Origin of the sequence: Paenibacillus cremeus, assembly GCF_007786445.1 — a bacterium.
Classification (GTDB): domain Bacteria; phylum Bacillota; class Bacilli; order Paenibacillales; family NBRC-103111; genus Paenibacillus_G; species Paenibacillus_G cremeus.
Map to the genome: position 1 here is coordinate 56,621 of NZ_VNJI01000023.1, position 45,869 is coordinate 102,489.

At 52.5% G+C, this 45,869-nt stretch carries 38 protein-coding genes, 12 tRNA genes, 2 rRNA genes and 1 pseudogene (1 of these 53 cut by a window edge); 9 read left to right on the forward strand and 44 right to left on the reverse strand.

Features of this window, described 5'->3' with window-relative positions:
* Window positions 1-199 carry the beginning of a phytanoyl-CoA dioxygenase family protein gene (locus FPZ49_RS18615; protein ID WP_144849725.1) on the reverse strand. It extends 620 nt beyond the left edge of the window, so 199 of the gene's 819 nt are visible here — the first part of the coding sequence; the start codon lies at window positions 197-199; its stop codon lies beyond the left edge, outside the window.
* 85 nt (window positions 200-284) lie between these two features.
* Here FPZ49_RS18615 and FPZ49_RS18620 point away from each other — a divergent pair, with 85 nt between their 5' ends.
* The gene (locus FPZ49_RS18620) at window positions 285-1,136 is read left to right on the forward strand and encodes a helix-turn-helix domain-containing protein (RefSeq protein ID WP_186445904.1); all 852 of its coding nucleotides are present in this window, start codon (window positions 285-287) and stop codon (window positions 1,134-1,136) included.
* Window positions 1,137-1,195: 59 nt separating this feature from the next.
* On the opposite strand, the gene FPZ49_RS36860 is transcribed toward FPZ49_RS18620, so the two are convergent.
* Window positions 1,196-1,294 (reverse strand): YjcZ family sporulation protein, encoded by a 99-nt coding sequence (locus FPZ49_RS36860; protein WP_261381483.1) that lies wholly within the window; start codon window positions 1,292-1,294, stop codon window positions 1,196-1,198.
* A gap of 183 nt (window positions 1,295-1,477) precedes the next feature.
* Here FPZ49_RS36860 and FPZ49_RS18625 point away from each other — a divergent pair, with 183 nt between their 5' ends.
* Window positions 1,478-2,665, forward strand: a complete 1,188-nt coding sequence (locus FPZ49_RS18625) for a MalY/PatB family protein (protein WP_144849729.1) — start codon at window positions 1,478-1,480, stop codon at window positions 2,663-2,665.
* Between the two features lie 177 nt (window positions 2,666-2,842).
* Window positions 2,843-3,001 (forward strand): hypothetical protein, encoded by a 159-nt coding sequence (locus FPZ49_RS35805; RefSeq protein WP_186445905.1) that lies wholly within the window; start codon window positions 2,843-2,845, stop codon window positions 2,999-3,001.
* 184 nt (window positions 3,002-3,185) lie between these two features.
* Here FPZ49_RS35805 and FPZ49_RS18630 read toward each other — a convergent pair whose 3' ends face one another.
* The 16 genes from FPZ49_RS18630 to FPZ49_RS18705 all read right to left on the reverse strand — a co-directional run bounded on the left by FPZ49_RS18630 (window position 3,186) and on the right by FPZ49_RS18705 (window position 23,051).
* Window positions 3,186-4,637 carry a CoA-acylating methylmalonate-semialdehyde dehydrogenase gene (locus FPZ49_RS18630; protein ID WP_144849731.1) on the reverse strand — a complete coding sequence of 484 codons (1,452 nt, stop codon included), beginning with the start codon at window positions 4,635-4,637 and terminating at the stop codon, window positions 3,186-3,188.
* A gap of 12 nt (window positions 4,638-4,649) precedes the next feature.
* Window positions 4,650-5,480 carry a class II fructose-bisphosphate aldolase gene (locus FPZ49_RS18635; protein ID WP_144849733.1) on the reverse strand — a complete coding sequence of 277 codons (831 nt, stop codon included), beginning with the start codon at window positions 5,478-5,480 and terminating at the stop codon, window positions 4,650-4,652.
* Between the two features lie 27 nt (window positions 5,481-5,507).
* On the reverse strand, window positions 5,508-6,500 hold the full coding sequence (gene iolC / locus FPZ49_RS18640; protein ID WP_144849735.1) for a 5-dehydro-2-deoxygluconokinase: 993 nt from the start codon (window positions 6,498-6,500) through the stop codon (window positions 5,508-5,510).
* 33 nt (window positions 6,501-6,533) lie between these two features.
* Complete coding sequence (gene iolB / locus FPZ49_RS18645) at window positions 6,534-7,355, reverse strand: 5-deoxy-glucuronate isomerase (RefSeq protein WP_144849737.1); 822 nt, start codon at window positions 7,353-7,355, stop codon at window positions 6,534-6,536.
* An 18-nt stretch (window positions 7,356-7,373) separates the two neighbouring features.
* A complete protein-coding gene (gene iolG, locus FPZ49_RS18650; RefSeq protein WP_144849739.1) occupies window positions 7,374-8,390 on the reverse strand; it encodes an inositol 2-dehydrogenase in 1,017 nt (338 codons plus the stop codon).
* A gap of 36 nt (window positions 8,391-8,426) precedes the next feature.
* Complete coding sequence (gene iolE, locus FPZ49_RS18655) at window positions 8,427-9,308, reverse strand: myo-inosose-2 dehydratase (RefSeq protein ID WP_144849741.1); 882 nt, start codon at window positions 9,306-9,308, stop codon at window positions 8,427-8,429.
* 18 nt (window positions 9,309-9,326) lie between these two features.
* Window positions 9,327-11,195 carry a 3D-(3,5/4)-trihydroxycyclohexane-1,2-dione acylhydrolase (decyclizing) gene (gene iolD / locus FPZ49_RS18660; RefSeq protein ID WP_144849743.1) on the reverse strand — a complete coding sequence of 623 codons (1,869 nt, stop codon included), beginning with the start codon at window positions 11,193-11,195 and terminating at the stop codon, window positions 9,327-9,329.
* 235 nt (window positions 11,196-11,430) lie between these two features.
* Complete coding sequence (locus tag FPZ49_RS18665; protein WP_144849745.1) at window positions 11,431-12,435, reverse strand: LacI family DNA-binding transcriptional regulator; 1,005 nt, start codon at window positions 12,433-12,435, stop codon at window positions 11,431-11,433.
* A gap of 56 nt (window positions 12,436-12,491) precedes the next feature.
* Complete coding sequence (locus FPZ49_RS18670; RefSeq protein ID WP_144849747.1) at window positions 12,492-15,158, reverse strand: DUF5054 domain-containing protein; 2,667 nt, start codon at window positions 15,156-15,158, stop codon at window positions 12,492-12,494.
* Window position 15,159: 1 nt separating this feature from the next.
* Complete coding sequence (locus tag FPZ49_RS18675) at window positions 15,160-15,957, reverse strand: endonuclease/exonuclease/phosphatase family protein (RefSeq protein WP_261381484.1); 798 nt, start codon at window positions 15,955-15,957, stop codon at window positions 15,160-15,162.
* A gap of 29 nt (window positions 15,958-15,986) precedes the next feature.
* Window positions 15,987-17,267: a CehA/McbA family metallohydrolase gene (locus FPZ49_RS18680; RefSeq protein ID WP_144849751.1), complete on the reverse strand. Its 1,281-nt coding sequence runs from the start codon at window positions 17,265-17,267 to the stop codon at window positions 15,987-15,989.
* 21 nt (window positions 17,268-17,288) lie between these two features.
* On the reverse strand, window positions 17,289-18,158 hold the full coding sequence (locus FPZ49_RS18685) for a carbohydrate ABC transporter permease (protein WP_144849753.1): 870 nt from the start codon (window positions 18,156-18,158) through the stop codon (window positions 17,289-17,291).
* A gap of 10 nt (window positions 18,159-18,168) precedes the next feature.
* The gene (locus tag FPZ49_RS18690; protein WP_144849754.1) at window positions 18,169-19,044 is read right to left on the reverse strand and encodes an ABC transporter permease subunit; all 876 of its coding nucleotides are present in this window, start codon (window positions 19,042-19,044) and stop codon (window positions 18,169-18,171) included.
* A 127-nt stretch (window positions 19,045-19,171) separates the two neighbouring features.
* Window positions 19,172-20,599, reverse strand: a complete 1,428-nt coding sequence (locus FPZ49_RS18695) for an extracellular solute-binding protein (RefSeq protein ID WP_144849756.1) — start codon at window positions 20,597-20,599, stop codon at window positions 19,172-19,174.
* Between the two features lie 6 nt (window positions 20,600-20,605).
* Window positions 20,606-21,640, reverse strand: coding sequence for a LacI family DNA-binding transcriptional regulator (locus tag FPZ49_RS18700; protein ID WP_144849758.1), 1,035 nt, complete (start codon window positions 21,638-21,640; stop codon window positions 20,606-20,608).
* 244 nt (window positions 21,641-21,884) lie between these two features.
* Window positions 21,885-23,051, reverse strand: coding sequence for an MFS transporter (locus tag FPZ49_RS18705; protein ID WP_144849760.1), 1,167 nt, complete (start codon window positions 23,049-23,051; stop codon window positions 21,885-21,887).
* Window positions 23,052-23,292: 241 nt separating this feature from the next.
* Between FPZ49_RS18705 and FPZ49_RS18710 the strand changes: the two genes are divergently transcribed.
* Entirely contained in the window at window positions 23,293-24,759 is a 1,467-nt protein-coding gene (locus tag FPZ49_RS18710; protein WP_144849762.1) for a DUF5050 domain-containing protein, read from the forward strand.
* 76 nt (window positions 24,760-24,835) lie between these two features.
* Here the strand turns inward: FPZ49_RS18710 and FPZ49_RS18715 are convergent, their stop codons facing one another.
* Complete coding sequence (locus tag FPZ49_RS18715) at window positions 24,836-26,530, reverse strand: M3 family oligoendopeptidase (protein ID WP_144849798.1); 1,695 nt, start codon at window positions 26,528-26,530, stop codon at window positions 24,836-24,838.
* A gap of 212 nt (window positions 26,531-26,742) precedes the next feature.
* Here FPZ49_RS18715 and FPZ49_RS18720 point away from each other — a divergent pair, with 212 nt between their 5' ends.
* The 3 genes from FPZ49_RS18720 (at window position 26,743) to FPZ49_RS18725 (ending at window position 28,319) form a co-directional block, all read left to right on the forward strand.
* Window positions 26,743-27,003, forward strand: coding sequence for a hypothetical protein (locus FPZ49_RS18720; protein WP_391563837.1), 261 nt, complete (start codon window positions 26,743-26,745; stop codon window positions 27,001-27,003).
* A 138-nt stretch (window positions 27,004-27,141) separates the two neighbouring features.
* Window positions 27,142-27,471, forward strand: coding sequence for a transposase (locus tag FPZ49_RS37495; protein ID WP_391563838.1), 330 nt, complete (start codon window positions 27,142-27,144; stop codon window positions 27,469-27,471).
* Complete coding sequence (locus FPZ49_RS18725; protein ID WP_391563839.1) at window positions 27,468-28,319, forward strand: IS3 family transposase; 852 nt, start codon at window positions 27,468-27,470, stop codon at window positions 28,317-28,319. Before FPZ49_RS37495 ends, FPZ49_RS18725 begins: the two co-directional genes overlap by 4 nt.
* A gap of 54 nt (window positions 28,320-28,373) precedes the next feature.
* Here FPZ49_RS18725 and FPZ49_RS18730 read toward each other — a convergent pair whose 3' ends face one another.
* Entirely contained in the window at window positions 28,374-29,441 is a 1,068-nt protein-coding gene (locus FPZ49_RS18730) for an aromatic acid exporter family protein (RefSeq protein ID WP_144849766.1), read from the reverse strand.
* A gap of 88 nt (window positions 29,442-29,529) precedes the next feature.
* Window positions 29,530-30,933, reverse strand: a complete 1,404-nt coding sequence (locus FPZ49_RS18735; RefSeq protein WP_144849768.1) for an MFS transporter — start codon at window positions 30,931-30,933, stop codon at window positions 29,530-29,532.
* Window positions 30,934-31,182: 249 nt separating this feature from the next.
* Here FPZ49_RS18735 and FPZ49_RS18740 point away from each other — a divergent pair, with 249 nt between their 5' ends.
* Window positions 31,183-31,608 (forward strand): VOC family protein, encoded by a 426-nt coding sequence (locus tag FPZ49_RS18740; protein ID WP_144849770.1) that lies wholly within the window; start codon window positions 31,183-31,185, stop codon window positions 31,606-31,608.
* A gap of 270 nt (window positions 31,609-31,878) precedes the next feature.
* A pseudogene (locus FPZ49_RS36865) lies at window positions 31,879-32,142 on the forward strand (SRPBCC family protein); the annotation flags it as partial.
* A 268-nt stretch (window positions 32,143-32,410) separates the two neighbouring features.
* On the opposite strand, the gene FPZ49_RS18750 reads toward FPZ49_RS36865, so the two are convergent.
* From FPZ49_RS18750 to FPZ49_RS18860, 23 genes are all read right to left on the reverse strand, one after another.
* Window positions 32,411-33,118 carry a YhfC family glutamic-type intramembrane protease gene (locus FPZ49_RS18750; RefSeq protein WP_144849772.1) on the reverse strand — a complete coding sequence of 236 codons (708 nt, stop codon included), beginning with the start codon at window positions 33,116-33,118 and terminating at the stop codon, window positions 32,411-32,413.
* The gene (locus FPZ49_RS18755) at window positions 33,115-33,693 is read right to left on the reverse strand and encodes a helix-turn-helix domain-containing protein (protein WP_186445906.1); all 579 of its coding nucleotides are present in this window, start codon (window positions 33,691-33,693) and stop codon (window positions 33,115-33,117) included. Before FPZ49_RS18755 ends, FPZ49_RS18750 begins: the two co-directional genes overlap by 4 nt.
* Window positions 33,694-33,902: 209 nt before the next feature.
* Entirely contained in the window at window positions 33,903-35,732 is a 1,830-nt protein-coding gene (gene glmS / locus FPZ49_RS18760; protein WP_144849776.1) for a glutamine--fructose-6-phosphate transaminase (isomerizing), read from the reverse strand.
* Window positions 35,733-36,212: 480 nt separating this feature from the next.
* On the reverse strand, window positions 36,213-37,553 hold the full coding sequence (gene glmM / locus FPZ49_RS18765; protein ID WP_144849778.1) for a phosphoglucosamine mutase: 1,341 nt from the start codon (window positions 37,551-37,553) through the stop codon (window positions 36,213-36,215).
* 131 nt (window positions 37,554-37,684) lie between these two features.
* Window positions 37,685-38,992 carry a CdaR family protein gene (locus FPZ49_RS18770; protein WP_144849780.1) on the reverse strand — a complete coding sequence of 436 codons (1,308 nt, stop codon included), beginning with the start codon at window positions 38,990-38,992 and terminating at the stop codon, window positions 37,685-37,687.
* Window position 38,993: 1 nt separating this feature from the next.
* Window positions 38,994-39,800: a diadenylate cyclase CdaA gene (gene cdaA / locus FPZ49_RS18775; protein WP_144849782.1), complete on the reverse strand. Its 807-nt coding sequence runs from the start codon at window positions 39,798-39,800 to the stop codon at window positions 38,994-38,996.
* Between the two features lie 138 nt (window positions 39,801-39,938).
* Entirely contained in the window at window positions 39,939-40,550 is a 612-nt protein-coding gene (locus FPZ49_RS18780; protein ID WP_144849784.1) for a zf-HC2 domain-containing protein, read from the reverse strand.
* Between the two features lie 77 nt (window positions 40,551-40,627).
* Window positions 40,628-41,194, reverse strand: a complete 567-nt coding sequence (gene sigW / locus FPZ49_RS18785; protein ID WP_144849786.1) for an RNA polymerase sigma factor SigW — start codon at window positions 41,192-41,194, stop codon at window positions 40,628-40,630.
* A 216-nt stretch (window positions 41,195-41,410) separates the two neighbouring features.
* Window positions 41,411-44,200, reverse strand: a complete 2,790-nt coding sequence (ppc, locus tag FPZ49_RS18790; protein WP_144849788.1) for a phosphoenolpyruvate carboxylase — start codon at window positions 44,198-44,200, stop codon at window positions 41,411-41,413.
* A 182-nt stretch (window positions 44,201-44,382) separates the two neighbouring features.
* Window positions 44,383-44,453: transfer RNA gene (locus FPZ49_RS18795), tRNA-Gly, on the reverse strand.
* 8 nt (window positions 44,454-44,461) lie between these two features.
* Window positions 44,462-44,538: transfer RNA gene (locus tag FPZ49_RS18800), tRNA-Pro, on the reverse strand.
* A 55-nt stretch (window positions 44,539-44,593) separates the two neighbouring features.
* Window positions 44,594-44,670 (reverse strand) — tRNA-Arg (locus FPZ49_RS18805).
* Between the two features lie 7 nt (window positions 44,671-44,677).
* A tRNA-Gly gene (locus FPZ49_RS18810) sits at window positions 44,678-44,752 on the reverse strand.
* 188 nt (window positions 44,753-44,940) lie between these two features.
* A tRNA-Leu gene (locus tag FPZ49_RS18815) sits at window positions 44,941-45,020 on the reverse strand.
* A gap of 23 nt (window positions 45,021-45,043) precedes the next feature.
* A tRNA-Lys gene (locus FPZ49_RS18820) sits at window positions 45,044-45,116 on the reverse strand.
* 5 nt (window positions 45,117-45,121) lie between these two features.
* Window positions 45,122-45,196 (reverse strand) — tRNA-Gln (locus FPZ49_RS18825).
* 7 nt (window positions 45,197-45,203) lie between these two features.
* Window positions 45,204-45,279, reverse strand: a tRNA-Thr gene (locus FPZ49_RS18830).
* 1 nt (window position 45,280) lies between these two features.
* Window positions 45,281-45,356: transfer RNA gene (locus FPZ49_RS18835), tRNA-Val, on the reverse strand.
* Between the two features lie 8 nt (window positions 45,357-45,364).
* A tRNA-Glu gene (locus FPZ49_RS18840) sits at window positions 45,365-45,439 on the reverse strand.
* Window positions 45,440-45,445: 6 nt separating this feature from the next.
* Window positions 45,446-45,521: transfer RNA gene (locus tag FPZ49_RS18845), tRNA-Thr, on the reverse strand.
* Window position 45,522: 1 nt separating this feature from the next.
* Window positions 45,523-45,598: transfer RNA gene (locus FPZ49_RS18850), tRNA-Asn, on the reverse strand.
* Window positions 45,599-45,609: 11 nt separating this feature from the next.
* A 5S ribosomal RNA gene (rrf, locus tag FPZ49_RS18855) occupies window positions 45,610-45,726 on the reverse strand.
* A 60-nt stretch (window positions 45,727-45,786) separates the two neighbouring features.
* Window positions 45,787-45,869 (reverse strand): 23S ribosomal RNA (locus FPZ49_RS18860); the annotation flags it as partial.

Sequence of the window (45,869 nt, forward strand, 5' to 3'; positions counted from 1 at the left end):
GAATGTCTCCATTCGCTTCTTCCGCTGTCAGGGGATGAAAGTATCCTTTGATCGGTCCAGCCGCATGCATCTGCATAAAATGATTCCGCAGCTGCTCCACTTCCTCCTTGAACAACCCTTTCGCCACATAAAATCCTTCTTCACGAAACTGCTGTATTTCTTCCTTCGTCAGTACGCCGCCCAGCGGTCTAGTAATCATTCCCGTTCCTCCTCGATTCCTCTTGATATAGCTGATCTCTTGCCCTTATTATAAAATGAAACTATAGCGAGGGGGAATGAATAGAGTGGCTGAAAACCATAACAATCCTGCTTCCAATCCGGTGTATTCTTCACCTGGCATTTTGGTCGCCGGCCATTTCAACGAGCCCTTCGGATACGCCACGGTTCGGCCCAGGGGCACCCGAGACTGGCTGCTGACCTTTACGATTTCCGGGCAGGGCGAGTACCGCTTGGACGGCCGCACGATCACGTGCCGCGAGGGGGATGTCATTGTACTTCCGCCGGGAACCCCGCATCATTATTACACCCCCGAGGGGTATCGCTGGGAGTTTTACTGGGTCCATTTCATTCCGGAGCCGGAGTGGTCCGACCTGCTGCGAACACCTTCCGGCAGTGAGTCTACGCACCCTCTGCTGCAATTTCAGGTCGAGCACAAATTAACCTTTGAGCGCATCTTAACCGCTTTTCAGCGGCTGCTTCAATACAGCTTGGATAAGGCATCGGACTACTTCCAGCGCCGTCTGACGCTGGGCGCGATGGAAGAAATCCTCTTGCTCCTTGCCCGCATGAGCCAGCAGCCTGTCCATATGGACCCCCGGATCGAGGAGGTTTTGCAGTATTTGAGCTCACATTTGAAAGAGACGCACACCATCGAGTCCCTCGCCCGACGCGTGCTGCTATCGCCCTCCCGCCTGTCACATTTGTTTCGCGAGCAGACCGGCGATGCCGTAATGGATACGCTGCTTCAGCTTCGTTTGCGCCATGCCGCACGGCTGCTGGAGCATACGACGCTGCTCGTGGCGGAAGTGGCGGAGGAGGTCGGGTTCCGCAGCCCGTTTTATTTTACCAAGCAATTCACCGCCGCCTTCGGAGACAACCCGACCACCTACCGCTCGAAGCGCGAGCCGAGCAAATGAATTTGAAATGAAAAAACGGCCGTCCGTATCGGACAGCCGTTCCTTCCAGCCTTGACATCTTAGATGCAGAAAAAGCCTGCGCAAAGTACAATCACCAAGAGGATATACAGTACCAAAATTACACCAGTCGAGGTAAAACCGCCTCCATAGCCGCCCATTTCATTCACTCCCTCTTTAATATTAAGCAGTGGCTGCTGTCCTCCGCTTCTGTAACAGTATATGACCGAGACGAAGTACGGTATGGACATCTGACCAGAAGGGCGAAATTTTTCGGCGGAATCGTCCTTTTCGACAAAACATGGTACAATAATAAGAATACGCAATTTGATGAGGTGATGAGGGTGACACATAATTTTGACCGCGAAATCAATCGGCGGAATACGAATTCTTACAAGTGGGACCAATCCGAGAAGCTGTTCGGCAGCAGTGACATTGTACCTTTGTGGGTCGCAGATATGGACTTTGAAGGTCCGCCCGCCGTCAAGGCGGCGCTGGAAAAACGCGCTTCCCTAGGAGTTTACGGTTATACGATTAAATCCGAGGATTATTATAAGGCGATTACCAGCTGGTTCCAGCGGCGCCACCACTGGACGATCCAACCGGAGTGGATTTCCGATTCCCCGGGCATCGTCACCTCGCTGAGCTTAGCGGTGGATTTGTTCAGCGAGCCGGGCAGCCAGGTCATTTTGCAATCGCCGGTGTATTATCCGTTCTACGATGTGATCAAGGATAACGGCCGCGTCGTCGCGAAAAATCCGCTGCTGCTGCAGAACGGACGCTACGAGATGGACTATGCTCATCTAGAGGAGCTCATGCAAGGCGGGGCGAAGCTGCTGCTGCTGTGCAACCCGCACAATCCGGGCGGTCGCGTCTGGACGCGTGAGGATCTGGAGCGCCTTGGCGAGCTGATCTTGAAGCACGGCGTAACGGTCATTTCCGATGAGATTCATTGCGATATGACGTTCGAAGGTCATCCTTATACGCCATTCGCCTCGTTATCTAAGGAGATTGCGAACCTGACGGTAACGCTGCTTGCTCCAAGCAAAACGTTCAACATGCCAAGCCTTCACGCTTCGTTTGCCGTCAGCTCGAACCCTGAGTTCAAGCGGACGTTCGATAAGCGCCTCAAAACGCTGTCCCTGCACATGACGAACTTCTTCGTTCCGTGCGCGGTGGAAGCGGCCTTTAACGAAGGCGACGCATGGCTGGACGAGCTGATTCCGTACATTTACGGGAATATGGAGTATGCCAGCAATTACTTAAGCGAGCATTTGCCGGAAGTGAAGCCGATGCGTCCGGAAGGAACGTACCTGCTGTGGATCGACTGCCGCGGTCTAGGCCTCGATGTGAAACAGCTCAAGGCGCTCATGTTCGAGCAAGCGAAGGTCGCCTTCAGCGAAGGCTCGGTGTTCGGTACGGAGGCGCAGGGTTACCTGCGGATCAACCTCGCCTGCACGCGAAGGACGCTACAGGACGCGCTGGAGAAGTTTTGCCGGGCGGCAGCGGCCGTTCGTCAGGGACAAGTGTAAGTAATTAACGTTATGGAGGGATTCGCTCAATTGAGGAGCGGGTCCCTTTTTTTTATTTGGCTAATGATTCATAGAATGAACGTTTAGGAATGATTACTTCTAATCTGTGGAACGATAGTGTCCGTAAGGCTGCGATCTGAAGTGAAGTGACGAAGCAAAATCGAGAGGGTAATGTACATGCCGACAAAGTCAAATCCCGTATCCCAAAACCAACCGCCGCCGGACGCCCAGTCCTTCAGCGAATCCGACGAGTTCGAGCATGAACGCAATGAGGTAGCGGAAGCGCAAAAGCAAATGGCGTCACAGGAAACCACTGGCGTTTTGGATCAATCATAAGGAGGAGCACAAAATGGCCGAGCACATCAAACCGAATGGATCTCAAGAGGCGGCGCCGCCGTCGGATGATCCGAAGAAGCAGGGCCGATCCGCTGCAAAGAAGAAGTCGAAGTAATAAAAACAGCCTGCACCGACGAATTTTCATTCGTTGGTGCAGGCTGTTTTTATGTTATGCAGTAACGGCTTAGTAGCGCGCTACCATCATTTTTTTGCGGGTGTAGAACTCTACGCCGTCTTTGCCGTTGGCATGCAGATCGCCGTAGAACGACTTCTTGTAGCCGGAGAACGGGAAGAACGCCATCGGTGCCGGTACGCCGACGTTAATTCCGAGCATCCCCGCATCGATATTTTCGCGGTAGTGGCGAATCGCCTTCGCACTGTCCGTGAACAAAACGCCGCCGTTGGCAAACTCGGAGCGGTTGGCGATTTCGATCGCTTCGTCGAGCGTTTCTACGCGAACGACCGACAGAACCGGTGCGAAAATTTCGTCCTTCCAAATTTTCATGCCCTCTTTTACGTTATCGAAGATCGTCGGGCCGACAAAGTATCCGCAGCCGCCCGCCGCTTCTACTTGGCGTCCGTCCAGCAGCAGCTGCGCGCCTTCCTGCTCGCCCGCTTCGATGTAGCTAAGCGTACGTGCTTTGGCCGAATCCCGGATCACTGGACCCAAGAATACGCCCTCGTCCAAGCCGTTGCCGATCGAGATGGCTTTCGCCGCCTCCGTGAGGCGTGCAACCAGCTCGTCAGCCACGTTGCCGACGGCCACGACAACGGAGGTCGCCATACAGCGCTCGCCTGCGGAGCCGAAGGACGCGTTGATGATTTCTTTGACCGCGAGATCAAGGTTCGCATCCGGCATGACGATGGAATGGTTCTTCGCGCCAGCCAGCGCTTGTACCCGTTTGCCATGAGCTGCTGCGGTTTTGTAAACGTACTCCGCCACCGGCTGGGAGCCAACGAAGGAGATAGCAGCTACATCCGGGCTTTCGAGCAAGCCGTTCACCACGTCATGCGCGCCATGGACGATGTTCAGTACGCCAGCCGGCAAGCCGGCTTCGGTGAACAGCTCCGCCAGACGGCAAGCCAGCACCGGTGTACGCTCAGACGGCTTGAGCACGAACGTGTTGCCGCAAGCGATCGCCAGCGGGTACATCCAGCACGGCACCATCATCGGGAAGTTGAACGGCGTAATGCCGCCAACCACGCCGACCGGATAGCGGTGGAAGTTCGATTCGATGCCTGTCGCGATGTCCGGCAGCGTGCTGCCCATCATCAACGTTGGTGCACCTGCGGCGAACTCTACGCACTCGATCCCGCGCTGTACTTCACCGTACGCTTCGCCGAGGCTTTTGCCGTTTTCTTGCGTGACCAGCTTCGCCAGCTCGTCCCAATGCTCCACCAGCAGCTGCTGGTATTTGAACAAAATTCTAGCTCGGCGAGGTACCGCCACTTGCTTCCACTGCGCGAAAGCCGCTTTCGCTGCTGCCACCGCGTTGTTTACGTCTTCCTTCGAGGAGAGCGGCACGATGGCCAGCGTTTCCCCTGTTGCAGGGTTGGGAACCGCTTCGGTACGACCGGAGGTCGCTTCTACCCATTCTCCCCCGATATAGTTTCTCAAGGTTTGTGGACCCGTCATGTTTATCGCTCCTTAGAAGCCTAGAATGGAAAACTTATTTTTCGCCGTTTCGAATACCGCCTGCATCGGCGCTTGGAATAGCGCAATGCGGTCGAATTCCTTCGGTTTGCTCTCGATTTCCGCACGCAGCGAGGCGCCAAACGCCATCCGCAGCGCGGTTCCGATGTTGATTTTCGCTACGCGATACGTGGTCAGCTTGCGCAGCTGATCATCCGGCACGCCGCTGGAGCCGTGGATGACAAGCGGAATGCTGACACGGTCTTGAATGCGCTGCAGCAGGTCAAAGTCGATGCTCGCCGCCTGCTCCTCCATCCGGTGCACGGTGCCTACCGAGATGGCCACCGCGTCAATGCCCGTTTCACGGACGAAGATCTCCACTTCCTCCGGATCGGACAGCATGTGCTTCATCTGGATCGATGGATCGCTGTAGCCGACCGAGCCGATTTCGGCTTCGATGGAAACGCCATGCTTGTGCGCATAATCGGCGATTTCCTTCGTGCGGCGAATGTTCTCTTCCAGCGGCAGCTGGGAGCCGTCGTACATGACGGAGCTGAAGCCGTGCTCGATCGCTTCGATGCAGGACTCCAGGTTTTTTCCGTGATCCAAATGAACGCAGACCGGTACGGACGCTTGCTTCGCAGCTTGCACCATCAGCGGCGCCAGGAACGGAGTCGGCATGTGCTTGACCGCCACTAGGTTAGCAGCCAGAATGACCGGCGCTTTCATCGCTTCCGCAGCCTGCACCACCGGGAGAATGTCTTCGTAACCGAATATGTTGAAGGCCGGCACCGCGTAATGCTTATCTGCCGCTTGATCGGCCATTTCCTTTAACGTGACTAGCATAGTTTCCCTCTCCCTTACAATCCTAGTCTATTTGTAGCTATCGATGTGCTCTTGAATTTGCTCTGCCGTCGGCATCGCATCCGAGCAGCTGTGGCTCTGCACGACGATCGATGCGGAGGCCGCGCCAAACTCTTGGCAGCGATCAATATTCCAGCCCTGCATCATGCCGTAAATAAACGCACCTGCGAACGAATCGCCCGCTCCGAACGTTTTTACCACATTTCTCGCTGGGAAGATCTTGCCTTTGAAGCTTTGTCCATCCTTGGTAAAAGCAATCGAACCATCGCCGCCGTGCTTCACGAGCACGATCTTCGCTTGATGCGCGAGCCAGCGGTCCGCCGTTTTGCGATCATCCTTCTCCAGAGGACCGAAAGGAGCCTCGAGCAGGTCGAATTCTTCGCGGCCGCCGAGAATGACATCGCTTTTCTCAGCGATCAGGCTGCAGTAGATGCCGACTTCGTCTTTCGATGTCCAAGTCCATGGACGATAGTCGATGTCGAAGAACACGACGACCTTGTGCTTGCGCGCCAGCTCGACCGCTTTGAACACCGCTTCACGGGATGGGCTCTTGGCCAGCGCCGTACCGGAGATCATGATCGCCTTCGCATTGCGGATGTACTCCTCGCTCACGTCACCCGTCTCCAGCTTCAGGTCCGCCACGTTGTCGCGGTACATTAGAATACTGCAATCTGTCGGCGACTTGATTTCGGTAAACGCCAGACCCGTTACGCTGCCCGACTTGTCCGTAATGACGCTGGACGTATCGATACCTTTTTCTGTGAGGTAATGCGTGATAAAACGGCCGTGCTGGTCGTCGGACACGCGTCCGATGAAGCCAGCTTTCAAACCGAGCTGGGCGATCGCAATCGTGATGTTAGCCGGGGAGCCCCCGACATATTTGGTGAACGTCCGGGTTTCTTCCATGGGACGGTGAATTTCATTCGCGTTCAAATCAATGCACAGACGGCCCAAGCCGATAAAATCCATAGGGCGGTCCTGCTCAAAGGTAATCAAGCTCATAGGTTCGAATCCTCCTCGAATTTGAAATGGAGCTTACTTCGTCCACTCTTTAAAAATCCACTCGTGATCCGGATCGTTGTAGAACTTCCAGGTGCGCACCGGTCCGGCCATCACGTTCAAGTAGTACACATCGTAGCCTGGAGGCGCCGATACCGGATGGTAGCCTTCCGGCACGAGGACAGCCTCGCCGTTGCGAACGGCTAACGTCTCATCCAGCGTCCGGTCGTCGTTGTACACGCGCTGAATCGCAAATCCGTGCTCCGGCTGGACTTTATGGTAATAGGTTTCTTCCAAGTAGGATTCCACCGGCAGGTTGTTCTTGTCATGCTTATGCGGCGGGTAGCTGGACCAATGGCCGTTCGGGGTAAACACTTCCACCACGAGCAGGCTGTCTGCTGGCTGATTTTCCGGCAAAATGTTATGAATGTACCGCTCGGCATTGCCTTTACCGCGCACTTCCGGGGTGATCTCGGACGGTGCGATCAGGCGTGCAGGATACGTTCCCTTGCCAGGCGCTTTGCACACCGCCACTTCCACATCAGTTACAGCTTCCAGCACGTAGTGGTCCGCGTTCGGGACGTAAACGGAATACGGAGGCTTTTGCTCGAACACGCTCATCCGCTCGCCGATCCGCTCCCATTTTTCCTTCGCTGTGGCAACGTTCGCCAGTCCCGAGATCAGCACCAGACATACTTCCTCCGACCCGGTCTCGCGAGTCAGCGTTTGGCCGGTTTGCAGGCGATACACTTCAAAGCCGACGTAGTCCCAGCCTGCCGATTGAGGCGTAATGCTCAGCACTTGGCCGTCCGCATTCGGTACGGAAGCGCTAGGCACGATCAGGTTCGATTTGGCCATGATGAAGCTCAGCTCCTTTTAATTGATCTCGTGCAGCTTGACCGGACGGCCTTCGAGCATCGATTTCTTCGCCGCAAAAGCAATCCGCTCCGCCTGCAGCGCATCGAACCCGTCGACCGGCACTTGATTGCTGCCTGTCAGGATGCATTCGATAAATTGACGTGTCTCATCGATATACGATTCATGGTAGCGTTCCAGGAAAAAGAATTTCGGATTATCGCGGTACACCGAATCCTTCGTGCTGATTTCAGCCGTGTTCGGGTAGTCGTTGTTTACGGCAACACTGCCTTCGGAGCCAAACACTTCTACGCGTTGATCGTAGCCATACACCGCTTTGCGGCTGTTGTCGATGACGCCCATTGCGCCGTTCTCGAAGCGCAGCGAGATGATCGCCGTGTCGATGTCGCCGAGCTCGCCGATGACCGGATCGACCAGTACCGCGCCTTGCGCGTACACTTCCGTCACTTCGCTGCCGGACAGGTAGCGGGCCATATCGAAGTCGTGAATCGCCATGTCCATGAACAGGCCGCCGGATACTTTGATGTAGTCCGGGTTCGGCGGAGCCGGGTCGCGGGACGTAATCTTGATCAGATGCGCATCGCCGATTTTGCCCGTTTGGACGAGCTCGCGCACACGCTTGAAGTTATGGTCGAAACGGCGGTTGAAGCCGGTTTGGAGCACTACGCCTGCTGCCTTTACGGCTTCCAGCGCCCCCATCGTTTGACGGTAATCCAGACTGATCGGCTTTTCGCAAAAAATGTGCTTGCCCGCTTGAGCCGCTTCCGTAATGAACGGCACGTGCGTATTCGTCGAGGAGCAAATGAACACCGCTTGAATGGATGGATCTTCGATGATGTCTTTATAATTTTGCGTCACGTTGGAGATGCCGAGGCGGGTCGCCCAGCCTTGCAGCTCTTCCGTTACGAACATGTCCGAGATCGTTTGCACATGAACCTGAGCGTTTCTGCTCAAGTGCTCCGCGTGAAGTCTGCCGATTCTTCCCGCGCCGATGATGCCGACATTCAACTTTTCCATGGATTCCACTACCTCACCTTTTGATAAAATAAATGATTATGCCGAAACCTCATCAAGGTAAACTTTTGCTTTACGTGCATACTCTACCGGATTGGCGATGGTTGGATCCTGCTCTGCCTCGACGATCATCCAGCCTTCGTAGCCGCGCGCCTTCAGCTCGGCAAAGATTGGAACAAAGTCGATGCATCCGTCGCCTGGAACGGTGAACACGCCTTTGCGAACGGCGTCCCGGAAGCGGTAGCCTTCCGCGCGTTTTTCATCCAGCACCGCTTGGCGGATATCCTTCAGATGAATGTAAGCGATGCGGTCGTAGTAGGTTTGGAGCAGCTCGAGCGGATCACTGCCACCGAAGTACGCGTGGCCAGTATCGTACAGCATGTGGACCAGCTCCGGATCGGTAGACTTCATGAGGCGATCGATTTCTTCGCGGCTCTCCACGACCGTCTCGCCGTGATAGTGATAGACGAGCTTCATGCCCAGCTCTTTGCAATAGCTGCCCGCTTGATGCAGACCGTCGACCATGTGCTTCCATTGCTCATCGGTCAGCGGCTCGACGCGGACGGAGTTTTTGGTCAAGTCCTCGAAGGCATTGCCCGTTTCGCAGGTAACAACGTACTTGCAGCCCATGGCGTTGAGAAAGTCCGCATGCTCGCGAAACGCTTGCAGCTCTTCTTCGCGCTTGGACGGATCGCTGAAGTGTACCGATTTCCATTGCGAGGTGAGCACCATGCTTTTGCTGCTCATGAGCTGCTTCAGCTGCTCGACATCGCGAGGGAACTTGCGGCAAAATTCCGTGCCTTCAAAGCCCAGGCTGGACATATCCGTGAGCACTTCTTCCGCCGTGTAGTTGTCTCCCATCTCCAAAATGTCTTCGTTGACCCAGTTAATCGCGGAAATCCCGAAATGTACGTTCTTCATTGGATGGTTGGCCTCCGTTTAGTATGGTTTCGCTGTACGCAGCTTGCTTTGCAGCTGTTCGTAGGAGCGGTTGACTTTATCGGACTCGGCGACTGCCGCCACGCCTACGTGCCACCAGGAATCGTAGCCGTCGGTGTTCGTGCCTGGCAGTACCTTGATATCAATCAATGTTGTGACCGTCTCTTGCTTCGCCTTCGCGAGTGCTTCCTGCAGCTCCGCTACCGTATGAACGGTGTACGCTTTGGCCCCCATGCTGCGGGCATGTGCTGCAAAATCAATCGGCATGAAGCCGCCGGACAGCTGGTTCGTCGCTTCCGCGCGGGAGCGGAACTCGTTGCCGAAGCCTTCGCTGCCGTGGCCCCGCTGCAGGTTGTGGATGCATTGGAAGCCATGGTTGTCGAGCAGGAGCACTGTCATTTTGCTGCCTTCCTGGAGGCTCGTGACCAGCTCGGAGTGGAGCATCAGGTAACTGCCGTCGCCGACCAGCGCGTACACCACGCGATCCGGCTCCGCCAGACTGACGCCGAACGCGCCGGATACTTCATAGCCCATGCAGGAGAAGCCGTATTCCAGATGGTAGGTCTTCGGCTGCGTCACGCGCCATACGCGGTGCAGATCGCCAGGCATGCTGCCTGCCGCGCACACGATGACATCGCGCTCGCCGATGAAGCCGTTGATCTCGCCCAGTACGCGAGTTTGCGCCAAGCCTTGCTCTGCCTCGATCGAATACAAGCGGTCCACTTCGGCATCCCATTCCTGTTTCAGCGCGCCCAGCTCTTCTGCCGTGTACGCCGTCGTATAGCCGCCAGCTTGCTTCAACGCTACCGACAGAGCTGTAATCGCTTCCTTCGCGTCCGCTACGAGCGAAGCGCCGTCCATCTTGTAAGCGTCCAGCTGGCTGACGTTGATGTTGATGAACTCGACGTCCGGGTTGCGGAAGGCGGTCTTGGAAGCGGTTGAAAAGTCCTGCAAGCGCGTGCCTACCGCGATAATGACATCGGCTTCCGCTGCCAAGCGGTTCGCAGGAAACGTCCCTGTAACGCCCACGCCGCCAAAGCCGAGCGGATGCTTCCAGGAGATGGCGCTTTTGCCCGCTTGCGTTTCTACGACCGGAATGTTGAATTCTTCAGCGAATTGTTTTACTTCCTCCGTCGCTAGGGAGTAATGTACACCGCCGCCTGCAATGAGGAGCGGTCTTTTCTTGCCGCGCAGCAGCTCGGTTACACGGCTCAGTGCCGCTGTAGCCACTGGCTTGCGGTCCAAATGGTGCACCCGCTTCGCGAGGAACGACTCCGGATAATCATACGCTTCGCACTGGACATCCTGTGGCAGACACAGCGTCACCGCTCCTGTCTCTGCTGGATCCGTCAGCACACGCATTGCGTTGATGGCGGCCGTCATCAGCTGCTCCGGACGATTGATCCGATCCCAATACTTGCTGACCGGCTTGAACGCATCGTTCGCTGTCATCGTGTAATCCATCGGGTATTCCACCTGCTGAAGCACCGGGTCCGGCTGGCGGCTGGCGAAGATGTCGCCTGGCAAGAGCAGCAGCGGAATGCGGTTCACGGTTGCCACACCGGCCGCCGTCACCATGTTCAAAGCGCCTGGTCCGATCGACGAGGTGCAGGCGAACATTTCGAGCCTGTTCTTTTGCTTCGCATACGCGATGGCCGCATGTGCCATACCTTGCTCGTTTTTGCCTTGGATAAAATGAATTTCGTCCTTATATTGCTCCAGCGCCTGCCCCAGCCCCGTCACGTTGCCGTGTCCGAAGATGCCCATCACGCCTTTGAAGCATTTGTGCTCGACACCGTCGATCTCGATGTATTGGTTATTCAAAAATTGCAGTAATGCTTGAGCCATTGTTAAGCGAATCGTAGTCATGGGTAACATTTGCTCCTCTCAATTCGGAGTTTCTTGGTTAAGCGCTTTCCCTTTAGTTTAAATGTAATGCACGCAGAGTCCCTTTGTCAATGTGCAATTCTAGGATTTTAGCCTTTGATCCAGCTTGAAAATGTATGAATAAAAAAAAGCCCTGCAGCTGCTGTCGAAGAGGGCAGTGGTCTACAGGGCCTTAACTTGATAAACATTTCATGCTGTTAACAATCAACGACCTGACTCACTGAGCAGGAGCACACGAGCTGCGTACGACCAGCTGCGGCATGAGCAAGACGCGCTGCTTAAGCGCTTTCTCGCCCTTGATCTCTTCCACTAGCAGATCGACCACTTGTCGGCCGATATCCTGAATCGGCTGCGCAATGGTCGTCAGCGGAGGGTCGACGATCGTCGCCAGCACCGTGTTGTCGAAGCCGATCACGGACAGCTCCTTTGGCACCTGCAGCCCGTGCTGCCGCGCCGATTGAATCGCACCGATGGCGAGCACATCGTTGCAGGCGAACACCGCGGTCGGCTTGTGGTCCTGCTCGAGCAGCCGATCCATCGCCGCCTTGCCGCTTTCCACCGCGAAGCCGCCGACTACGATCAGTGCTTCATCCGGCTCCACCTTCGCGTCCAGCATCGCCTGGCGACAGCCGCGCACCCGCTCCCGGCTGCTCATCTCGCTCATATCCTCGGCGATCATGGCGATTCGCCGGTGGCCGAGCTCGATCAGATGGCTGCCCGCCTGGTAGCCGCCCAAGAAATCGTCGACCATCACCGTGTCGACGGCGAGCGTCGGCATCTCCCTGGCAATCATCGCAATCGGAATCTGATGCTGAATGAGCCGCTTGAGGAACTGGTCCTTCTGGGTCCGTGAAGCGATGATAATGCCGTCCACCCGCTTCTGGGTCAGCAGCGAGAAATATTTGACTTCCTTCTCGGGATCATTGTCCGTGCTGCAAATAAACACATTAAACCCGTACTCATGCCCCCGGTCCTCCACCGCCCGAGCAATCTCCGCAAAAAACGGATTCGCCAAATCCGGGATCGTCAGTCCAATGGTGAACGTGCTCTTCCCTGTCAAAGCGGAAGCCACCATGCTGGGCTTATATTTTAACTCCTCCATCACATCCAGGACATGCTTTCTCGTTTTGTCGCTGATCCGCCCTGTCCCGTTGATGACCTTGGATACTGTGGCGATGGACACGCCTGCCGCTTCGGCTACATCGTAGATCGTCGGCTTCATCCGGTACTCCTTCCTAGCTTCAAGCAAATATGATACCTAATCATACGCTATCGGGATTAGAAATGTAAACCGGAAGGTTTCCGCAGCCGCAGCGTATGAATGCCAAACGCTTCCGTTTGGAAGCGCACCGCTTTCCCCTCGCCCCTAGCATTCGGCATCAACTGCAGCCGCTCGCCGTCATACTCCAGCAAATCGGTCAGCACCACCTCACTCACGAGCTCGGAGAAGACTACACTAACCTCTCTTGCCTCGCCGAGCCAATCGCGCAGCCGCAGGATAAAGCCGTCGCCGTCCTCCGCCGGCTTGAGGCATGTCACAGCCAAACCGTGCAAGCCCTGCGGCAGCAGCTCCAGTCTTCCGGCCTCAACCCGCGAAGAATCCGACTTCATCGCCCGTGGTTGAGCTACCGTTTCCTGCGCCTTTTGCCATACAGCGCCTTCCCGCCAGTCTCCTGCATGCGGAATCAGTCGGTAGCGATACTTTAATTCCCCGCCGACCCACTGCGGGAAGTTGGTGCCCCACCAGTTGTTGAACAGGTTGAAGTTCAGTTCGGGCTTTTCCGGCTTGTAATCCGGCTCGAAATCCCACATGCCGTTGCGACCGATGAACAATAGCGGCGAATCAAGCGGGACAACCGCCATTCCTGCACGTCCGTCGGAGACATCGACGAAGCTTTCCACGCAATGCAGCAGTGTGCTGGACGAACGGACAATATCCGTGCACGGGTCGATGACGCTGCCCATTTTGTTAATCCGGTAGCTAGGATTCTCGATCTGCAGAGGGAACAAAATGTGCCCGGACTCCGCCAGCGGCGTCGCCTCCTTGCCACGCAAGCGCCACTCCATATCAACGTGAGGCTGTTCGTTCAACACGAAACTCCAGCCGATCTCAGCTGCGTTGCCGTACTCTGCCACTGACTTCAAATCACTTGCTGCTGTGCATTCCACCCGGACGGAGCCCGGCTCCCGAACGATGCGCAGATCTTTGAGCACGGTGCTGTACGACTCCCGCTTCTGCCGCTCAGGGTAGTCTTTCTTCCCAAAATCGTGCACGCCCCAGTCATGGAACCGATAAGCATACTTTTTCATATATCGGGTAATATCATCGGCGGAATACACGTTGTACTCGAAGCGCCCGAAGCCTTCCGCATGAGGCTCCACCCACTCTTTGTCCAACCGCTTGTCGTACAAGCTGGTGATCCAACCGGTCTCCCGGCTGATCCGCACGATGAGATGCCCGTTCTCCAGTACCGCTTCCTTCTCGGTCAGGCTAGCCCCAAGTGTACTCGAACCCGCCGTCTCCGACGCCTCTCCAGCAGCCTCCGCATCCGCGGCAGCCCAAACCAGCTTCTTATAGCCCAACGCAGGAATCCGCTTCACTTCCACCCGAACGCCGCCGTCCTCACCAGGCACGGTGAGCAGCCGCTCGCCGCTTTCACCATCTACCAGCACGCCGCCAGCTGCCGGTACATCCTCGGGCGCTACCGTCACCCAAGCATCTCGGCTCCAGCCGAGATAGTTATATACGCGAAGCTGCTTCTCCACTCCGCTTCCCAGTACCTCCAGCGCAGCTTCAAGCGAGCGTTCCGCCTGGTTCAAGTAATCGATCTGCTCCTGCCAGGATTGCTCCATCCGCTGGTAGCGCTCGCTTTGGCGATCCTTCAAGAACGCCTTCTTGTCGTAAGACTTCCGCGGGAACAGAAACGTCTTGCAGTCCATCCCCCACGTGTGCTCGCCAAACAAAAGGGTATGCTCATAGCTGTCGTCAATGTGCTGCTTCATCAGCCCCATGTCCGCAGAAGCATCTGCAGCCTTTTCTCCACCAAGCAAGTCGAGCGACATAGCGCTCTCCGCCACCGTGATGCGGTCGCGCAGCTCGCGCACCCGCGATACTTCCCGCGGCGCTGTTCCGACCCCGTGAATCCAGGAGTCGGCCAAATCGCCGCGAATGACCGGCAGCTCCGGATTGCGCGACAAGAAATCCTCCGCGAAGTCCGTCAAGCTTCCAATGTGCAGCTCGGCCTTCAGCCCTTTTTCCGCGATCTCCGCTTTCATATCGTCGATGATCGACGGCTTGTGCGGCCCGTGATTGTCGCTGGTCGACGTAAGCGCGAGCCACACCGGGAACTCCCAGTCCTCCGGAGGCGTCAGCCCCGTGCCGTATTCGCCCTTGGAGTAGAACGTGAGCAGCCGCTCGCCGTCCGGTCCTTCCCAGAAGAAGGCCGGCGGTACATCCGGCGGCGTCGAGAAGCCGTTGCAGCCCAGGTGCAAGAACTGCACGCCTGCTTTTTTCAAAATCGACGGCACGATCCACGTATGCCCCGGCACGTCGGTCATTTTCGCATCCTTCGGCCGGTAGCCGAACTGCTCGGACAACCCGCGGGACACGTACATCCCCCGGATCCACTCCTCCATCCCGCAAAACTCCGTATGCGTCGTGAAAGGCAGCATATGCCAGATCAGCTGGCGGTCCCGCAAAAATTCGAGCGCCTTCTCCTGATCCTGAGGCTCGCTCCCTTGAATGGATTGCAGCAGCGGCCAGGACGACATCGTCCACACATATTTTTCGTGCTCCGCGTTGCCGCTCGTTTTATCGCAAATTTCAATGACATCCTTCAGCATTTCCGTACGGTACTGCGCTACGACATCAGAAGCGAAGCCTGTGAAACCGATATCAAAGTGAGTTTTAAAAACGACGTAAATCTTTTCCAGGCTTGCGCTCATATTATCGTTCCTCGTTCAATTGAATTTTAGAAATGACCGGATAATGGTCCGACGGATACCGGCCCGCGATCATACGCCGTTCCACGACAGTCTCCAATACATCCACTTCCGGCGTGACGAAAATATAATCAATCGGCTCGCCATCGACTAGCCCCTTGAATTCATGCGCGGTATAGCCGATCGGACCGGACAGCGCCGTATATGCATCCTTAAGCCACGTCTTGCGACCAGCAGCCTCGATCTCCCCCCGCAGGAAGCGGATCGGATTCTCATCAGGCCGACTGTTCAAGTCGCCCATCACGATGGCAGGCAGATTAAACTCGCTGCGATGCCGGTTCAGCAAATCCCAGATCATCATCGCGCCGTACTCTCTAGCCTGCTGGCCGATATGATCCAAATGTGTATTATAGACAAAAAACTCGCCCCGACCTTCGCGACAAGCAAACCGGGCCCAAGTACAAATGCGCGGCAGATTGCTGTCCCAGCTCTTGGTAGCAGGCTCCTGCGGCGTCTCGGAGAGCCAAAATTGGCCTTGATCCACGACGACCAGTTCAGCATGCCGGTAAAAAATCGCGCAATGCTCGTTCTCCAATCCGCCCATGCGTCCTTGACCAATCCAGGAGTACGCTTCCAGCCGTTCCTGCAGATCGGTCAGCATCACATGATAGCCTTCCTGCGTCCCGACGACGAGAGGGGCATGCTCCTGAATGAGCTGAGCCGCGCCATCCCGTCGGTTCGTCCAGATGTTATCGCCATCGTTTGGCGTGTTATATCGCAAATTGAATGTCATCAATGTCATGTCCACTGCCATCACCTCATCTGCACGAATTAGTCAAAATAAATCGGGTTGGTCACCGTCGCCAGCAGCATTTTTCCTGCCGCCTCGAATTGTCGCCATACCTCCGCGCGAACAAATCGTTTGCCCGCTGCATTGCAGCGCAGCGTCAGCGCTCCGTCCTCCGTCACCTCAACATCCTGCTCAACTCCGCTGCTGCTGAGGAGCTTCACGCGATCGCCCGCCTTCAAATCATCCGCCTGCAAACGCACCTCACGCGCCAACTCGCCGGCAGGCACACCATCGCCCACCATATAAGAGCCGCAGCTCAAGTCCACAAAAGGACCGTCCGGTGCGTACGTGATCAGCACATGCCCCTGTCCGATGCCATCCAGAATGCCGTCCACCGTCTTCGCCGAAGCATACACCCACGTGCACGGCATCGCATGCTTTACATACGGATCCGGGCGATGCGTATCGCTGCCGCCGATGGCGACCAGTCTTCGACCGCTTACCAGCTGGTCATGCCACCACTGCAGCGCACGCTCGTTCCGTGCCGTGAACGGTCCGTTCCAAATTTCCACCCAGTCGTGATCCACATTGAAGTCCCATTCCCAGGGGCAAAAATCGCAGTGCGGATGGTTAAGGACGATTTTGGCACCATTCTGGCGCGCCTCGGCGAGCTTGGCATTGACATCCTCTTGCCCTTTGACGCGAAAATCCTTAATCGGATCGGCAACCCCAAGGAAGTTGCTATGGCCAAAATTGGTCGTAAACTCCGTCCCCGGAATCATGACGATGCTCGTATTGCGCGGATAAGCGTAGTTTTGGCTGACGGCGTTATGGTCGGTCATGGCGGTGAAGTCGCAGCCCAGCTCCTCCATGATCGCTGCATTTTCCTCCAGTGTAAATTTACCGTCACTGTGCACGCTGTGCATATGCAGGTCGCCCTTCAGCCAGCGCGGCGTATGGTACACGCATTCCACGGTAACCGTTACTGTGCAGCCGGCCTCTGGAATCTTGTAGGCATTGTGCAGCACCGCCCAGTTGCCCGGCGTCAGCTCTCCTGGCAGGTAGCCCGGCGTCGCCTTTTCCCGGCCGATCGTGAACTCCGAGCGTGCGCCCCCGCTCCAGCCTCTCACTCTAGCGGCATCCCTCACGCCAAGGTCAATGACCGCCTTCGGCTCGCCATGTGATTCCACCACGTAGGAGACATGCAGCTCCTCCACGTTCTCCGGCATTTCGAAAGGAACCTCGAGATAGGTGCTTTGCTCCGAATGTGCGATCGTGCGTGTAAGGGTCGTTACCGAACGTACTCGTTCTCCATGATTCATCGGTGGATTCTCCTGTCGTATTTATTCTTTATTGGCTCCAACCATCGTGCCTTTGACAAAATATTTTTGCACAAACGGATAAATGATCATCAGCGGAAGCACCGCAATGACGATACCCGCCATTCGCACGTTCGTCGTCACGATGAAGTTGCTGGACGTCACATCCGAGTCGATAATGAGCGCCTTCAGCGCAATTTGCAGCGTATACTTGGCCTGATTGTTGATGAACAGCAGCGCCGGCGTAAAGTGGTTCCACTTGGAGACGAATTCGAACAAGGTGACCGTAGCGAGCCCTGCTTTAGCCAAAGGCAGGTACATGGTGAAGAAAATCCGCCAATCACCAGCCCCGTCAATCCGTGCCGATTCGCTCATCTCAATGGGCACCGACAAGAAGTAGTTGCGCATGAGAAGAATGCTGAAGCCGCCGATCAAACCGTAATTAATTAACGCCCATAAGGAATTCAGCAGGTGCAGATCCTTGTATACAACATAAAGTGGAATCATAATTGCTTCCGACGGGATAGTCATCGTAATCAAAATAAAGGACAGCATCAGCTTTTTGCCCGGCAGCCCCGGCTGAACCAGCACATAGCCGGCCAATGCGGCTAAAATAACGTGCATTGCTGTGCCTACCAGCGTAACAATCGTATTGTTTTGCACCGGTGTGTAAAGCTGCATCCGGTTCCAAACGGTCGCGAACCCTTCGATACTGAACGGCTCAGGCCAAAGAATGATGCTCGGCTTCATCGAATTTAGGTTGGTGGAGAATGCCAGAGCGAAGGTGTTGACAAAAGGAATGACCATGGTCAAGACCAAGCAAAGCAAGAACAGCACGTTAATGATATCAAAAACCCGGCTTGCGAAACTCTTTTTTTGTAGGCTGGAATTCATATCGGTTGTCTCACCCCTCGTCCAAACGGATTAGCTTCCTAACCGCAAATGTCAAAATGAGCGTCATGATGATCAGAGAAAATCCGGCGGCGGTCGCGAGACCGATTTTAAATTCGATAATCCCCTTTTGGAACGTGTAATACATGACGACATCGACTTTGCTCGCTATCGCGCCGTTACGCATCACGACAATCTGGTCAAAAATACGCAGAATGCCCATCACCATCAGCATGACGACCACCTTCATCGTATTGTATAGCTGTGGAATGGTAATGTAGCGTACGGCCTGCCAGCGGTTGGCCCCGTCAATCGTGGCCGCTTCATACAAGCTGGGATTGATGCCGACAATCGTGGCCAGGTACAAAATGCAGTAGTAGCCCATGTCCTTCCAGACGTTGGAGAGCACGATGACCCAGCGGGCCGAGCTCGAATGCGACATGAACGCAATAGGCTTTTCCATCCCCAATGCGAGCAAAATCTGGTTCACAATCCCTGTATCCGGAGACAGCAGCATAATCCAGATCCCGCCGATAACGACCCACGAAAACAGATGCGGGAAATACACGATCGTTTGCGAAAGCTTCTTAAACCATGCGCTTGCGACTTCGGTTAACGATAAGGCCAAGATGACTGGCATAATGAGACCGAGCAGCAGCACGCCTCCGCTAATGACCAGCGTATTGCCAAACACATCCCAGAACGCGGGGTCTGTGAGCACCATCTTATAATTGTCGAGTCCGACGAATGGCCGGTTTCCGATCAAGCGGTAATTTTGCATACTGATGATTAAACCGCGAATGAGCGGATAGTACGAGAACATACCAAACCAAGCGACAATGGGAATCATCATGAGGTATAAGGACTTATATTTCCAAACGGCTTTCAAGCGGGATTCACATCCTGTCGGTAGGTTTACTAATCGGAAGAGAGGAAGCAGGCTGCCTCCCGCTTCCTCTCCTCCTGATTCATCTTTCGCCAGCTGCAACAGCACCCTATGGGTCCTGTAGGGTCGATTAATCGATCAGCTTTTGCGCCTTCAGCTCGTCACGCATTTTCTTCACGGCATCCGCAGCAGGAAGCTCGCCGGTAATGGCTTTGATGCCGTAGGTGTTGATGATCTTATTGGCATCCGCCCAGTTCGATGGCGTCTGCTCCAGCGTTGCATATTTCACTACGAGCTCCTGCGCTTCTTTCACGCCCGGCAAAAGACCGAACGGATTCGGCACGTTCTTGTTGTACCAGAACGGTGTACCGTGATCCTGCGCATGTGCCTTACCTTGCTCGGTCAGCTCCAGCTTGCCGCCATTGTCTTTATAGTCCACATCTTTGATCCCGATGCTTCCAAGCGTAATTCCGTCCTTGCTGTGCCACCACTCGATGAATTCAAACGCCGTCTTCGGATGCGGAGCGTTCACAGGGATAATCCAAACATCCGGATCTCCGCGGCGGAGCATATATTTGCCATCTGGTCCCGGTACGCCCGGCAAGCCTTTGGCTTGGAATTTCGTGTTCGGGTCTTGCTGCAGACGCGTGCTGTTCAGCGTACCTACCCATGCATCCCAGTACGTGATCATGCCTGCGCGGTCGCCAAGGAACAGGTTGCGCATTTTTCCGGTGTCGTTGTTTACGAAGTCTGGATCAATAATGCCTTCTTTGTACAGCTTGTTCAGCCACTGCCATACCGGAACAGCCGCATCGGTGGCATAAGGAACCACTTTCTTGCCGTCCTGCACGACATAGCGCTGCTTGAGGCCTGCGGCACTGAAGAAGCCTTGCAGCTCATACAGGTCCGGCTTGCCGGAGAAGGTCAGACCGTACGTATCGGCTTTGCCGTTGCCGTCCGGATCTTTCTCTTTGAATGCTTTCAATACGTTGTAATATTCATCCAGGGTATTCGGATCCTTCAGGCCGAGCTTTTGCACCCAGTCTTCACGGATGATCGGCATCGTACCGCCTTGGAATTTCGTAAACACGCCATAAATTTTGCCGTCTTTCGCTTTGACCTGCTCCCACTCACCCGTTGGAAGAACGTTAGGGTCAGAAAGCGTTTTCGAAGCTTTGATTTGAGCATCGAGAGGCTGGAGTACGCCCTGCTCCATCAAGATGTTCATCTTTTCTTTGCTGACCTGCAGCAAGTCGAATTTCTCACCGGAGGAAATCGCCGCAAGCATCTTCTGGTCATAGTCTGCAGACGGCTTTTCCCATTTCACTGTGATGCCGGTCAGACGCTTAACCTCTTGCTCAAACTGCGTGTTCTCTTCCGGCGTTTTGCCGCCGATTACGTTAGCCATTACGCGGAGCGTACGTTCTTCTTTGTTAGCGGTATCGCCTGGCTTGGCCGCTTGATCTTGGGGCTTGCTGCTGTCTCCTCCGCCGCAGCCGGAAAGAGCGCCAACGAGCAGCGTCATGGCTGCCATGGAACTAAGCATTTTTTTGCTCATTTTGTGTTACTCCCCCATCTCGTTCATAGTTGAATTTATTTGGCACGAATCGCGGAACACGAGCTTGCCTTCCACAATTCTATTGCACACAACATCAGGATTTCCCATCATTTCCAACAAAATGCGCGCCGCCTCCGAGCCCAGCGTTTCCACTTCCAGCTCCACGGAGGTCAGCCTCGGCGTGACTTCTTGCGCCAGCGTCGCGTCATTACTGAGCGCGATCACAGACAGATCAGCCGGCACCTCGATCCCAAGCTCTCTCGCTGCCCGCAGCACACCTAATGCAACGCGGTCGGTATCCGCGATTACTGCGGTATACTTCAGCTGCTTGTAGGCTTCCATCATAGCCATGTAACCGTATTCAACCGGGCTCTTATGGAGCTTCCGCGAATAGTTGAGGACATGGTTCTGCTGCCATAAGGCACCGTGAGCTTGAAACGCCTCCGCTAAACCGCTTTCACGATCGACCGCAACCGTCATATCGGCAGCCGAGTTGAGGAATAAGATCGATGAATGACCCTGCTTAAGCAGGTAATCCCCTACCATGAAGCCCACCTGCCGGTTATCATTATCGACAAATGAAACGGTTTCATCTTCGGGATCAGGTCGACCGACTAGGACGAGCGGGATACCCATCTGCTTGAAGCGCTCAATTCGGGGATCCTGCTTCCGCGGGTTCAGCATGATGACGCCATCCACGGGATCCATCGAGAACTGCGTAGGATCGTCGTGCTCTGGCAGCGTATCGAGCAGTACCCGGTAGCCTTGCTGGGAGCATTCCTTCGTCACCCCGTTGATCATCTGAATCTCAAACCCCGACAAATTACTGCTTTTGGATATCGGCATTTTAAGTCCGACGATCATCGTCTTCTTAATCGCTAAGCTTCGTGCAACATGGTTGGGGAAGTATCCCATATCCTTGGCCACATTCAGAACCCGCTCCGTCACTTGCTTACTGATGGGTCTCTTCTTGCTGAATACGCTGGAGACGGTTCCCTTGGAAACCCCGGCGGCTTTCGCAACATCGTCTATCGTAGCCACATGATCTTCCTTCCCATTCAAATGTTTAGCAATCATTAAAGCGGTTTAATGATTCGGCTAATGAAAACCGGTTCTCATTAAACCGGTTTAATTATCTTACAATTCACATTATAGCCGTGATAAACGCACAATTCAATACCTGTTGTGTAAAATGCACGTAAATATTAGGTAAAGCGGTTAACCTTGTGATGTATCAACACATTTTCAAAAATTTTCATGCCATTTTTTACCCGGCTTTCCCAACTTAAACGCCCACCGTGCTGCTTTGCTCTACCGCCCTCGTTTTTCGACTGGCTATGAAAAATCCCGCCATCGACAGCACACTGATCGCAAAGCAGAAGACGAACGCCGACTGAAATCCGAAATGTGCGGCAAACAAGCCTCCCAGCATTCCGCCGATGATTTTACCCATGGTCAGCTGAATCAGCGAATTGAGCATTTGTCCCGTGGCCTTCAGCTCCTTGATGACATGCTGATTGACGTACTCGGCTAAGCACAGATAGAACAAGATATAGGTGCCCCCATGGAGAATCCAGGTGAGCAGCACCGTCGCCGGCGTCAGCGCATAAGCGTACAGCAGCCAGCGCACCGCGTGAACCAGACCCGATACCAGCAAAATATTGCGAATCCCAAATCGCTCATAGATCGGTTTAAAAAAGATCATGAACGGAAATTGGCTGAAGGACCCGATGGCCAGCCCAATCCCGATCAGCTGCATGCTGATACCCTGCTCCTTGCTGTAAATCGCTTGAAACGCCAGAAAGAATCCCATCGTCGTGGCCATGACCAGCGTGTACAAATAAATAATAACGAGCTGCTTATTTTGAAAAATGGCGGCCAGCTTCACTTTGTTTTTCCCGCTTTGATGTCCCTCCACCTTCGGAATACCCAAGGAGAGCAAGAAGCAGCTGAACAGGATTATGGACGTGATTAAAAAAATCGTATGAATATTTCGGGCAAACAACCAGCCTGCCGCGACCGAAATGATGGCATAGCCGACCGATCCGATCGAGCGGATGCGCGTAAATTTCACCACGCCTTTGGAGGACAGCTCCAAGGTAATCGCGTCGCTTAGCGGATTAATGGCGATCTGGAACAGACTGAACAGCGCCATAGCGATGAGCAGCGGCACGAATACGGTTCCGGCCCAAGGGACCAGCCAAACCGTGACGGCGGACATCAGGGTGCAGACGATCAATACGCGGTTTTTATACTTGGCGCGATCGGTCAGAAGTCCCCAGTAGGGCTGAGCGAACAGGCCGACAATCGCCCCAATGGAGGTGAGAATCCCAATCTCCGAGTTGCCGATGCCTACCTCTGTGAAGTACAGCCCGATATACGACGAAAACGCCCCCGTACTCATATAAATAAACGCATAAAATAGGGCTAAAATGATGACATTTTTTTGCATGCTGCGTACTCCGCCTCTCTAAGGATGCCTTCCCTGAAACCGATTTCTTTCTATTATTTCACTCACTGCCCCTAATGCCAAGCGGAGTCTATAGGCCTAAAGCAACGAGAATGCGGCTTTTTCACCTGATTTGGGAGGCAATTCAGCCCTTAGGGTATTTTTTTCCGCCCTGTAACTTTTCGCGGTATCACTGCGTCTAACTAACACGAACAAATCTATCCTCCGAAGGTGGTACCTGCCTATGTTAAAACCAACGAAATCCGCGTTGTGTGCGCTGCTGATCGGTTTATCCATTACTGCTGCGGTTCCCGATCCGGTTGTGCAAGCTGCCCCCTCTTCCGTCTCAGTCAAGGTCGGGTTTCCCGAGTTTCCGGTAGCCGTGAATGGATCGATGATGGATGTGAAGCACAGCGCCTATCCCCTTCTACTATATAAGGACATCACTTATTTTCCGATGACATGGACTAATACTGCAGCGCTGGCCTTAACGGTCGCTTGGGATGCCAAGAACGGTTTATCTCTGCAAAAGAAGGCTGCCTGTGAGCCGCTCCAGCAAGATTTGACGCCGAAGATCAACACCAACGCCGTCAGCCAATATGCGACGCTCGTCCCGTTTCCCGTCCAAGTGAATGGCCGGACCGTCTACAATTCGAAGGAACCGTATCCTGTCCTGCTCTATAAAGACATCACCTACTTCCCGATGACATGGGCTTTTACGCACGATGACTTCGGATGGAACACAAGCTGGGACACCGCTCACGGGTTTGGCATTCAATCGTGTGACGGTGGAGCCGATGCACAGGCTAAGCAAACCGACACGCTCAATCTAGCGAATGGTGGTCAGGTGGCGGTGTCCGGCGATTGGATTTATATGAATCCGACCAGCAGCTACGACGGTCCGAATAAGCTGGTGAAAGTCAATCAAGCCAGCGGCGAAGAAATCAAGCTGTCCGATGACAACGCGAGGTCCATTAACGTAGTGGGCGATTGGGTGTACTACACTGCAGCCGATCCGTCCAAGAGTCGGTTGCTAGGCTTGTATCGGATTAAAACCGACGGTACGCAGCGAGCGCAGGTTTCTTCGGAGCCAACCTCCCAAATTTGGGTGCAGGGTGATTCGATTTATTATATTCATCAAAGCTTTCTGTCTGTGGAGGGCATGACTGGCGGCGGGTATTACAAGATGGATGGCCTTCATACAATGAAGCTGGATGGCACAGGAGATCAGTCGCTGACGAGCAGTGATTATATGCAGCAATTCGTCGTGAGCGGCAATCAGGTTTATTACATCTCTCAGAAGACGTCCGGCGAAAGCCAGTTATACGCGATGAACCTCGATGGCTCCGGGCAGACCCTGCTGCAGACAGGCGCTACCCGTGTGTTTGTAATCGACGGCTGGGTCTATTTTACTCATATTTTCGGCAAGCAGCTGAGCAAAATGAGGCCTGACAGCCAAGCGGTCATCCCGGTGTACACTTCCGATAAGCCGATCGCAACGCTAAGCTATCATGATGGCTGGATTTACACGGTCGCGGGCATGTTCGGCATCATGGGCAGCGCAACGATTGGAAAGCTTCGGGTCGACGGTTCGCAATGGACGGAGCTTATGGGCGCACGTGCAACGTCGCTTTATTTTGCTGGCAATACGCTGTATTATCCACAGGCCTGGATGGGAGACAATCCCTTGAAGCATCAGACGATCGAATGATTAAAAAGGAGGCGGCCGACAAAATCGGCAGCCTCCTTTTTAATTTAACCCATTAACCATTCAGCCTATCTGGTGCTTAATACCGTGAAATATCCGCCTGCTCCAGCCACTCTCCAATGACAGCCATGAGCGGCGCAATCGTGCCTTCCGTGAACGGAGAGCTCAGCCGCGCGACCTCGACCAGCTCAGTGAACGACTTGCTGCCACCCTCCTTGCACAAACGCAGGTAATCCTCCCACGCTTGCCCGGCGTCGGTACGGGATCGTACCCAGAACTGCAGCGCGCAGATTTGTGCCAGCGTGTAGTCGATGTAATAGAACGGCGTACGGAAAATGTGCCGCTGCTGGAACCAATATCCGCCGCGGTTCAGCAGGTCGTTTTCTTCCAGCGCCAAGTCCGGACGGTAGATCCGTTCCAGCTCGCGCCACTTAGCTTTTCGCTCGTTCGGCGTCGCCTCCGGGTGCTCGTACACGAAATGCTGGAACTCATCCACCGCTGTCCCGTACGGGATGAACAGAATGGCATCGCTCAGATGCGCGTATTTGTACTTCTCCGTCTCCTCTTGGAAGAACAGCTCCATCCATGGCCAAGCGATAAATTCCATGCTCATCGAATGTATTTCACAAGCCTCGAGCGTCGGGTGCAAATATTCCGGCACAACGTGATGACGGCTCATGTACTTCTGAAATGCATGCCCCGCTTCATGCGTCAGTACATCAATGTCGCCGTACGTCCCGTTAAAGTTCGAGAAAATAAACGGAGCGTTATGTGTTTTGATATAAGAGCAGTAGCCGCCCACCGCTTTGCCGGCCTTGCTGACTAGATCCATCAGACCCTGCTCCGTCATCATCCGGAAGAAAGCATCCGTCTCCGGAGATAGCTCCGCGTACATCCGTTTTCCGTTCGCAATAATCCAATTTGCATCTCCTTTAGGGGTCGGATTACCGGACGGAAACCGGTACTTAGCGTCGTAATAGGTCAGCTGCTCCACACCCAGCAGCAGCGTCTGCTGTCGGCGAATCCGCGAGGCGAGCGGCACTAGATGAGTCCGCACTTGCTCACGGAACACCGCTACCTTGGCGGCGTCATAATCGGAGCGCTTCATCCGAGCATACCCTAGCTCCACGAAGTTGGAGTACCCTAGCTTGTGGGCAATGGAGGTCCGCACCTTCACCAGCTGATCGTAAATCTCATCCAATTTTGCCTCATGCTGCGCAAAAAAAGCATACTTCGCATCCTCCGCCCGCTTGCGTGTCGCTCGGTCCGTGGAGAGCGTGTGGGGCGTCAGTTGGGCTAAATTCAGCTCCGCTCCGTCAAAAGCGATCTTGGCTGACGCCGTCAGCTTTACATAATCGGAGGCCAGCTTGTTCTCGAGGCGCAGCTCATCCATCACCTCCGGCGAGATCGTCTTCACTGTCAGTTCGGCAATCCGAAACAGCTGCTTTCCCCACTTTTCTCCCAGTACGGCGCGGAACGGAGAAGTCATTAACGCTTCGTAATACCGCGATATGAGCCCTTGGTAGACGGGAGTATTTTGATCGAAGAAATCCTGCTCCGCTTTGTAAAACGAATCGGTCGTATCGACCGTATGCCGAATGCGCGCAATCGCCGCCATCGACTCAAACACGCTGCGCAGCCGGTTTAGCTCACTCAGCACACCCTCTTGCTCATCGGGGGAGTCCGCTTGGGTAAATGCTTGCAGTAGCTCCTCCATCTCCGCTTGAAGCCGAAGCATATCGGGGCGTACATATTCAAATTGTTCGAATCGCAAAGCCATGTGTTGTTCATCCTTTCATTGGTAAGAAACATCCACTTCTGTTAGAAACATAAAGCTCCCGCTGCGCGGTTGTCAAATCGCCTACAGCGAGGAACGGCCGTACCCCGTCGTTTCTAGCGGCTATCAGCTCTTTTCTACTCTATGCTCTCCCACCCACACGCATGCTAGAGTCATTCATATACTAGTATTATTCCACGCGTTTGGAGGTGCTTACGTTGTCCGCTACTAGAAACTATAGCCTGTGCAAAAAATATATGAAACAACATGTCCGCATTACGACTGCTCAGGGTACGTTCGAAGGCCAAATCGTCAAACTCGATCGCGAGCGCGTGTATTTGCAAATGACGCCCCCCCGCAGCTCCCGTCATCAAGCGACCATCTCCTTCTTCCCGTTCATTATTCCGCTGGTGTTGTTCGATCTGCTGGCCATTGCCTTAATTAGCACGCCGTTCCGTCCGTTCTTTTAACACAGCCTGCCCAGCCATTCATTAAAAAAACCGAAAGAGCACTTCATGCGCCCTGGTATTATCCCCTTCAAGTAGACACTCAAAAAAACCTTCATGTTATCATGGAGGCTCGAGTGCCACTTGGAGGGGATATTTTTTATGGCTAAAAAAGGTCAAACATTCCAGACGTATACAGAAGAATTCAAATTAAAGGCGGTTAAAGCGTATTTAGAGGGTTCATCGAGCTACAAGATGGTAGCTGAACGAGAAGGGATTCGTAACTGTTCTCAGTTGAAGGTGTGGGTGAAGAAATGGCAAAACGGAGAGTCGTTCGATGTGCGTAAAAATGAGCCAAATCTACTGAGGGGGCGTCCTCGCACGTCCTTCCATAGCATTGAGGAAGAACGAGATTACCTGAAAGCGCAGGTGGATTACTTAAAAAAGCGGTATCCAAATCTAGTAAAGGAGAAGCGCCTACCCAACGAATGAATTATGAAATCATGGAGGAGTTACGCCATCTACACGGCATTACAGACCTGTTAGCTATTGCGGGAATACCACGAGCCAGCTATTACAAATGGCGAGCTACACAGCCTCAGCGAAATGCAAGGCAAGAGAAGGATCATAAGATCAAGGAACACATGATGGCCATTCATTTTGCACACCCCTCCTTTGGCTACCCTCGTATGACGAACGCCTTGTGGGAGGCAGGCTACAATGTGAATCACAAGAAAGTATGTCGGATCATGAAAGAATTATCGATCCAATCGGTCATACGGAGGAAACGAAAACTGTCCAATTACAAGCCCTCTGTTGTGTATCCAAATCGCATAAAACGACAATTCCATGCTACGGCACCACAGCAAAAAATGGTCACTGATATTACCTATATTTCTGATGGAACGAATTTCCATTACTTATCTGTTATTCAAGATCTTTTCAACAACGGGATTGTCGCTTGGCAATTGTCTGAACGTAACGATGTCCAGCTTGTGCTGGATACCATTACGCAGTGGACAAGAAAAAGAGACGTAACGGACGCCGTGCTCCATTCGGATCAAGGCTTCCAATACACGTCTCAGGCGTACAACACACGATTAGAGGCATTCGGCGTTAAAGGCAGCCACTCTCGCAAAGCAACCTGCCTGGATAACGCATGCATCGAATCCTTCTTTTCGCATCTCAAAACAGAGAAGCTGTACCTTATACAGTGTAAATCAGGAGCGGAAATTCGGCAAGCTGTGGAAGATTACATTTACTTTTACAATTACCAGCGCTTCCAGGCCAAACTGAAACAACGCGCACCGATTGAATATCGGTGCGTGTTGGCAGCATAGCTTTTTTCTAATGTCTACTTGACAGGGGTAAGTCCACCCTTCCGGTTTTTTTTGTCATTTCAGCTTCATCGTTTCGAGCAGCAGCTCTACCGGCTCCTTCTCGTCCGTCTCCACTCCGCTGGAATGATCCACCAGCTTATCCAGCCTCAAGGTTTGATGGCCATAATCGTACATCGCTGCCGCTACCACCGACAGTCGGAGATGGCCTTCCGGCTGCTCGATATAACGATCGATCAGCTTTTTCATAAACTGCTCATTCTCCGCTTCCAGCCCGCCCCCCTCTGAGGTGTCCGCCTTCAGCTTGTCGTCGAACTTCAGCATCACATGCTCGTGAAACTTGATGAGCCGCTCCAGATGGCCATCGAAGTAAGCGTCAATCCGCTCATTGCGGGCGGCGGAGAAGTAATGCTCTTCTACGGCATCGAGCACACTCATCCCTTTGTACAGCGTATGCAGCATTTGCTTGTAAACAACCAGCTGACGGACGCGGCTGAACTTGGACTTCTTAAGCTTCTGGACCTCTTCTTCCATGAGGGTGTATTTGTCCGTGAGGGCTTTCAGCGCGCCGCGCAGCCCCTCCTTCTCCACACGGAACACGCTTTCCTTCATCTCGTCGGAAATGACCGTCCGAAGCAGCAGTGACAGCTTGCCGAATACGGTGTGAATTTGCGCGGCAAACTGCACCTTAGGCTTAGGTGGGAAAAAGATGACATTGATCAAACATGCACACCCAATGCCGATTAAGCTGAGCAAAAACCGGTTCAAAGCGAAATGAAAATCGCTCGACGCCTCCATCACCGCCACGACCGTAATAAGTGTCAGTCCGATCGTTTCTTCCATCTTCATTTTTAAGCAAATAATGATGACCAAAATACATACAATGCCGATGGCCATGGGGTTATTGGAGAAGAACATGCCAGCTGCCAACGCAAGCAGAGCCCCCAGCACGTTGGTTTGCAGCTGCTCCAGGAAATACCGCCATGACCTGTAAATCGAGGGCTGCATGGCAAAAATGGCCGCAACCGCTGCAATGACCGGAGGAGAATAATTCAGCCAGCCGCTAATATATAAAGCTAGCGCAACAGCGATTCCTGTTTTCCATACCCGAGCGCCAGACGCCATTCCTCGTCCCCCGTTTTATCTATGATGTGCTTTAACTTTAGCTTACCCAAGAACATCCAATATCACTTTTACTTTGATTCGGCCCCATCTAGACCGGCTCACTGACAGGCTGCGGAGACCGCTTCCCGAATGAGTAGAAGTACATGAGGGCACTTACGATGACAATCAAGCTTAAGATCAAAATCAGATTGCCGTACAAGTAGGCACGCGCGTCGGAAAGCAGCGGATGGAAGCGGAAAGCGAACAGCTCCTTATCCATAGCCTTGGCTACCATCGGCGTAACTAACGCTCCGGCCAGCGTCGATGTCATATTAAAGAACCCCATGCCGACACCGATTTGTTGAACCGGCAAAATCTGCGTAACACTTTCCGTTAACGCCGTCTGCAAGAATGAGAAGCCGATATACATCAATATCAACGCCGCGCTAATGTACCATACCCAGAGACCGATGGATGACGACTGCACCATGAGGCTCAGCGCAATCAAGCCCAGACCCAGATACACGACGAAATGGCTTCCCCTCTTCACCGTTAAATTCCCTGCAACCCGACCAAAGACGACGGCGCTAATGGCGCCCGGGAACATTATAAACCCGATCATCTGCGGATTCAGCCCATAAAATTTGCTTAGCATCAGCGGAATAACGAACATGACCGACATGACCGTGCCGAAAATAAGAAAGCCCACAATCAGTCCATTGCGATAAAGCGGATTGGAGAACAAAGCCGGATCTACAAATGGCTCCTTCGCCCGGCGAATTTGTACGATGAACAGGATCAGTGCAACTAGAGCCACAAGCAAGTAGACCAATTTGGCCTCGGTCGTAAATAAAATAATCATCGCGACCGCGACACAGAGCAGCACCGCTCCGATCAGGTCCAGCTTACTTCCTACAGGTGTCTCCTTCGGCAGCAGCTTGCGAAAAAACGGCACTGCAGCGAGCACCGGAAGCGGAATCAGAAAGAGGTACGCCCAGTGAAGCGATCCCGCGATATAGCCGCCGAGCACCGGTCCGATCCCTACGGCGAAGGAGACGGTCGAGGTAATGATGCCGAACATTTTCCCCCGCTCTTCCATCGTGAAAAACCGCGCGACCATAACGAAAACGAGCGCTGGAATCGCCGAACCGCCGACCCCTTGAATAGCTCTGGCGAGAATCACGCCGGGATACCAGTTTTGCAGCACGAAGCCGAGCGCAGACCCTAAGCTGTAGAGAACGATACCAATCGTAATCAATTTTTTGACACTATACATATCCGACAGCTTGCCGAAAATCACCATCCCCATACCGAAGACGATGAAAAAAATGGTGACCACCCAGCTGACCCCAGCGGCATCCAGTCCGAATTGCTCTGCAATATTGGGCGTCGATACGTTGAACACTGATTCATTCAAGACAGCGAAAAAGATAACGTAATAAATCCATAGCACGCTTTTCTTTATGTCCGAACTGACCGTCGTTGGCGTTGTATTTCCACTAGCCATATTCATTTTGTGTGTGCTTCCCTCCACTTGGTATTAGAACATTTGTTCCCTTATACTAACACATCTTTCAAGGATTGGGAACGACTTTATCTTAGTTAGTATGCCTTATCTCAGATGAAGGGTCAAATTAAGAAATTGAAATTGCAAACATATGTTCTTTGTTTTATAATCAGGTTATGGGCAATACTGGAAAGTGGATTGCCTGCAAACCAGAGCACCATGTCTACTAACGAATAATCCGAGGAGATGAAGGATATGACGATGAAATTAACCCCTTACTTGATGATGCCAGGCAATGCGAAGGAAGCGATCCATTTCTACGAGAAGGCGCTGGGCGCCCAAGTTCTTTTCCTGCAATCGTTCGGCGAGATGCCGGAAAACCCTGAATTTCCGCTGCCAGCAGAAGCTAAGGATCTTGTATCTCATGCCATGCTGAAAGTCGGCGAAACCGACCTTATGTTCTCTGATAATTTCCCAGGCTCGCCTCACCAGCAAGGCAATCAGGTGACGATCTGTATCTCGCTGGATGACAAGGAACGCTCCCAGCAAATTTTCAACGCGCTGCAGGATGGCGGTCAAGTGGTCATGCCGCTGCAAGAAACCTTCTTCAGTCCTTTATATGGCATCGTATCGGACAAGTTCGGCATTACGTTCCAAATTTATACGGAAGGTAATCATTAATTTATTATAACGACCCGGGGCTCCTCGCAGATCAGACGCGACGAGCCTTTTTATTTGATATCAGAGTCATCGTTTTTTGGGAAATACTGATATATGGAGTTGATTTTTATATTCCTTTAAAGGAATATTCCTTATATTGTATATTAAAAACATAAAACGACCTTAGGAGGAATGGATAATGCCTGAATTTCAAACCACAGCTGAAGGATTAGTAATCACACGTACGTATAACGCGCCGCGCGAGCTCGTATTTAAGGCGAGGTTGTTTCGCCGGAGAAGCTAGTATTCAACAACTCCTTCGCCGATGCGGAGGGCAACACGATCCGTGCACCTTTCAGCGCTACTTGGCCGCTTGAGGTGTTGAATATCGTCACGTTTACGGAGCAGGATGGCAAGACAACCATCACCCTTCAAGGCGGACCGATTGACTGCACTGAGGATGAGCTCCAAGCCTTTAAGGGGATGTACGAGAGCATGCAGCAAGGCTTCAAGGGGACCTTCGATCAATTGAAAGCTTACTTGGAGAAATTGTAGTTTTGAGATTTTCAGCAACATCGCCTGTATAAATCTTTGGCCGGGCGGCCATAATAGATCTCGGCGGTAAGAAATTAGTGAGGTGTTGTGTCCCAGATGATCCACGCCACTAATGTTGTTTTTGAATCCATAATGAAGCGAGGAGATGTGCCGTACGCTCATTAGTGTAGTATTTAGCTGCAGTAATGCTGACAGGTGATAGCCAAGCAGAGTAAGGCTTCAAAACAATTCATTCAGCCGCCAAAAGAGACTCCTACCGGGGTCTCTTTTATATTGTAAGTCCAAGCACGAGAATAGCTGTACCTACGATCGCGATCATCAGCTCGGTTTGGACAATCGATTTTTTCGCTAGCTTGAGTGCCGTTAAATTGACAATGCTATGCAGAGGTATGAATAGGACAACCAACCATGGGTAGTGGGCAACTAGAAGCGTAAAGCCGATATGCAGTGCGCTGGCAAAAATCCGTTCGATAACCCCCCACAACGGACTGGTATTTAATTGTCCCTGCATTCTAAGCATTTCTTTGGCTTGAACCGCCTTCTCATCGGTACGATGAGCAAGCGAAAGAATAACAATGATATTGACCATCGTGAACAACACTTCCACAGCCGCCCAGCCTTGACCAACGGAGAGGGACCAGGAAAAAGCCGTGCTGGTTACCATCAAGACGACTAAGCGCACACTTTCCTCCAATACGCCGGAGGAGCCTACAATGATCGCGGTTGTTTTCTCTTGGCTTAATTTCATCTTCATGACGATGGCACTTAAAGGCCCCCTTAGGAATAAGGCGATCACCCACCCAAGGGCACCTAAACCAAAAGCGTTCCACTCCATCGCCCCCCCGCTAAAGTAAAAAGCCACCGCATACAACACCGGCACCAAAAGATATAGCGGCAAAAAATATTTCGCTTTATGCGCTGCTTTTTCAAACTGTATGTGCGTCGCTTCTCTTCCATCCACAAGATTCTGTGTCATTCCTCATCCATCTCCTCCTGAAGATCTGCACGATGCTGGTCTGGCTTCGCCCCTGGAATGACGATGGTTGCAATCGCCCTCCTTCTCCGCTCACCGCTCGGCTCGTTTCCTACATGCTTCGTCAGTAAGGCACGCATGTCTTGAAGAAGCTGCATGTATTCTTCATCGCTCAAATAAAGCTCTATTTCTCTAAACGAAACCCCGTCTTTAACCAAATCATATCCGTCTTGTCCTAGATATCGTCCATACTCCCCTATCAAATGGCCAACGAATTTCATAAACAACTCCATATGGTCAGTTGAATTCATGGTTTTCAAATCATGCTGCGAGATGTCTGCCCCATGCTTAGCAAGAGCGTATACTTTCTCGATCGTTCCACGAATTGGCTTTCGCTCGACGACTTCAATCAAGTTTGCTTTATGCAGCATATTTAAATGACGGTACATCGTCGCCTGAGGCACGTCCGTCAAAATGTCCGAGATTTGCTGCCTAGTCCGCCGAGCCCCGCCGACTAAGGCTTGAATGATTCGCATACGTATTGGATGAAGAATTAAATCAGCACTTGATTTGCTCAATCTAACCTCCTCCTTCACCAAACTTTTATTATCATTATCAATAATGATAATATTTAACCGCAATTTTGTCAATCCAAGTTTAATAAGTGATTCCATCGACTATAACTCACTCAGCCGACCTAACAATATGTATCAAATAAAGCATATGGGGCTTGCTCCGAAAACACAAAAAAGCCCCAATGATTGTTACCTCATCGGGACTTACTACCTTACTCTACAGTAACGCTCTTCGCCAAGTTTCTTGGCTTATCAACGTCGTTGCCGCGAGCCAGCGATGCATAGTAGCTGAGCAGCTGCAGAGGCACGACCGACAACGCCGGTGTAAGCAGCGGCAATGTCGCAGGGATGGCAAACACTTGATCTACGACCTTCGCCAGCTCCGCTTCACCTTCCTCATGAATGCCGAACACGTGCGCGCCGCGCGCTTTTACTTCTTTAATATTGCTAACCGTCTTCTCGAACAGATCGCCTTGAGTCGCCAGAGCAATGACTGGAATGCCTTCTTCGATCAACGCGAGCGTCCCGTGCTTCAGCTCTCCTGCCGCATACGCTTCGGAGTGGATGTACGAGATTTCTTTCAGCTTGAGCGAGCCCTCCATCACTACGTGATAATCCAGGCCGCGGCCGATGAAGAACAAGTTGTTGTGCGTGGAGACTTGCTCTGCCACACCCTTGATCGTCTCGGATTGCGCCAAGATGTGCTCTACCTTTGCAGGAAGCTCTTGAAGAGCACTGACAACATCAGCGATATAAGCTTCGTCCTTCGTTCCCAGCGTTTGCGCCAAGTACAATCCGAACAAATAGAAGGCAATCAGCTGCGAAGTGTACGCTTTGGTGGAAGCCACGGCAATCTCAGGACCGGCCCAGGTCACGATCACATCGTCAGCCTCACGCGCAACGGAGCTGCCAACGACATTCGTAATCGCTAGAACACGAGCGCCATTTCGCTTCGCTTCGCGAAGGGCAGCAAGTGTATCCGCAGTCTCACCGGACTGGCTCACCACGATGACCAGGGTTTGCGGTGTAATGATCGGGGAACGATAACGATACTCCGAAGCGACGTCCGTCTCTACTGGGATGCGTGCCAAGCTCTCGATCACGCTTTTCCCTACAAGACCTGCATGATAGGCAGTACCGCAAGCTACAATATGAACATTGCGGATTGCTTTGATCTGCTCCGGTGTCATACCAATTTCGTTCAGAACGACCTTCTTGCCCGTTGCATCGATTCTGGACCCCATCGTATCCCGGTACGCTTTAGGCTGCTCGTAAATTTCCTTCAGCATAAAGTGGTCGAAGCCGGCTTTTTCCGCCGTTACGATGTCCCAATCGACATGAAATAATTCCCGGGAAATAAAATTCCCCTCTAAAGTCATTAATTCGACACCCTCACGTGTCAAAACGGCCATTTCACCGTCATTCAAGATATACACGTTTCGAGTATATTCGAGGATTGCAGGAATATCGGAGCCGATGAAATTCTCGCCTTCGCCCACGCCAATGATCAGCGGGCTTTGCAAACGAACAGCTACCAGCTTATCTGGTTCGTACTCGGTCAACACGCCAAGAGCAAAAGCACCTCTCATACGCGTTACCGCTTGTTGAACGGCTTTCACAATGTCGCCTTGATACAAGCTGGCGATCAAGTGCGAAATGACTTCCGTATCGGTCTCGGAAACGAAGACGTGCCCTTGAGCCGTCAGTTCTTCCTTGAGGGAAATATAGTTCTCGATAATCCCGTTATGAACGACGGAAAATTTCAACGAATTGTCCGTATGCGGGTGGGAATTGATGTCCGACGGCTTACCATGAGTCGCCCAACGCGTATGCCCAATCCCAATCGTTCCGTTCAGCGGCTCATCACCGAGCTTCGTTTCCAGTACCGCCAAGCGGCCTTTGGACTTCTTCACTTGCAGACCTTCCGTCGTATATACAGCCACACCAGCGGAATCATACCCGCGGTATTCCAATTTTTTAAGACCCTCAATCAAAATATTTTGGGAATTCCGGTTTCCCACATATCCAACAATACCACACATATATTCAGAACCTCCTGATTGTCAAAGAATAAGATAACTCATATAAAACTCTATGCCTGACCCCGTCGAACCTTTGTCGGCCCGGTCGCCCGGACGTTTTGTGTTTCGACTTAACGGTTTGGATCACACCGGAAGGCCCCCGCCGAATGCTTCGAACACCTTCACCTCGTCAACTTGGAAATCATCGCTGGACTTTGCCTCTGCGTTGTCTAAAAAGAGTAAGAACCCGTCCGCCGATTGGGGGACGATTAGACCGAATGACGCAGCAAACATAAGACTAGGATGCATTTCGCAAGTTCTGGCGCTTAAAATGACAAAAAAAACCTACCCACCTTTCTCTTATGAGTAAGACATATACACATCTTATTCATTTTCAGTCTAAAGTGCAACAACTATTTTCACAAGCGTTTTCATACAAGCTTTAAAATGTAAAACTCCCCAGAAGCCTTGTGGCATCTGGGGTTTCCCGTTTCTATGAAACTATGATAGCTCTCGCTGAATGACTTCAACGATTTGCGCAACGTAGGCTTCGACTTGTTCCTTGTCCGGCCCTTCCGCCATGACACGGATGAGCGATTCCGTCCCAGATGGGCGTACCAGCACGCGGCCGTTATCGCCAAGCTCATCCTCCACTTTGCGAATCGCTGCTTCTACGACAGCGTTGTCCTTCAGCTTGCTCTTGTCCGCGACACGCACATTCACGAGCTGCTGAGGATACTTGCGCATAATCCCTTTGAGCTCGCTGAGCGTCCGCCCGGATTGAACCAGCGTATCCATCAATTGCAGCGCTGTAAGAATTCCGTCACCGGTCGTATTGTAGTCGAGAAAAATCACATGCCCCGACTGCTCACCACCGAGATTGTACCCGCCTTTGCGCATTTCTTCCATGACGTAGCGGTCGCCTACCGCGGCTTTGATCGCTTTCAGCCCCACCGCTTCAATACCTTTAAAAAAGCCGATATTGCTCATGACCGTCGTTACAATGGTATTCTCACGCAGCTGACCCGCTTGATTCAGCGCATGACCGCAAATACTAAGAATAAAATCACCGTCAACTTCTGCACCGTTCTCATCGATTGCAATCAAACGGTCCGCATCCCCGTCAAAAGCAAGCCCAATATGTGCTTTCGTCTCCACCACGAGCTTTTGCAAAGCTTCCGGATGGGTCGACCCACAATGATCGTTAATGTTGCGCCCGTTCGGCTCCGCACCGATGGCAATCACTTCAGCGCCCAACGCTTCAAACACCTTTGGCGCCAACTCATAAGCCGAACCGTTCGCGCAATCCAGCACAATGCGGAATCCCTTAAACGACGATTTCACAGTCGATTGAATATACTCCAGGTATTTAAATTTCGCCTTTTCATCGTCCGTCACCGTGCCGATGTCCCCACCTGTCGGCCGCGGCAGCTCGTCCATTTCAGCATCCATCAGACGCTCAATTTCAAGCTCTGTCTCGTCGGACAGCTTATACCCGTCAGCGCCAAAAAACTTAATTCCGTTGTCTTCTACTGGATTATGGCTCGCCGAAATCATAACGCCGGCATCCGCTTTGAGCAGCCGCGTTAAATAAGCCACCCCTGGCGTGCTGATGACCCCAACGCGAATTACGTTCGCACCGATGGAGAGCAAGCCCGCGACCAGCGAAGCTTCCAGCATCGGACCGGAAATCCGTGTATCCCGACCAATAATGACGTTCGGTCTTTCTACTTGTCCTGCCAATACATAACCGCCACAGCGGCCAATTTTATATGCCATTTCCGGCGTAAGCCCCGAATTGGCGACCCCGCGGACACCATCCGTGCCAAAATATTTTCCCATGTTTAACTTTCCTCTCCCCAGCGATTCTCTTCTATTCTGGAACTCATTTCATTATCCCTGAATTAATTCCTATGGTCAATTGCCCAAATACGGCTAATTGCACCAATCTAGACGCAAGCGAGGGCGCTTTTTCAAGCGCCCGGCTTGGCCTCCGTTCCTGCTGCAGCGCCGCCACTCGCCCCTGTCTCTGGCTTCGCCGATTGGGTCTGCGTCTGCTTCGCACTGATCTCCACCGTAGCCTTAAAGTCCTGCTGCGGGCCCTTCTTGACGAACGTAGGCAAATTCCACGTGACCGCCACTTCATGCTTCCCAGGGGGCAGATTGCTCACATCGACGATCGCCTGCACATCCTGCGGCTTCAGCTTCTCAATGAGCGCCGGCGCACCTTCCACCGTCAAATTCATTTGACCGGATTCTGGCAGCACGACCTTCGTGTCGAAGCCGTCATTTTGTCCGATGATAGATAACGGAATGGCTTCCAGCGTCTTGGTCACGGAAGGCACAATACTTACACTAACCGTCACTTTATCCGGATCCAGCTGTTTTACATCCTTGAGCAGCGGAATCGCCAGCGTAAAGTCCTTACTATCCTTCAAATCCGACAAGCTGACCTGCGGTCCTTCATAAAATTCAAGCCGATCCAGCACATTCTGCGGTCCGTACACCGTCACCTTGTCCGTGCTCTGGCGAATCGAAGCAACTGCAAAGCCCCGCGGCGGCTCCCCAACCAGCTTCAGCTGCAAAGGCACCATCGTGAAGGGACTCGTGATTGGCACCTCGACGTCGACAACCGCCGGACTGATCGTGGCCATCTCCATCGGCTTCCCGTTTTTATCGTATGCGACCAGCTTTACTTTGCTGGATACAGCAGATTGCGCCTTCTCTACGTTCACATCGGCTCGCACCGACTCTACCGCATCATAGCTGCCGCTAGGCACAGCCACAGTCACCTGCATCGGCTTGATGATCGGCTGGCCTGCCTTCATCCCTACGGCCGGAATTCCCGTTACATTGACGGTTACCGGCATCGATTTATTTTTCTTCTCATCTACCACGACTCTAACGGATGGGGGACTTACTTTCACTACGACATTGCTTGGAAATCCAACCGGGTTCAGCGGCAGCACATGATCGCCCTTGCCCACCTTAGTCAAATCCAGCTCGATTGAATACGTGGCCGAATTCATCACTTTCTTCAGCACGGAATCGCGTCCCGATATACTGACCGTGACCTGAGCCGGATCAATCAGCTCCACATAATATTGATCCGTATCGTACTTCGGCGTCACCGACACGTTCCAAATCTTTTCTTCCTTCGTACCCGAAGTTGTCGAGCCGCTAAGCGAGCCTCCATCCATCCGGACTACCGCCCACAGCAAAATGCCGATAATAAGGGCGACAACCTTAACGACGTTCGTATTACGCAGCCATTGATCCATGCTAACGCCCCCTCCATTTCCAAATGGAGTTCTTCTCCTTAGCCTTTGCCTTCGACTTCAATTCCTCGAACAGCTTGGCCAGCAGTGCGTCTTCCTTAATGTCTCTTAACACATGACCGTTCATCGCGAGCGAGACTTGTCCCGTTTCTTCCGATACGATTACACAGATCGCATCCGATACTTCGCTCATGCCAATGGCCGCCCGGTGACGTGTCCCCAGCTCCTTGCTGATAAATGGATTCTCCGACAACGGCAAATAGCATCCCGCAGCCATCAGCTGATGCTTACGCATAATGACCGCTCCATCATGGAGAGGGGTGTTCGGCACAAAAATATTAATTAACAGCTCCGAGCTAATATGCGACTCGATCTGGATCCCGGACTCTACGTAGTCATTCAGTCCCGTTTCCCGTTCAAACACCATCAGCGCCCCGATTTTACGATGTGCCATATAATTGACGGCCTTAAGCACCTCATTGATCCGTCGATTCACATCCTGATCCTCTTCGATCGTCGTGCGGCTGAACAGCTTCCCGCGGCCTAATTGCTCCAGCGCTCTACGCAGCTCCGGCTGAAAAATGATAATGACGCCTACGAGTCCAAAAGTAAACATCTGATTCATCATCCACTGCAGCGTGTTCAGCTTAAACCAGGAGCTCAGCGCCCACGTCACGACCACTACCAAAATCCCTTTCAGTAGCTGAATCGCCCGAGTTCCCCGAACCACTAAAATCAATTTATAAATAACGTAGCTGACAATGCCTATATCAATAATATCTTTTATGCTGATATCTGTAATCCAATCCATCGCGTTTGCCCCCAAACGTGCCGCGGTGATTTTCTTTCTCTCTATCTTGTCCTTCTTAGATCATAACATATTTACAGCAAAAAACCCTCCCTTTATACCAAGCCATAGGGAGGATTTATGAAAATTGGTCCTGCCGGCCTATTTATTGCCGGATATTTGTTCGAACCATTGGTTCATTTTGTACCACATCCAGCTGAATGCCTCGTCTATTTTCATGACCTGCCCGGAAATGTGCGCGGTAGACGCCATATTCACCGAGCCGTCGATCACCGTTAGGCTGCCCTTAATCTCTCCGTCCACCTGCGTGTTGCCGTTCTCTACCGTCAAATCCCCCGCTACAGTCGTTCCAGCCGGAACGTAAACCGTATTTCCTTTAATCACTACCGACTGCAAGTCCGTCCCTTTCACCAAAAGCTCCTGATCCTGATCCCAACTGGATACGAAGCTGGACAGCATCACGAGGCAAAACACCGCAGCCACCGAAGCGGCCGGATGCTTGCGGATCCATCGTGTAAACCCATTCTTACGCTCCACCGGCGGCAGCGCCTGCATAATCCGTTCCGTTAACCCTTCCGGCACCTCTACAGGAGGCCACGCGGCTACCAGCGCCTCCAGCTTTTCGAACTGCTGCAGCCGCTTCCGGCAGCCCGGGCACGCGAGCAAATGCTCTTTGAGCTCTATCGCATCCCGTCTTTGCAGCCCTCCGTCCAAATATTCGTGCAGTAAAGGGAGCGCTTCAGTACAATCCATAAGTAGCCGCTCCTTTCTTCTCCATAGTGAGCTTGTGTATTACAATACGTGCGAAAGTGAGTTATGTTTCAGCGACATCATAAGATCTGCTCTAATTTTTTTCGCAAAAAGTCCCGCCCCCGGTGCAGCCGAGTTTTAATCGTCGTGACAGGCATCTTCAGCACATCGCTGATTTCCTGTAAAGATAAGTCCTGCAAATAACGCAGAATGACGACCGCCTTATACTTCTCAGGTAGCGTCTCGATTGATTCGCGAATTTGCACTTGCGTTTCAGATAATACGATCTGATCATCCGGCGCAGTATCCTCACTCGCGAGCGTAGCGTACCAGTCGTTCCCCTCGCCATCATGGATTTCTGCGTCCAGCGAGTAGGTCGCTTTGCGTTTGCGCAAGCGGTCGATACATAGATTCGTCCCGATCCGATAAATCCAGGTAGAGAACTTCTGCTGTTCATCATAGCGCTCTAAATTCGTATACACTCGCAAAAAGGTTTCCTGCACGATCTCTTCCGCCTCATGACGGTTATGCAGCATCCGGTAAGCGAGATGATAAATTTTATCCTTGTACAGCTCCACCAATTCGGCAAAAGCCGCGCGGTCCCCACCACGAGCCAGCTTGGCGAGCCGGGTATCCATTTGATTCACCGACCTACCTCCAACGTTCAGCAAACAGACAATACATTTCCTTCCAACAGAAGAATCATACCAAACTCCGGCACCACATGTACAGTTTCGCTGTTTTCCTCCATAGTATGTCTACGGCTGAGCCCTTACATTGGTTTCAACTCATGTGAAAAAAGCCGGGCCATCTGGTTAACCCAGACGCCCGACTTTTCGGTATCAGCTTGCTCTTTCAGGCCATCAGCCCGTATTGCGAAGACCTGCGGCAATGCCGTTAATCGTAAGAAGCACCTCGCGCAGCATGAGTGCATCGTCATCGCCTTGATCGCGAAGCGCGCGCAGCTCTTGCAGCATTTTAACTTGCATATAGCTAAGTGGATCAACGTAAGGGTTACGGAGACGAATCGACTCTTGAATGACCGGTACGTTATCCAAAATCTCCTGCTGCCCTGTGATCATCAGAATCAGCTCGGAGGTCCGCTGGTATTCCTCTTGGATCAAGTTGAAAATCCGCTCGGCAATACCTTGATCCTGAATCATGCTGCCATATTCCTTGGCGATGAGCAGATCCGCTTTGGCGAGTGCCATCTGCAGATTGTCGATCAGCGACGAGAAGAAGGACCAGTTCTTATACATATCCTTCATAACACTCAGATGCTCAGGGTTTTGCTGGTAGTAGCTGTAGAGTCCAGATCCGGCTGCATACCACGCAGGCAGCAGATACCGGCTTTGCGTCCACGCAAACACCCATGGGATGGCGCGAAGATCCTCGAACCGATCGCTATTTTTCCGCTTGGAAGGACGGGAACCGATGTTGAGCTCTCCAATCTCCGGCAGCGGCGTAGATTCTTTGAAGAAGGTCAAGAAATCCGGATCGCGGAATATCAGGTCTTGATACTTCTGCTGAGCACTTTCAGAAATCCCGACCATAATGTCTTCATACTCTGGCTGATCCGCACTCGTTTGCGGGTTACGCGCCCAGAGCGCACTCGTGATCAAGGCCGATGTAGCCTGCTCCAGGGAGCGATAAGCAATCCCCTTCATGGAGTAACGGGAAGAGAGTACCTCGCCTTGCTCCGTGATCTTGATGCCTCCACCGATCGTATCGGCAGGCTGTGCCATAATACTGCGGTTCAGCGGCATGCCGCCGCGACCTAAAGCACCGCCGCGACCGTGGAAAAACTTCAGCTTCACATCAAAAGGCTTAGCTGCAGCCGTAATGCTGCGAAGCGCTACACGAAGCTCCCAGTTCGCCGTAATCACGCCGCCGTCCTTATTGCTATCCGAATACCCCAGCATAATTTCTTGCAGGTGATTCGTGCTATTTAAGCTGTTCCGGTAGGCCGGAATCTGGAAGAGCGTCGACATAATCTCCGGTGCTGCATGCAAGTCGTCGATCGTTTCAAACAGCGGTACCGACTGCAGCGTGCAGGTTACGGATCCGTCTGCATTGTGCAAGTACAGTCCAGCTTCTTTAGCGAATACGAGCACTTCAAGAAGGTCACTAGCCCCTTGCGTCATACTGATCAGATAGCTGGAGATACACGCACGACCAAACTCTTGTTGTGCCTTTTGAATAATCCGGTACACATCGAGACATTCTCTTGTATTCTCCGAATAGCTCAAGTAGGACGAAGTGATCGGTCTTGGATCGTTCAAAAGATTCGTAAGCAGCTCAATCTTCTGCTGTTCAGCCAACTCCGCGTAGTTTTCGCAGATGCTCATTTTCGCCAAAATCTCGGTCATCGCCGATTCATGCTCTTTACTGTGCTGACGCACATCCAGAGTGGCCAGGTGGAAGCCGAAGAGCTCCACTTGACGGATCATCTTCGCGATATGTGAGTCCGCAATGAAATCAGCAAAATGATTCCGCAAGCTGCGCTCAATCACTTTCAAATCTTCTATCAACTCGTTAGGGCTGTTGTATTTCTGGGTGCTCGGCACATTCGGGTTGGCCGTATTTTGAATCTTGCCGATCATATATTTTACTTTGATCCGGTATGGCTCTTTCTCGTTGCGCAACAGGTCATCAGAACGAAGATCGATATTTTCTCTATCCGTTTGAATAGAGTCCAGCAGCTCTGACGTCACTTCCACAATGCTCTTGCTGAAGCTCATATGCTCCATCAGATCATGAAGCAGCTCCTCGTATTTATCCAGAGCCAGCTTCCGGTGCATCGTCAGCGTTTCCCAGGTGATATTCGATTTTACCGAAGGGTTACCGTCACGGTCCCCGCCAATCCATGAACCGAATTTCAGGAACGTAGGTACATGCCAAGCTTCTTCCGGATAGTACTTGTCCAAACAGCGCTCTAGCTCCTGATACACTTGCGGCAGAACATCAAATAGCGTCTCGTCAAAATAGTACAGCCCGTTGTTCACTTCGTCGATAACCGTTGGTTTACGGTCACGGAGCTCGTCAGTCTGCCAGAGCGTAATGACTTCACCAAGCAATTGCTCACGCAGCTGTTCTCTTTCCCGGAACGTCAGGTTCGGGTTATCCAGCTCCATCACGCGGTTCGCAATGCGTTGATGGATGTCGAGCACCGCGCGGCGAGTAGCTTCCGTCGGATGCGCCGTCATAACCAGCTCCAGCGAGATTCCTTGGAGAATGCCTTGTACCTCATCCGCATTGATATTCTGCGATTTGAGGCCGCGTACAACGTCTTCGATAGAACCCGGCTGCACATTCTCTCCAGCAGTTCTTTCATAGTCGCGCTTCCGGCGAATCCGGTGGTTCTGCTCAGCAATATTAATCAGCTGAAAATAGATCGCGAACGCCCGAATCACCTGATGGCGGATCTCAGGATCCAACCCACTTACCGTGTCTTTAAACTCCGCATACATTTCAGGTGTGTACTGTGCGCGCAGCGATTTACTCATCTCTCTAATTTTCTCTACGATGGTAAACAGCGCGTTACCGCCTTGATGAACCAATACCTCGCCCAGAATATGCCCCAGAAACCGAACATCTCTACGAAGCAGATTGTTGGACGTGCTTTTGTTAATGATGCTGACTGAATCCGACATGGTTCTCCTCCATCCTAACTTTGCAAGTCAAAAAAACAGTATTTTAAACATTTTAACACAACCTTGGGCTCCGATGTAGCCCATTTATGCGGTAAAGCGAAAAAAAGTCGAAATTTGTCGCATGCTGTATACAAAAATAAGCCCATACGCTATTGGGCGTACAGGCTTATCTCGTTTCAAAAAGCGGGTGATGGGAATCGAACCCACGCTACCAGCTTGGAAGGCTGGAGTTCTACCATTGAACTACACCCGCAAAATAAGTGGTCGGGACGACACGATTTGAACATGCGACCCCCTGGTCCCAAACCAGGTGCTCTACCAAGCTGAGCTACGTCCCGTTGTTATGAATGCTGCAAGTGTAATCAGGGCATGTACTGCTCTGATATGTCTTAATGGCGTGCCCTGAGAGATTCGAACTCCCGACCTTTTGATTCGTAGTCAAACGCTCTATCCGGCTGAGCTAAGGGCACAAACTATTGGAGCGGAAGACGGGAATCGAACCCGCGACCCTCGCCTTGGCAAGGCGATGCTCTACCGCTGAGCCACTTCCGCATTTTTATCGTCGTTTTGTTTCAACAGCGACAAGAAATAATATATCACATATTGAGATAAAATGCAAATGTTTTTCATAATAAAAATCAAAAAAATTTATCCCTTTAGCTGGCGGCAGCTATAATAATACTAAATAGTAAGCAAAAAACCTTCAACAGCTAACTGTCGAAGGTCTTCCGTCGATCTTATGCGCGTAGAGGGACTTGAACCCCCACGGTCTCCCGCTAGATCCTAAGTCTAGTGCGTCTGCCAATTCCGCCATACGCGCGCATAAAGGATCTAAAAGAAAAGTGAGCCATGTAGGACTCGAACCTACGACACCCTGATTAAAAGTCAGGTGCTCTACCAACTGAGCTAATGGCTCGTACATGGCTGGGGATCTAGGATTCGAACCTAGGCATGACGGAGTCAAAGTCCGTTGCCTTACCGCTTGGCTAATCCCCAGTATGCATGGTGCCGTCGAGAGGACTTGAACCCCCAACCTACTGATTACAAGTCAGTTGCTCTACCAATTGAGCTACAACGGCGTGGTGGAGGCTGACGGGATCGAACCGCCGACCCTCTGCTTGTAAGGCAGATGCTCTCCCAGCTGAGCTAAGCCTCCATGGGAAATGGTGACCCGTAGGGGATTCGAACCCCTGTTACCTCCGTGAAAGGGAGGTGTCTTAACCCCTTGACCAACGGGCCTTGCACTGGAGCTTCCAACCGGGATCGAACCGGTGACCTCATCCTTACCATGGATGCACTCTACCTACTGAGCTATGGAAGCGTGGCTCCCCGAACAGGACTCGAACCTGTGACAACTCGATTAACAGTCGAGTGCTCTACCAACTGAGCTATCAGGGAATATAATATCCGCTTGGCGACGTTCTACTCTCCCAGGACCCTGCGGTCCAAGTACCATCGACGCTGGAAGGCTTAACGGTCGTGTTCGGGATGGGTACGCGTGGTTCCCTTCCGCCATCATCACCAAACGGATTGTTCAGGATTTGCACCCTGAAAACTGGATTCGAAACAAAGCTCGCTGAATCGTTTTGGATAAGCCCTCGACCGATTAGTATTCGTCAGCTCCACACGTTGCCGCGCTTCCACCCCGAACCTATCTACCTCGTCGTCT

What these genes read in the sequence shown, in the direction of transcription:
- FPZ49_RS18685 (WP_144849753.1), bottom strand. Translation starts at nt 18,158, where the DNA reads ATGAATTCCAGCCTACAAAAAAAGAGTTTCGCAAGCCGGGTTTTTGAT.
- FPZ49_RS18770 (WP_144849780.1), bottom strand. Translation starts at nt 38,992, where the DNA reads ATGGATCAATGGCTGCGTAATACGAACGTCGTTAAGGTTGTCGCCCTT.
- FPZ49_RS18735 (WP_144849768.1), bottom strand. Translation starts at nt 30,933, where the DNA reads ATGAATATGGCTAGTGGAAATACAACGCCAACGACGGTCAGTTCGGAC.
- FPZ49_RS37495 (WP_391563838.1), top strand. Translation starts at nt 27,142, where the DNA reads ATGGCTAAAAAAGGTCAAACATTCCAGACGTATACAGAAGAATTCAAA.
- FPZ49_RS18630 (WP_144849731.1), bottom strand. Translation starts at nt 4,637, where the DNA reads ATGACGGGTCCACAAACCTTGAGAAACTATATCGGGGGAGAATGGGTA.
- FPZ49_RS18710 (WP_144849762.1), top strand. Translation starts at nt 23,293, where the DNA reads ATGTTAAAACCAACGAAATCCGCGTTGTGTGCGCTGCTGATCGGTTTA.
- iolB (WP_144849737.1), bottom strand. Translation starts at nt 7,355, where the DNA reads ATGGCCAAATCGAACCTGATCGTGCCTAGCGCTTCCGTACCGAATGCG.
- glmS (WP_144849776.1), bottom strand. Translation starts at nt 35,732, where the DNA reads ATGTGTGGTATTGTTGGATATGTGGGAAACCGGAATTCCCAAAATATT.
- FPZ49_RS18635 (WP_144849733.1), bottom strand. Translation starts at nt 5,480, where the DNA reads ATGCTAGTCACGTTAAAGGAAATGGCCGATCAAGCGGCAGATAAGCAT.
- FPZ49_RS18675 (WP_261381484.1), bottom strand. Translation starts at nt 15,957, where the DNA reads ATGACATTGATGACATTCAATTTGCGATATAACACGCCAAACGATGGC.
- FPZ49_RS18695 (WP_144849756.1), bottom strand. Translation starts at nt 20,599, where the DNA reads ATGAGCAAAAAAATGCTTAGTTCCATGGCAGCCATGACGCTGCTCGTT.
- cdaA (WP_144849782.1), bottom strand. Translation starts at nt 39,800, where the DNA reads ATGGATTGGATTACAGATATCAGCATAAAAGATATTATTGATATAGGC.
- FPZ49_RS18730 (WP_144849766.1), bottom strand. Translation starts at nt 29,441, where the DNA reads ATGGCGTCTGGCGCTCGGGTATGGAAAACAGGAATCGCTGTTGCGCTA.
- FPZ49_RS18705 (WP_144849760.1), bottom strand. Translation starts at nt 23,051, where the DNA reads ATGCAAAAAAATGTCATCATTTTAGCCCTATTTTATGCGTTTATTTAT.
- ppc (WP_144849788.1), bottom strand. Translation starts at nt 44,200, where the DNA reads ATGTCGGATTCAGTCAGCATCATTAACAAAAGCACGTCCAACAATCTG.
- FPZ49_RS36860 (WP_261381483.1), bottom strand. Translation starts at nt 1,294, where the DNA reads ATGGGCGGCTATGGAGGCGGTTTTACCTCGACTGGTGTAATTTTGGTA.
- iolC (WP_144849735.1), bottom strand. Translation starts at nt 6,500, where the DNA reads ATGAGCTTGATTACCTTTGAGCAGGACCGCCCTATGGATTTTATCGGC.
- FPZ49_RS18680 (WP_144849751.1), bottom strand. Translation starts at nt 17,267, where the DNA reads ATGAATCATGGAGAACGAGTACGTTCGGTAACGACCCTTACACGCACG.
- FPZ49_RS18750 (WP_144849772.1), bottom strand. Translation starts at nt 33,118, where the DNA reads ATGACACAGAATCTTGTGGATGGAAGAGAAGCGACGCACATACAGTTT.
- FPZ49_RS35805 (WP_186445905.1), top strand. Translation starts at nt 2,843, where the DNA reads ATGCCGACAAAGTCAAATCCCGTATCCCAAAACCAACCGCCGCCGGAC.
- FPZ49_RS18740 (WP_144849770.1), top strand. Translation starts at nt 31,183, where the DNA reads ATGACGATGAAATTAACCCCTTACTTGATGATGCCAGGCAATGCGAAG.
- iolE (WP_144849741.1), bottom strand. Translation starts at nt 9,308, where the DNA reads ATGAAGAACGTACATTTCGGGATTTCCGCGATTAACTGGGTCAACGAA.
- glmM (WP_144849778.1), bottom strand. Translation starts at nt 37,553, where the DNA reads ATGGGAAAATATTTTGGCACGGATGGTGTCCGCGGGGTCGCCAATTCG.
- FPZ49_RS18670 (WP_144849747.1), bottom strand. Translation starts at nt 15,158, where the DNA reads ATGAGCGCAAGCCTGGAAAAGATTTACGTCGTTTTTAAAACTCACTTT.
- FPZ49_RS18665 (WP_144849745.1), bottom strand. Translation starts at nt 12,435, where the DNA reads ATGAAGCCGACGATCTACGATGTAGCCGAAGCGGCAGGCGTGTCCATC.
- FPZ49_RS18780 (WP_144849784.1), bottom strand. Translation starts at nt 40,550, where the DNA reads ATGGATTGTACTGAAGCGCTCCCTTTACTGCACGAATATTTGGACGGA.
- iolG (WP_144849739.1), bottom strand. Translation starts at nt 8,390, where the DNA reads ATGGAAAAGTTGAATGTCGGCATCATCGGCGCGGGAAGAATCGGCAGA.
- iolD (WP_144849743.1), bottom strand. Translation starts at nt 11,195, where the DNA reads ATGACTACGATTCGCTTAACAATGGCTCAAGCATTACTGCAATTTTTG.
- FPZ49_RS18725 (WP_391563839.1), top strand. Translation starts at nt 27,468, where the DNA reads ATGAATTATGAAATCATGGAGGAGTTACGCCATCTACACGGCATTACA.